The following is a 57,671-nucleotide window of genomic DNA, read 5'->3' as shown; positions in this document are numbered from 1 at the left end:
AATCCGCTGATATCCAGCGCATCGGCCGTGGCATGCTGGCTGCGTCTGCCGTTTTCGCGGTTGTAAACGTTGCGACAGGCGAAGCTGCCGAGATGGTCGACCCGTTTCACAGCCTGCCCGTAGACAGCCTGAGCCGCCGGTTGCAGGGCGTGGCGCTCGAACAAGGCAAACGCTACCGCCAGACTGCAACTGGCGAGGAAACTGCTGCTCAGCGCCGCCTCGCCGCCTTGCACACGCAAGGTGTTGGTCAACGGGCAGGCCGCGTCCGGGCTGTCGACCTGATGGCTTACACGTAACCCGGAGCTGCTCAGGGCGTGGTCGCATAACTGCGGATCATCGCGCAGACGCATCAGTTTGTAGCGGGTCAGCAGGTTCGGTTCGGCCTTTACGTCCAGCGGCGCCCATGGGTTCCATTGCGGGGGAATGGAAACCCAGCCGCGCCAGACGCTCAACCCGGCAGCGCCGATGATCAACAGCACCAGCAACAGCCCCCACCGAAACCGCATCGTCAGCCCTTGAACAATTGATTAGCCTTCTGGAACGGCATCGACCGGGAGGTAAAGCCGAAGGTCCCGTGTTGCTGGATTTCCTCGGCGGCGCGGAAGAACTCGCCATACGCCGCCAAGGCCAGGGCCGAACCGACGCTGATGCGTTTGACGCCCATTTCACTCAACTGCTCGACCGTCAGCTTGAGCCCGCCGGACATCAACACATTAACCGGTTTCGGCGCCACGGCGCGGACCACCGCCAAGACCTCTTCAGCGCTGCGCAGGCCCGGTGCGTAAAGCACGTCGGCCCCCGCCTCGGCGAATGCCTGCAAGCGGCGAATGGTATCGTCGAGGTCAGGATTGCCGTGCAGATAGTTCTCGGCACGCGCCGTCAGTACGAAGGGAAAAGGCAAGTTGCGAGCTGCCGCGACGGCCGCTTCGATACGCGCCACGGCATGCTCGAAGCAGTAGATCGGACCGTCCTCACGCCCGGTGGCATCTTCGATCGAACCGCCGACCGCACCGACCTTTGCCGCACGCACAATACTTTGAGCGCAGTCGGCGGGGGCGTCGGCAAAACCGTTTTCGAGATCCACCGCTACCGGCAGATTGGTGGCCGCGACAATCGCCTCAACGTTCGCCAGGGTCTCGTCGAGCGTCAACCCACCATCGGGACGGCCCCGGGAAAAGGCGTAACCGGCACTGGTGGTCGCCAGCGCCTCGAAGCCAAGGCTGGCGAGCATTTTCGCCGAGCCGGCGTCCCAAGGGTTGGGAATGACAAAAGCGCCCTCGCGTTCGTGCAGTGCTTTGAACGCCTGGGCTCGAAGGGTTTGCGCATCCATTGGCAGGCTCCTGAAAAGAGGAAAACCCGCTTCAGAGCAAGCCAAGTTGCTCGGCGGCGGGCTCTCTGTATAGCTCAGGCAGCGGCGGCAAGCCAGGCAAACGCAGCATCAGTTGTGCGTGAAAACGTTGTGCGAGTTTTGCCGCCAGCAGGTTATCGGCGGTGTGCAGGAAGATATAGGGCGTGCGGCCCTCTTCGATCCAGACTGCGATTTTTTCGACCCACGGCACCAGGAATGGATCGTTGGCTTCCAACTGCGGATGGCCGATGAAACGCACCTGTGGAAACTGAGTAAACGCAGCAGGACGAGGCGGCACCCGGGGCTTTTTCGATTGGGCGTGAAGCACTGAAGGATCGGTCGATGTGCAGCTGAACAGCGCTCGCGGATCGAGACAGATGCGCTCGACACCGCGGTCCAGCAACAGGCGATTGAGCATTCGCTCGGCATCGCCCTTGGCAAAGAACTCATCGTGCCGCACTTCGACCGCCAAGGGCCGGTCCACCGCATCGATAAAACCGGCCAGCTCGGACAAGCGTTGAGGGGTGAAGCTTTTGGACAATTGCAGCCAGAGGGGAGAAACCCGCTCACCCAGAGGGCTGAGCAATTGCAGGAAGGTTTCGGCGGCGGTCAGTTGTTCGCGCAGGTCACCGCTATGGCTGATGTCGCCGGGGAACTTGGCGGTGAAGCGAAAGTGTTCAGGCATGGTTTCGGCCCAACGCTGCACTGTGGCGGCAGAGGGGCTCGCGTAGAAGGTCGTATTGCCTTCCACGGCGTTGAACACTTGAGAATAAAGATTGAGAAACTCGGCGGGCCTGGCGTCTTGTGGATACAAGTAATCGCGCCAGGCGTTTTCACTCCAGGACGGGCAGCCGAGGTAGTAAGGCTGCAACATCAGATGTACAGGTCGAGACCCAGTACATCCGCATCCCAATCGACAAAAGTGGCGGTGCTCAGGTAACTGGCCAGTGCCATCGCCACGCTTTTGCTCATGGCGCGGTGATAAATCATGTCTTGTTGACGAGCGGGGAGATTGCTCAGACGTTGCGCGGAAGCTTTGGCGGCGCGGGCGGCCAATTGCTCTTCGGTAGGGAATTCCAGCTCGCCGTCGATATCGACGTAGTCGTCATCCGCCACAGGGCCTTTGCGGGGCTTGCGCTTGATGGGGTAGGACTGGGAGGAAACGCCGTCTATACGCATGAGTACATGTCCGGTATCAGTGATGGCAGCTTAGTGGCACATAGCCCACTTCGCAAACTGCCGAGTGATAACTAGAACACAGAAAAGCGAAAAGGTTTAAAAGCGGCTGGTAGAAAACTGACGATTGGCTGCGGTTGGAACACTTTGTGGTGAGGGAGCTTGCTCCCGCTGGGCTGCGAAGCTGCCCCCAAGCGCAGTCAGGTACACCGCGCCATCAGGTTCTACGACTGCTCCGCAGCCGAACGGGAGCAAGCTCCCTCGCCACAGGAATTAACGCGCTTTGGGCGTCGCAACTTTATCGCGCAAATACACCGGCTGCGCCTCATCGGCCACGATTGCTTCGCCGCGTTCCCAGGCAAAACGCGCCAGGGTCAGCAGGTCTTCGGCGTGGGGCAGCATGCCCGCGTCCTGCCCGCTCAGGTTGACGGCAATGCGCTCGGCATACCCCCAACCGGTGCCCGCGCCGAACCACTCGCCGCTGGCATCGGCCGGCAATGCGGCGACTTCGGGTGGCAATACCGCTTCGTTGCCCACCAACCGCATCTCCCCCGCCGTTTCGCGGTAGCAACCCCAATACACCTCATCCATGCGCGCATCGATGGCCGCCGCGACCTGGCTGACGCCATGTTCGCGATAGGCCCGTTGGGCAAGTACGGCGAGGTTGGAGACCGGCAACACCGGGCGATCCAGCGCAAATGCCAGACCTTGCACCACGCCGATAGCGATCCGCACACCGGTGAACGCGCCCGGTCCACGGCCGAACGCAATGGCATCGACCGCTTGCAGCGTGGTGCCGGCATCGGCCAGCAGTTGCTGGATCATCGGCAGTAGCTTCTGCGCATGCAGGCGCGGGATCACCTCGTAATGACTCGTGACTTTGCCGTCATGCAGCAAAGCAACGGAGCAAGCTTCAGTCGCGGTGTCCAGGGCCAGCAAGGTGCTCATCGATGTTTCCGTAAGAGAGGTCAGAAAAAGTGCGCCAGTATAAACAACTACGGCCCGCAAGCGGGCCGTAGAAGATGAAGCCGATCAGACTTTTCAGCTCAGTGCTTCAAGCACCTTGCCGGTGATCACTTCAACCGAGCCAACACCCGGAATATGGCTGTATTTCGGCTTGCCCTGCGCAGAGGCCAGACCCTGGTAGAACTCCACCAATGGTTTGGTCTGGGAGTGGTAGACCGACAGGCGATGACGCACGGTTTCTTCGGTGTCGTCCTTGCGCTGCACCAGCTCTTCACCGGTGATGTCGTCTTTGCCGGCGATTTTCGGCGGGTTGTAGACGGTGTGATACACGCGGCCGCTGGCCTCGTGAACGCGACGACCGGCGATACGCTGAACGATTTCTTCGTCATCGACGGCGATTTCGACCACGTTGTCCAGCTCCACGCCAGCTTCTACCAGCGCTTCAGCTTGCGGAATGGTGCGCGGGAAACCGTCGAACAGGAAACCGTTGGCACAGTCAGGCTGCGCGATACGGTCCTTGACCAGTGCGATGATCAGATCGTCAGAGACCAGACCACCGGCATCCATGATGCCTTTGGCTTTAACACCCAGCTCGGTACCGGCTTTTACAGCAGCACGCAGCATGTCGCCGGTGGAGATTTGCGGAATGCCGAATTTCTCGGTGATGAACTTAGCCTGAGTACCTTTACCGGCCCCGGGAGCTCCCAGCAGAATGACGCGCATCGATGTGCTCCTCAATTTTTTATATAGATAACGTCAGATTCGCCTCTTGGGGCCAATCTCAAAAATAGGATCGCGACCGCCCAAACGGCCAAAGGCTGATCAAGATACACAGCAGGCCCTGCCCACACAAGCCGCCGAAAGTCGGAGAAACCCGCGCCTGATGAGACCCCGCGAAGGGGTAACCCAAGTCGCAACCCCATCATTAACTGTCGCGTGACAGACCTTTTCGACCGCTCGCCAGCAGGCACTCGACGCTCGCGCCGGGTGCCTGTCCCCCACGATGAAAACCTTAGCCGGTATTTCGCAAACCGGCGGCAATCCCCGCCACAGACACCAGTAACGCCTGTTCTACCGGGCTGCCTTGGGCCACATCCTGTTGCCGCGAACGTGCCAACAGTTCGGCCTGCAATAGATGCAGCGGGTCGAGGTAAGTGTTGCGCAGGCGGATGAATTCAAGGGTGGCTGGGCTATGTGCCAGTAGCTGCGACTGACCGGTCAACCCCAGGACCACCGCACAGGCCTGCGACAATAGGTCGCGTAAATGCGCCCCCAAAGGGAGCAGATCCGGCTCGACCAGGCGCTCATCGTAAGATTGGGCGATATCGGCGTCGGCCTTGGCCAGCACCATTTCCAGCATATCGATGCGGGTACGGAAGAACGGCCACTGCTCGCGCATCTGCCCCAGCAACTCACCTTCGCCACGCTCCAGCGCCTTGCTCAATGCCGCTTCCCAGCCAAGCCAGGCCGGCAACATCAGGCGCGTCTGGGTCCAGCCGAAGATCCACGGAATGGCGCGCAGGCTTTCAATCCCGCCAGCGCGGCGCTTGGCCGGGCGGCTGCCCAAAGGCAAACGCCCCAACTCCTGTTCCGGGGTCGACTGGCGGAAATACTCGACGAACTGCGGATTTTCTCGCACCACGGCGCGGTAAGCCTTGACGCCATCGGCGGCCAATTCGTCCATCAAATGGCGCCAGGCAGGCTCAGGGGGTGGCGGTGGCAACAAGGTCGCCTCCAGCACCGCCGCCAAGTACAGATTGAGGTTTTGCTCGGCGATGTCCGGCAGGCCAAATTTGAAACGAATCATTTCCCCCTGCTCGGTGGTGCGGAAACGCCCCGCCACCGACCCCGGCGGCTGCGACAGAATCGCCGCGTGCGCCGGGCCACCACCACGGCCCACGGTGCCACCGCGACCGTGAAACAACAGCAGCTCCACTTGCTGCTCGCGACAGATGTCGACCAAACGCTCCTGCGCCCGATACTGGGCCCAGGCCGCCGCTGTAGTGCCAGCGTCCTTGGCCGAGTCGGAATAACCGATCATCACTTCCTGCGGCCCTTGCAGGCGCGAGCGATAACCCGGCAGCAGCAAAAGTTTTTCGATCACAGGGCCGGCGTTATCGAGGTCGGCGAGGGTTTCGAACAGCGGCACCACGCGCATCGGCCGCAATACGCCGGACTCTTTGAGCAGCAATTGCACGGCCAGCACGTCGGAAGCGGCACCCGCCATGGAAATCACATACGAACCGAGGGAAGCCCCCGGTGCCGCGGCGATTTCCCGGCACGTCGCCAGCACTTCGGCGGTGTCGGCAGACGCCTTGAAGTACGCCGGCAGCAACGGCCGGCGATTGTTCAGTTCGCGCATCAGGAAGGCGATGCGCTCTTCTTCGCTCCAGTCCTCATAACGGCCCAGGCCGAGGTAATCGGTGATTTCGGTCATGGCCGCCGTGTGGCGAGACGAGTCCTGGCGCACATCGAGGCGCACCAGAAACAGCCCGAAGGTCACCGCACGGCGCAGGCAATCGAGCAACGGGCCATCGGCGATGACGCCCATGCCGCATTCATGCAGCGAGTGGTAGCACAGCTCCAGCGGGTCCAGCAGGTCGCGGTTGTTTTGCAGCACATCGGCCGACGCTGGCGTGGTTGCCGCCAGGGATGCGTGGGCCCAATTACGGGTCGCGCGCAGGCGTTCACGCAATTGTTTGAGCACTGCGCGGTAAGGCTCGGCACTGTCGCCGGCCTTGGCTTTCAACTCGTCACTGGCCTGCTGCATCGACAACTCGGCGGCGAGATGATCCACATCGCGCAGATACAAATCGGCGGCCATCCAGCGCGCCAGCAGCAACACTTCGCGGGTCACGGCGGCGGTAACGTTGGGGTTGCCGTCGCGGTCGCCGCCCATCCACGAGGCAAAGCGAATCGGCGCGGCCTCCAGTGGCAGGTGCAGGCCGGTGGCGGCATGCAGAGCCCGATCGGCCTTGCGCAAATAATTGGGAATCGCCTGCCATAGCGAATGCTCGATCACCGCAAAGCCCCACTTGGCTTCGTCCACCGGGGTCGGGCGGGTACGGCGGATTTCTTCGGTGTGCCAGGCTTCGGCGATCAGGCGCTGCAACTTCGTCTTGATCTGCTCGCGTTCGGCGGTGGTCAGGTCACGGTGGTCTTGCGCGGCCAGTTGCGCGGCGATCGCGTCGTACTTCTGGATCAGTGTGCGACGCGCCACTTCGGTAGGGTGCGCGGTCAATACCAGCTCGATTTCCAGCCGCCCCAATTGCCGCGCCAGAGACTCGGCGTCATGGCCCGCAGTCAGCAGGCGAGCGAGCAGTTCCGGCAACACCCGGGCCTCGAACGGCTCGGGCTGCGACTCTTCGCGGCGGTGAATCAGTTGATATTGCTCGGCGATATTGGCCAGGTTGAGGAACTGGTTGAACGCCCGCGCTACCGGCAGCAACTCGTCTTCGCTCAACTGGTTGAGGCTGGCGCTGAGTTCAGCGTCCATCGAACCGCGACGGTCGGCTTTGGCGCCTTTGCGGATCTGCTCGATCTTGTCGAGAAAGTCGTCCCCGTACTGTTCACGAATGGTGTTGCCCAACAGCTCACCCAACAGGTGAACGTCCTCGCGCAAGCGTGCATCAATATCGGTCATCAGCAGTTCTCCAGCGAAAATCCGGGCGGCTATGCTTGGTTATTAGAGGCTCTGATAGAGAGTGCCGTCGTAAAGCGCTTCTTACAAGCGGACGACTAAGGGACTTCAACTGACGCTAGTCTCAATAATAAGCCGTACAACGGCTTGCCGCCGGCCACCGCCGGAGACTCACCCGGCCTGCCACGAGCAGGTGCGCAATGAGGTTATTATGAAAATCCGCGAGCTCGCAAAGCATTGGGAAGAAAACGCCAAGGGTCGCCTGACCGACTCGGGCTACACGATTCGTCTGGACGTGGAAGCCGCCGCACGGCTGGCGGCGATTATCGAGATGTACCCCAAACGGCATCCTGAAGAACTGCTCGGCGAGTTGATCGGCGCCGCCCTGGAAGAGCTCGAAGCGAGTTTTCCGTACGTGCAAGGGTCAACGGTGGTGGCCACTGACGAAGAAGGGGATCCGCTGTACGAAGACGTTGGAGCGACGCCGCGCTTTCTAGCCTTGTCCCGTCGTCATTTACACGATTTGTCGGACGATAACGACAAGCAAAAACACTAGAACCTGTGGGAGCGAGCCTGCTCGCGAAAGCGGTGGATCAGCCATCCTCAATGCTGGATTTACTGACGCTTTCGCGAGCAGGCTCGCTCCCACAGTTTGATCGCATTCATCCTTCAATATGAGTGTTCCCGGGCCATGAAATGCTCGGGCATACCGCTACACATCGCTAAAATTACCGGTTTAGAGCCTTGTCTGCTCGATCAGGTTTTTTCGGGCGATAGGCCATCTTCTGTGAACTTTTGAAAAACACTTTGGGTCAACCCAATAACCACGCCTGGGACGGCCGTTTAAGAATGCTCTGGAAATTGAAGGTTGCGGCTCCTTGCCCAGGATGGATTCAGATGTTTTTCAGGAGTTATCCAATGGAGTTGAAGACCATGAAGACCAGCACTGCCCCATCCTCGTTCACCCACCTGCGCGGTCTCAAACTGGCGGCCCTGGCCATCGGCAGCAGCTTCGTTCTGGCCGGTTGCGCCGGTAACCCGCCGAGCGAGCAATACGCCGTGACCCAATCCGCCGTGAACAGTGCCGTCAGCGCCGGCGGTACCGAATTCGCCGCCGTGGAAATGAAGGCCGCTCAGGACAAGCTCAAACAAGCCGAAATCGCCATGCACGACAAGAAGTATGACGAAGCCAGAATCCTGGCCGAGCAAGCCGAGTGGGATGCCCGTGTCGCCGAGCGCAAGGCCCAGGCGATGAAAGCCGAACAAGCTGTGAAGGACTCCCAGAAAGGTGTTCAGGAACTGCGTCAGGAAAGTCAGCGCCCCGTGCAGTAAGCGCGCATCCCGACTTCCAGACCTGAAACTCTTATCGATAGAAAGGACGAACCATTATGCGCAAACAATTGATGATCCCCGCTCTCCTGGCCGCAAGCGTCGCACTGGCTGCCTGCTCCACACCGCCCAACGCGAACCTGGAACAAGCCCGTACCAACTACACCGGCCTGCAAGCCGACCCGCAAGCGAGCAAAGTTGCGGCACTGGAAACCAAAGACGCCAGCGAATACCTGGACAAGGCCGACAAGGCTTACCTGGACAAGGAAGACCAGGCCAAGGTCGACCAACTGGCTTACCTGACCAATCAGCGTGTTGAAGTGGCCAAGCAGACCATCGCCCTGCGCACCGCTGAGAACAACCTGAAAAATGCCGCGGCACAAAGGGCCCAGGCTCGTCTGGATGCCCGCGACCAGCAGATCAAACAGCTGCAAGACAGCCTGAACGCCAAACAGACCGATCGCGGCACGCTGGTGACGTTTGGTGATGTGCTGTTCGCCACCAACAAGGCGGACCTGAAGTCCAACGGTTTGGTGAATATCAACAAACTGGCGCAGTTCCTTCAGGAAAACCCGGACCGCAAAGTGATTGTCGAAGGCTACACCGACAGCACCGGCTCAGCGCCGTACAACCAGTCGCTGTCCGAGCGTCGTGCGACCTCGGTGCAAGTGGCCCTGATCAAGATGGGTGTCGACCCGGCGCGTATCGTGGCCCAGGGTTATGGCAAGGAATACCCGGTTGCGGAGAACTCCAGTGTTTCGGGCCGCGCAATGAACCGTCGGGTGGAAGTGACCATTTCCAACGACAACCAGCCGGTCGTCCCGCGCTCGGCGATCAGCGCCAAGTAAGCTGACCACGCTGATACTTAAAAGCCCCGCCTGAATTGATCAGACGGGGCTTTCGTTTTTAAGATCAAAAGATCGCAGCCTTCGGCAACTCCTACAAAGTTGCATATGCCGCGATGTCGCGGGTGTACTCGGTCAATGTAGGAGCTGCCGAAGGCTGCGATCTTTTCGGGCGGGTTACGGTTGCAGTTTTTGCGGGGTTTCCTGGCCCATGCAGCGCACGGCTTTTTTCTTGCTGTTGATCAGCACGCCGGTCAGGCCTTTCTGGTCGGTGTCGAACAGCACCAGCACGCCATCGATGCACTGGGCCACTTGCGGGGCCGGTTCCAGGGAGACTTTATAGTCTTCGCCTGGCACGGTCTTGAGCATGGTGAAGTCGCTGAGCAGCAGCGCATCTTCGGGTTTGGCGAAGTGCAGGTAGCCGTACCACCACAGGGCGCCAACGGTGCCGAGGATGCTGCAAATACCGGTGATGATCAGCGGGATAGCGTTACGTTCTTCACTCATTGCGGACTCTCTGGTGGTTCATCTTCAGAATTCGGGGGTGCCGGGTAATTCGGGACTTCACCCAGGCGGCGCAGGCCGTTGAAATGCTGCGGGTCTTCGAGGTAGCGCAGCATGACTTTTCGCCAGACCGGGTCGGCGAAGGTTTGCACATGACCGCCCCGGGTCAGTTGCAGCACTCGCGGCGGCGGCGCAGCTTGATACAGTCGGATGCCATTGGAAAGGGGCACCAGTTGATCATCGATACTGTGATAGATCAGCTTCGGTACGCCGTTGAGCTGCATCATGGAATGGATCGCGCTGTCGCCATCCGGCACCAACCAGGACAACGGCACCTGGAACGGCCATGTCATCCATGACGTGCTCAGGGCGAAACGCCCGACATCGCGGTAGCTGGCAGGCACGCCATCGAGCACAAAAGCCTTGAGTTGCCGCTGGCGCTCGGGATGCTGGGCCAGGAAATGCACGGCCATCGAACCGCCAAGGCTCTGACCGAGAAGGATCAGCGGCTTGCCCTTGACCTCCGGGGCCTGGTCAAGCCATTTGAACGCGGCATCGATGTCCTGATAGATCGCTGGCAACGCCGGTTTACCTTCGGACCAGCCGTACCCGCGATAGTCCACCAACAACACTTGATAGCCCTGCTCCGGCAACCACCAGCTCCCACCCAAATGCCACGCCAGGTTGCCGCCGTTGCCGTGCAAATGCAGCACCGTGCCTTTGACCTCGACACCTTTTTTCGCCGGCAACCACCAGCCATGCAGCTTGAGGCCGTCAGCGGTGGTCAGGGTGACGTCGCGAAATTCGAGCTTGGCTTTTGCCGGGGTGAACGGCTGGCCGGGCTCGGGATAGAACAGCAGAGAGTCGCAACCGCCGAGGGCCAGGAGCAGACAAAAGATGCCGAGGATTCTCATCCGGTGAAGCCTCGCGAAAATAGGGTTGAAACACGATCCTGTGATAAATGACTTACCTGTGGGAGCGGGCTTGCCCGCGATGGCGGCTTAGCATTCAACATTAATGATGACTGTGACATCGCTATCGCGGGCAAGCCCGCTCCCACAGGGGGATTTATTGCTCACAAGATATTGGAATAATCCGCTTCGATCCGGTCCAGGCTCAGGTGGTTGAGGAAGTTGGAGAAACACATCCAGGCCGACAGCGCGTTCATGTCGCGGAATTGGTCGGGCAGGTACTTGGGCGGTACCACCAGGCCTTCGTCCACCAATTGGCGCAAGGTCCGCATGTCTTCCAGCGTGGTCTTGCCGCAAAACAATAGCGGTATCTGCTCCAATTTGCCTTTACGCACGGCCAACTGAATGTAGTTGTAAACCATGATAAAGCCCTTGAGGTAGGACAAGTCTTTGGTAAATGGCAGACCGGTCGGCACCGAGCCGCGGAAAACCCGGCTGGCGTTGCCGTAGCTTTCGGCCATTTCGAAGCCTTGCTCACAGAAGAAATCGTAGATCTGCAAGAAGTCCGCGCCCTCCTCCACCATATGAATGGCACGGGTGCGGTTGGTCAGTTTGCGCAGGCGGCTCGGATAAGAGGCAAAGGTGATGATTTCCATCAGGATCGCCAGGCCTTCCTGGGTCACGGTGGACGACGGCGGGCCTTTGGACAGGAAGGTGCAGATCGGCTGATTCAGGCCGTTGAGCGTGGTGCCCACATGCACGAGCCCTTCGTGGACTTCCAGCGCACGCACGTCACGGTCGTTGAACATCGCGTCGGCGCGGATCTTGATGTAGTCGGCGCCGGCCGCCGCATCGGCGACGATCCCGTCGGACTCGAATACCCGAATGGTTTCCTCGGCCTCGCCAAATACCTTGTTCAACCGATGCTGCAGCAGGTCGACGGCTTCCTTGGCGGTGAGAAGTTTCGGTTCGTCCTTGAGGTCGCCACGGCCATCGATGTTGTTCAGGTAATCGGAGAGCATCAGGCCCAGGTCGGCCAGGGTCGGGTCGCCGGCGTGAAACGCATCGGACGCCGCGCCATACAATTCCTGGGAAATCAGCCCGAAATCCTCGGTGCCGCGCGCTTCGAGCATGCGCACCACCATCCGGTATTCCTTGCACATGCGGCGCATGATCTGGCCGACCGGGTTGAACTGGCCGAGCTGGCGGGTGATGTCGCGCTCGATGTTCTGGAATTCCAGCTTCACTTTGCTGGAATCAAATGCCAGCGGTCGATTGAGGTAATAGTCGCGGTCCACGGCCGGCATTTCCTTGCCCTTGCCTTTGAAGAACCCCTTGCGAATGCTGTCGTCCCACTTGACCGCATCCAGAACGCGAATCGGCGTCTGCGCCAGCACTATGCGATCGGACAAAATGCGTATCGTCTGCTGGTATTCGTCCACCCGAAACTCCTGTAGTAAAACCGTTACGTGCTGGGTTTATTTGGTTTTGGCCAGGCGCTGGTAACGCACCGCTTCGACGAAAACATCGGAATTGGCCGGATCATCGAGGTAGGCGAACACCTGATCCAGGCTGTTGTTGATCAACACCCCGTCGCCGTCATCGGTCCGGAAGCCTTGGCCACTGAGGGCTTCTTGGCCCATGGCCTGTTTGATCTGCTCGAGGTCGAGGTTGTAGACCACCAGTTCGTGCTTATCATTGAGCTCGAAACCGGTGATGGTGAAATTCCCGCCGAACTGCGCCGGCACCTTCGCCGACAGGTACCAGCGATTGCCATGGCGCGACACGGTGAAGGGATAGGCTTCACGCTCATGGGGCTTGGCCTTGAAGTAGCTGACCGCCTGATAGCGATTGTCGCCGATGCGCGTCAGTTCCAGGTTCATCGGCTCGCCCCAGGCGTTGGTGCTGGTCCATTTGCCGAGCAGCCCTTTGGGCGCGGGCTCGCTGGCGGGCAGCGGCTCCTTGAAAGTCACCAGACAGCCACTGAGCAGCAGGATCGACAAGGCGATCACAACGACGCGCCAGGCTTTCATTCAACACTCCCTATGAACACAACACCAACCTCAAGTGAACGCCGGCCCCTGTGGGAGCGAGCCTGCTCGCGATGGCGGTGTGTCAGGCAACAGAGATGTTGAATGTCAGACCGTCATCGCGAGCAGGCTCGCTCCCACAGGGGTTAGCTTCCACTCAGGGGTTACACCGACGCCAACACCAAATGCATGTAGCGGTTGAGGATGCCGAGCATTTCCTCTTCGGCAACAGGCTCGGCGTCGTTGAGCAGGCCCTGATATTCCATCCGTCCGATAATCGCAGTCAACACTTTGGCATCCTGTTGTGGTTCACGGGAACCCAATACTTCGAAAAGTTGGCAGGTGCCCTGCAGGAGAATTTGCTGATGGGAGCGCACCAACAACGCCAGGCGCGGGTTGAGCAACGCTTCCTGGCGGAAGGCTTGCTCGGCCATCAAGTGCTCGCGGCGATTGATCAATTGCCGATGAACATAATCAGCCATCAGCCGTGCGATATCGTCCGCCAGCTGTGAACGGGACTCGGGGGTGCCATCGCCGCTGACAACCATCTCACGCAACAGGCCTTCGTTGCTGGCCCACAACCGGGCCATGAATGCCGCGCTACGTTCCACGTATTGGGCGAAGGTATCGGTGAGCAGGTCATCGATGTCCTTGAAATAGTACGTAGTGGCCGACAGCGGCACACCCGCTTCAGCGGCCACTGCACGGTGTCGCACGGCCCGCACGCCATCGCGCACGACAATGCGCATCGCCGCGTCAAGAATGTCCTGTCGACGCTGTTCACTGCCCTGTCGGCTGGCTTTGCGGCCTTGGTACTGAACACTTTCAGCGACCGCAGTGGCGATACCCGCTGCACCTTCTTGAGCAATTGCACGATTCACGACAGGTATTCCTCTCTAAACGTCAAAAGTAACCAATTGATACGTTTGTACCAGACAGGCAATAAAAAGCCGCCTGTTATAGGCGGCTTTTTAATTGAAACACTTACGCTTGTGGCCGCATGTGCGGGAACAGGATCACGTCGCGGATCGACGGTGAGTTGGTCAGCAACATCACCAGACGGTCGATGCCGATCCCTTCACCGGCAGTCGGCGGCATGCCGTACTCCAATGCGCGAACGAAGTCGGCGTCGTAGTGCATGGCTTCGTCGTCGCCGGCGTCCTTGTCGGCCACCTGCGCCATGAAACGCTCAGCCTGGTCTTCCGCGTCGTTCAACTCGGAGTAGGCGTTGGCGATTTCACGGCCGCCGATAAACAGTTCGAAACGGTCGGTGACGTTCGGGTTTTCGTCGTTACGACGAGCCAGCGGCGACACTTCGAACGGGTACTGGGTGATGAAGTGCGGCTGTTCCAGCTTGTGCTCGACCAGCTCTTCGAAAATCATCACCTGCAGCTTGCCCAGACCTTCAAAGCCGAGCACCTTGGCGCCGGCCTTCTTGGCGATGGTGCGGGCCTTGTCGATGTCAGTCAGGTCGTCAGCGGTCAGCTCAGGGTTGTACTTGAGGATCGAGTCAAACACCGACAGACGCACGAACGGCTCGCCGAAGTGGAACACCTTGTCGCCGTAAGGCACGTCGGTGCTGCCCAGAACCAGCTGAGCCAGTTCGCGGAACAGCTCTTCGGTCAGGTCCATGTTGTCTTCGTAGTCGGCGTAAGCCTGGTAGAACTCCAGCATGGTGAATTCAGGGTTGTGACGAGTCGAAACGCCTTCGTTACGGAAGTTGCGGTTGATCTCGAAGACTTTCTCGAAACCGCCGACTACCAAGCGCTTGAGGTACAGCTCAGGCGCGATACGCAGGAACATTTCCATGTCCAGCGCGTTGTGGTGAGTCTCGAACGGCTTGGCCGCCGCGCCGCCTGGAATGGTTTGCAGCATCGGCGTTTCCACTTCCAGGAAGTCACGCTTCATCAGGAAGCTGCGGATGTGTGCAATCACTTGCGAGCGAACGCGGAAGGTCTGGCGCACATCTTCGTTGACGATCAGGTCAACGTAACGCTGACGGTAGCGCTGTTCGGTGTCGGTCAGGCCGTGGTGCTTGTCCGGCAGCGGGCGCAGGGATTTGGTCAGCAGACGCACGCTGGTCATTTCGACGTACAGGTCGCCTTTGCCGGAACGCGCCAAGGTGCCTTCGGCGGCAATGATGTCGCCCATGTCCCAGGTTTTCACCGCGGCCAGGGTGTCTTCGGACAGGGTTTTACGGTTGACGTAAACCTGAATCCGCCCGGTCATGTCCTGAATCACCATGAACGAGCCACGGTTGAGCATGATGCGACCCGCCACCTTGACCGGGATCGCAGCCTCTGCCAGCTCTTCCTTGGTCTTGTCCGCGTACTGTTTCTGCAAATCTTCGCAGTAATTGTCGCGGCGGAAGTCGTTGGGGAAGGCATTGCCCTTGGCGCGCTCGGCAGCAAGCTTTTCCTTGCGCAGGGCGATCAGGGAGTTTTCTTCCTGTTGCAGGGCTTGCGGGTCGAGTTGTAGGTCGCTCATGTCTTTAAATATTCCATCAGGTTCGTTGCCCCCGGCATTCGCCGGGGTTCGCGGGCAAGCCTCGCTCCTACAGGGTCGTATTGACCCCCGCAGGGCGTGCGTTAAAGCCCTTGTTTCAAGCTGGCCACCAGGTATTCGTCGATATCGCCGTCGAGCACCTTGTCGCAGTCGCTGCGTTCGATGTTGGTGCGCAGATCCTTGATCCGCGAGGCATCGAGCACATACGAACGGATCTGGTGACCCCAGCCGATATCCGACTTGGTGTCTTCCAGGGCCTGGGAAGCGGCGTTGCGCTTCTGCACTTCCTGCTCATACAAACGCGCCCGCAACATTTTCATCGCGGTGTCTTTGTTCGCATGCTGGGAACGTTCGTTCTGGCAGCTGACCACGGTGTTGGTCGGTACGTGAGTAATCCGTACGGCCGAGTCGGTGGTGTTAACGTGCTGACCACCGGCACCGGAGGAGCGGTAGGTGTCGATGCGCAGGTCCGACGGGTTGATGTCGATTTCGATGTTGTCATCGATTTCCGGCGACACGAACACGGCCGAGAACGAGGTGTGACGACGGTTGCCGGAGTCGAACGGGCTCTTGCGCACCAGACGGTGCACGCCGATTTCGGTACGCAGCCAGCCAAAGGCGTATTCGCCCTTGATGTGAACGGTAGCGCCTTTGATACCGGCGACTTCACCGGCCGACAGCTCCATGATGGTCGCGTCGAAACCGCGTTTATCAGCCCAACGCAGGTACATGCGCAGCAGGATGTTGGCCCAGTCCTGAGCCTCGGTACCGCCGGAGCCGGCCTGGATGTCCAGGTAGGCGTTGTTGGCGTCCATCTCACCGCTGAACATGCGACGGAATTCAAGTTTTTCCAGGGACTCGCGCAGGCGCTCGACTTCGGCAGCGACGTCATCGACGGCGGCCTGATCTTCTTCTTCGGCGGACATCAGCAGCAGGTCTTTGGCATCGGCCAGACCACTGTGCATTTCGTCGAGGGTTTCGACGATCTGAGCCAGCAGCGACCGCTCGCGGCCCAGCTCCTGAGCGTACGACGGGTTGTTCCAGACACTCGGATCTTCAAGCTCGCGATTGACTTCAGTCAGACGCTCATGCTTTTGATCGTAGTCAAAGATACCCCCGAATAGTTTCGGAGCGCTCGGACAGGTCCTTGATACTGTTAAGGATCGGGTTGATTTCCATGGCGGGCAGCACTCGTTGGCGAACTTTTGAAAGCCGGCGAGTATAACGTAATCAAGCTGTCAAGGCAGCCCGCCTGGCGGCTTTAGCGGCGAATGGTTTTGGGCTGATTGCAGGATTAACGCGGGTGCCTGTAGCAGCTGCCGAGCTCGCGAGGCTGCGTTCGGCGGCGCAGCCGTCGTGAAATCAGGCGGCGCGGTCATTCAGGTAAACCGCGTGCGCAGAATTGGCGAGGACTTCGTCCTCGAACGCAGCCTCGCGGGCTCGGCAGCTGCTACAGCACTACGGGGCGCGCTTTACTCAATCCCCACCTGATTGCGCCCATTGTTCTTCGCCAGGTACAGCCCCTTGTCCGCCGCCGAGATCAATTGCCGGCAATCGCTGCCCGGCTGGGGGATCAAGGTCGACAGGCCGATGCTGATGGTCAGGCTCGAACCTTCGGTCGGGAAAATGTGCGGGATCTTCAGCCCGGCCACGGTCTGGCGCAGTTTTTCCGCCACCATTCGCGCACCGACCGGCGAGGTGTTGGGCAGGACCAGGACGAACTCTTCGCCGCCGTAACGGGCCGGCAAATCCGAAGGTCTGGAGCTGGCGTCGCGAATCGCCGTGGCGACTTTGCGCAGCGCCTCATCGCCTTCGAGGTGGCCAAAGCTGTCGTTGTAGGACTTGAAGTAATCGACATCGATCATCAGCAACGACAGTTGGGTCTGATCCCGCAGCGAGCGCCGCCACTCCAGCTCCAGGTACTCGTCGAAATGCCGGCGATTCGACAGCCCGGTCAGGCCGTCGGAGTTCATCAAGCGTTGCAGCACCAGGTTGGTGTCGAGCAACTGCTGCTGGCTGACCCGCAGCGCGCGATACGCCGCGTCACGCTGTAGCAGGGTCATGTAGGAGCGCGAGTGATAGCGGATGCGCGCCACCAGTTCGATATTGTCCGGCAGTTTGACCAGGTAATCATTGGCGCCGGCGGCAAACGCCGCACTCTTGATCAGCGGGTCTTCCTTGGTCGACAGGACAATGATCGGAATGTCCTTGGTCGCCGGATGGTTACGGTATTCGCGCACCAGGCTCAGGCCGTCGAGGCCGGGCATGACCAGATCCTGAAGGATTACCGTCGGCTTGATGCGGATCGCCTGGGCGATGGCCTGGTGCGGGTCGGCACAGAAATGGAAGTCGATGTTTTCTTCGTTCGACAAACCACGCCGCACTGCCTCGCCGATCATCGCCTGATCGTCCACCAACAACACCATGGCGGCGTTTTCGTCGGTTTTGAAGTCGTCGAGCTGTAAATCATTCATGTGCGGTCACCTGAGTACTGCCTTGGCCACGATTGCTGCTAATAATAGTCATTTTGAGAAGATCTCCAGCAATCGTGGCGCTATCTTGTCCAGTGGGCGAACTTCCACAGCCGCGTTAATGGCCGCGGCCGCCTTCGGCATGCCATACACCGCACTGCTTTGTTGGTCCTGAGCGATGGTCAGGTAGCCCTGTTGGCGCATGAGTTTAAGCCCCTGCGCGCCGTCGCGCCCCATACCGGTCAGCAGAACGCCCACGGCATCACCACTCCAGTAACTGGCCACACTCTCGAAAAACACATCGATCGAAGGCCGATAGATCTCATTGACCGGTTCGGCGGTGTAGGCCAGCGTGCCGTTTTTCAGCAAGCGAATATGATGGTTGGTCCCGGCCAGCAGGACCGTGCCACTTTGCGGCGGTTCGCCTTCCTGGGCCAGGCGAACGTTCAGGCCACTGGCGCTGGCAAGCCATTCGGCCATACCGGTGGCGAACACCTGATCCACATGCTGGACCAGCACGATGGCCGCCGAAAAATCTCGTGGCAGGCCCTTGAGCAGCACTTCCAGCGCCGCCGGCCCACCAGCGGATGAACCGATCGCCACCAAATGCTGGCGCGAGGACGAGTGGCGGTGCGAGCTCGGTGCCGATCGCACCCGATTGCTATGGTCGCCGATCAGCCAGCCAATGTTCATGATCTTGCGCAACAGCGGTGCGGCGGCTTCCTGAGGATTGCCGCCCCCGATAGCCGGGGTATCGACCACGTCCAGCGCGCCGTAACCCATGGCTTCGAACACCCGGTGCACGTTCTGCTCGCGGTCGACCGTGACAATGACAATCGCGCACGGAGTCTCGGCCATGATTCGCCGGGTCGCTTCCACACCGTCCATCAACGGCATGATCAAATCCATCAGGATCAGATCCGGGGTGTATTCGGCGCAACGTTGCACCGCCTCGGCCCCATTGCCGGCGACCCAGACCACTTCGTGCGCCGGTTCGAACGCCAAAGCGCGGCGCAAAGCCTCTACCGCCATGGGCATATCATTGACGATAGCGATTTTCATGCCCGCGCGCCTCCAATGAGCTCAACTACTGCATCCAGCAAAGCGTCATCATGAAAACTCGCTTTGGCTAGATAATAGTCGGCTCCGGCGTCCAGTCCACGGCGGCGGTCTTCTTCGCGGTCCTTGTAGGACACCACCATCACCGGCAGGGATTGCAGGCGATTATCGCGACGCAATAAAGACACCAGCTCGATGCCATCCATGCGCGGCATGTCGATGTCGGTGATCAGCAGATCGAAATCCTCCGAACGCAGGGCGTTCCAGCCATCCATACCGTCCACCGCCACGGCGACGTCATAGCCGCGATTGAGCAGCAATTTGCGCTGCAACTCACGAACGGTCAGCGAGTCGTCCACCACCAGAATCCGTTTGCGCGCCGCTTCGACGGCCTGATTGGCATGCCGGGCAATGCGCTCCAGACGCCCGGTATTGAGCAGTTTGTCCACCGAACGCAGCATGTCTTCGACGTCGACGATCAACACTACCGAGCCGTCGTCGAGCAAGGCTCCGGCAGAAATGTCCTGCACCTTGCCCAGGCGCTCGTCCAGCGGCAGCACCACCAGCGTCCGCTCGCCGATAAACCGCTCGACCGCCACCCCGTAAATCGCCTCGCGCTCGCGGATGACCACGACTTTGAGGGTCTGCGCGTTGTTCTGGCTCGTCGGTCGCTGCAACAGCTGACTGGCGGCGACCAGCCCGACATGCCGGCCTTCGTGCCAGAAGTGCTGCCGGCCTTCGACCTGCACGATATCCTCCGGCGCCAGGTCGCACATGCGCTCGATGTGCGCCAGCGGGAAGGCATACGCCTCGTCACCGACTTCCACCACCAGGCTGCGCACCACCGACAGCGTCAGCGGCACTTGCAGATGAAAACGACTGCCCTCACCCGCCGTCTGCTCCAGCACCACGGCACCGCGCAATTGGCGAACCATGTGCTGAACCGCATCCAGCCCGACGCCGCGCCCGGAGACTTCGGTGACCGTGTCGCGCAAGCTGAAACCCGGCAGAAACAGGAACGTCAGCAGCTCTTCTTCGCTCAACTGGGCGGCGGTCTCGGCTGGGGATAACTGCCGCTCGACGATGTTGCGACGGAGTTTTTCCAGATCGACGCCATTGCCGTCATCGCTGAGTTCCAACACCAGCAGACCGGCTTGATGGGATGCGCGCAGACGAATCAGGCCCTCCTCCGGTTTACCGGCCAATAGCCGTTGTTCCCGGGTTTCGATGCCGTGATCCACCGCATTGCGCAGCAAGTGCGTCAGCGGCGCTTCGAGTTTCTCCAGTACGTCGCGGTCGACCTGAGTCTTATCGCCCTCGATCTCCAGTCGCACCTGTTTCCCAAGGTCACGGCCGAGATCGCGGACCATGCGCACTTGCCCGCTCAGCACGTCGGCGAATGGCCGCATGCGACAGGCCAGCGCCGTGTCATACAACACCTGTGCGCGCTGGCTGGCGTGCCAGGCGAACTCATCCAGTTCGGCGTTCTTTTCCACCAGCAATTGCTGGGACTCGGCCAATAGTCGTCGGGCATCGCCCAAGGCCTCTTGGGCTTCGAGACTCAAGGCATGGTCCTTGAGATGGACGTTGAGGTTTTCCAGTGCCCGCAGGCCGTTGCTCTGCATGCGTTTGAGGCGCTGCATAGTGGCCAGGTGCGGCTTGAGCCGCTGGGTTTCCACCAGGGATTTACTCGACAGATCGAGCAGGCTGTTCAAGCGCTCGGCCGTGACGCGCAATACGCGTTCGCCACTTTCGGTGGTGCGTTTAGTCGTGGGCCCTGGCTCGACGGGCGCTGCCGGGGGGGCTTCGGTGGCGGCCGGCATGGGCGGCTCAACCTTGGGCGTCGGCGGCTCCAGCTGAAGTTCTGCCATCGGCGGCGCGATAGGGGCAGTGGCCGCCATGTGATCAAGCAGCCGTCCCATCAAGACCACGTAAGCGTCGATATCCGCAGGCGCCGGAGCGTTGCTCGGCGTCGCAATCCGCATCAGCAGATCGGTGCCTTGCAACAGTGCATCAATGTGTTCGGGCCGCAGGTACAGCCGCCCTTCCTGGGCGCTGACCAGGTAATCTTCCATCACATGGGCAACGCTGACCCCGGCATCGACACCGACAATCCGCGCCGCGCCCTTGAGCGAATGGGCCGCGCGCATGCACGACTCAAGGTAATCGGCCTGGGTCGGATCGCGCTCAAGCGCCAAAAGGCCTGCGCTCAGCACCAGGGTCTGGGCCTCGGCTTCGAGGCTGAACAGTTCCAGCAAAGAGGCGTCACGCATTTGCTCGGGGGTCATGTGAGGCTCCGGGTCACGGCGGACAGCAGCTGTTCTTCATCCAGCCAACGCAGGCTGCGACCTTTGAATTGCAAAACGCCACGGGTGTATTTGGCGCTGGCCTGGGTACCGGACTGAGACGCCGCATCGAGAATGCGCTCGTCGATGGCATGAATCCCGTCGACCTCGTCCACCGGCACCACCACTGGCCCGCCGTGAGCGGCAATGATCAGCATCCGCGGCATCACCCGCGCGCCGGATGCCACGCCACTGGTGACGTCGAGCCCCAGCAGCTCCACCAGCGAGAGGCACGCCACCAAGGCACCGCGCACATTCGCCACGCCGAGCAACGCCCGGGAGCGCTGATGCGGCAACGAGTGAATCGCCTGCAGCGGCGCCACTTCGACCAGGCTGCGAGTGGCCAGGCCCAGCCATTCTTCGCCGAGGCGAAACATCAGCAGCGAGCGGGTTTTCACATCGCTCTCAGCCGTTGTGGAGACTTGCTGGCGGTCGTCCTGCTGCAACGCATAGCGGTCGAGCAAGCGTGTGGCGGCAGCCGAATACACCGCACAGTTGCGGCAATGAATGTGCTCGCTCAGCAATGGGCAGGACTGGTCGCCGTGGATACCGATACGGTTCCAGCAGTCGTCGATGGCCTGGGCATCTTCATGGGTGACGCTCAAGGTGTCGGCGGCGTTCATCGTTTACGCTCACTGTCAGCGGCGCGCTCGCTGCGGGCGGCGCGGGCCTGCAATCGTCTGGCACCGGCCGTGTCGCCCTGGGACTGCAGCAAAGCGGCCAGATGCATCAATGCGTCGGGGTGTTGCGGTTCGAGGTACAACGCCTTGCGATAAAAACCCTGGGCCTCGAGGGCGCTGCCTGCGACATCGCTGAGCAGCCCCAGCCAATAGAACACCTGCGCCACCGGCTCGTGACTGCGCAAAAAACTTTCGCACGCGGCGCGGGCCTCAGCGCTTTTGCCTTCATTGGCCAGCGCGGCGATGTTCGCCAGCAGCGTGGCGGCGTCCGAAGGGGTAGCCGAAGGGGTGGCGGCGACCTGAGGCATCGGCACCACCGTCGCGAAAGGCCGACTGCGCGCTGGCGGCGGTGTCACGCTGCGCACCGGTTGTTGCACTGGCAGCGGCGTCGGCACGAAGGACACAAGCGGTTCCGGCGCACTTTGACGACTGAAGGCAAACGACTGCGGGATGCCGATCGAGCGCATGCCGAAACGTCCCAGCAGACTGCCCTCCGCCGGGCCGATAAACAGCACGCCGTCGACGTGGGTCAGGCGCTTGAGCACTTCGAACACTTGCTGCTGGGTCGGCTGATCGAAATAGATCAGCAAATTGCGGCAGAACACGAAGTCATAAGGTGGCTCACTGGCCAGCAAGGCCGGATCCAGCAGATTGCCGACCTGCAAACGCACCTGCTCAAGCACGCGCCCGCTAAGACGATAGTTGTCGTTTTCAGCCGTGAAATGCCGCTCGCGAAAGTCGATGTCCTGTCCGCGAAACGAATTCTTGCCATACAGCGCGAGCCTGGCCTTTTCCACCGACAGCGGGCTGACATCCATGCCGTCGACCTTGAACTGGTGCGGCGCCAGCCCGGCATCAAGCAATGCCATGGCGATGGAGTACGGTTCTTCGCCGGTGGAACACGGCAGACTGAGAATCCGCAGGGCGCGCATGTTATTGATCGCCGCCAGCCGCTTGGCCGCCAGTTTCGCCAGCGTGGCGAAGGATTCCGGGTAACGGAAAAACCAGGTCTCGGGGACGATTACCGCTTCGATCAGCGCCTGTTGTTCGTCGCGCGAGCCCAGCAGGGTGTGCCAGTACTCATCGGCCGTCAGCGCCCGCGCGGCCGTGCAGCGCTGGCGCACCGCGCGTTCGATGATCGCCGGGCCGACCGAGCCCACATCGAGGCCGATACGTTCTTTGAGGAAATCGAAAAACCTTTGATCGCTGCTCATCCCTGCTCCTCAAACTGCGCCAGGTCCAACGGCGGCGAGGGAAACAACAAGGCGCGGACCTGTTCGTCCAGCAAATCGGCAACCCGCACCCATTGCAGTAAACCCTGGGCATCTTCGCGCACCGGCCCGAGGTACGGCGCCTGGCGATTGTCCAGTCCATAAGGCTGAAAGTCCGCCGGGTTGCAGCGCAACGTGTCGGTGGCCTGTTCCAGAATCAGCCCGAGCAATTGCGCAGGCGTCGCCTCATCCGGCCGATAGTGCACCAACACCAGCCGCGTGCTGGTGCGAGCCTGGGCCGGTTGGCCGAACGTCAGGGCGCTGAGGTCGATCACCGGCACCACCGCGCCGCGATAGGCGAACACCCCGGCCACCCAGTCCGGCGCCCGGGGAATCGGTTTCAACGGCAGTTGCGGCAGCACTTCGGCCACCTCGATGGCCTGCAAGGCGTAACGCTCGTTGCCGATGCGGAACACCAGAAACAACGACTGTTTCACTGGCATCACCGCGCCGCGTTTGACCGCGAGCTCGCTCATCAGACTTTGAATCGCGAGACGCCGCCACGCAGCCCCACGGCCACCTGGCTCAGTTCATCGATGGCGAAACTGGCCTGACGCAGGGACTCGACGGTCTGGCTGCTGGCATCGCCCAACTGCACCAACGCGTGGTTGATCTGCTCGGCGCCGGTGGCTTGGGCCTGCATGCCTTCATTGACCATCAACACCCGTGGTGCCAGCGCCTGAACCTGATGGATGATCTGCGACAGCTGCTCGCCCACCGACTGCACCTCGGACATGCCACGGCGCACTTCTTCTGAAAACTTGTCCATGCCCATGACCCCCGCCGACACCGCCGACTGGATCTCGCGCACCATCTGCTCGATGTCGTAGGTGGCCACCGCGGTTTGGTCCGCCAGACGCCGCACTTCGGTGGCGACCACGGCAAACCCGCGACCGTATTCACCGGCCTTCTCGGCTTCGATCGCGGCGTTCAGGGACAGCAGATTGGTCTGGTCGGCGACTTTGACGATGGTCACCACCACTTGATTGATGTTGCCGGCCTTCTCATTGAGGATCGCCAGTTTGGCGTTGACCAGATCGGCCGCGCCCATCACCGAGTGCATGGTGTCTTCCATGCGCGCCAGGCCTTGTTGACCGGAACCGGCCAGCACCGAAGCCTGATCGGCGGCAGTGGAGACTTCGGTCATGGTGCGCACCAGATCCCGCGAGGTGGCGGCAATTTCCCGCGATGTCGCACCGATTTCGGTGGTGGTGGCTGCGGTTTCGGTGGCCGTGGCTTGCTGCTGCTTGGACGTCGCGGCGATTTCCGTGACCGACGTGGTGACCTGCACCGAAGAACGCTGGGCTTGGGACACCAGCGAGGTGAGCTCTGTCATCATGTCGTTGAAGCCGGTTTGCACCGCGCCGAACTCGTCTTTGCGATCAAGATCCAGGCGACTGCTAAGATCGCCGGTGCGCATGATTTCGAGGATCTGCACAATGCGGTTCATCGGCGCCATGATCGCGCGCATCAACAAAAGACCACACAAGCCGGCACTAAGGACTGCGACCAGCAGCGAAATGCCCATGATCAGCTTCGCCACCTCTACCGATGAAATGATCGAGTCAGTGGCCGCCTCAGCCGCCGCCCTGTTGAATTCAATGAGTTCATCCAGCTGTTTGCGGCCGGCAGCCCATGCCGGGGTCAACTGTTCGGCGAGGATGCGACGGGCCTGCTCGAAGTCCTTTTGCTGGTAGAGATCGAGTACCTCTTCGAGCTGCTTGTCATATTGGTCGTGCAGCTTTTCAAATTCCTCGAACCTTGCCTGATCATCTTTCTCGAAGATGGTACCCCGGTAGCTGGCCATCGAGCGTTGCAGCCTTTCCTCAAGACCCTGGTACATATCCTTGTCAGCCTGGGTCATGTCTCGACCGCCACCCAGCCCGATCAGTTGCTGGGTCAGCACGTAATCATCGACCCAGGCACCGCGAATCAGGGAGCTGTAGTGAATCCCGGGAACACTGTCCGAGCGCACAACGCTCTCACTAGACTCAATCGACAGTAAACGGGAATACGACACGACGACCATCAGCAACATGATCGCGATAATCACCGCAAAGCTCGCCAAAATGCGTAGGCGCAACGTCCAGTTCTTCACAGTCAGTCCTCGGTGCGGTTCAAATTGCGGGGGAGTATAGCCGAGGGTGGTGTTTCATTTATCAGACGCTGAGCACCGCTTCTCATCCTGGCGACAAAAAGCCGGGATTCGCTAGAAACGGACCGTGGATCGGTCATTGAGGAAAGTTGTCGCGGCCGAAGACGCCATCGCGAGCAGGCTCGCTCCCTCACGTTGATTACTGTCGCGCACAGACTGTGTGTTCACTGCAGATCTAGTGTGGGAGCGAACCTGCTCGCGATTGCGTCCATCCAGTGAAAATCTGTTGCCTGACACACCGCTTTCGCGGGCAAGCCTCGCTCCTACGGGTCAGCGTCGACGACAATCGTGTGTTCGACAACTCACTGTAGGAGCGAGGCTTGCCCGCGAAGGCGGCCTGAAGACTTACACCGAAGCCTGACGCACCTGCTTCTCCAACTCCGCCTTCAACCCCGGTTCCAGCTTCAACTGCCGCGCCAACTCATCGAGGTAGGACTTCTCCATGAAGTTCTCCTCATCCACCAGCATCACACTGGCGATGTACATTTCAGCCGCCATTTCCGGTGTGCTGGCGGCGCGGGCGACGTCGGTCGGGTCCAGCGGTTTGTTGAGTTCGGCGTGCAGCCAGTGTTGCAGCTCCTGATCATTGTCGAGCTTGGTGAACTCGCCTTCGATCAATTGACGCTCACGTTCATCGACATGACCGTCAGCCTTGGCCGCGGCGACCAACGCCTTGAGGATCGCCTGGCTGTGTTGCTCGACCTGGGCCGCCGGCAAGCGGTCGATAGTTTGCGGTTCGGTTGTGGCTGCGGTGCCCTGCTGGGCCTGCCAGTTGCCGTACGCCTTGTAGGCAATCACGCCCAATGCGGCGAGGCCGCCGTAGATAGCCACTTTGCCGCCGACCTTGCGCACCTTCTTGTTGCCGAGCAACAGACCCATGGCGCCAGCCGCCAGAGCACCGCCGCCGGCGCCGGATAGCACACTGCCGAGGCCGCCCGAACCACTGGAGCCTCCGAGCAAACCGCCCAAACCACCACTGGACGCCTTGTTCTGGGTACCACCAGCCTTGTTCTGCAACAGATCCTGACCGGATTTGAGTAGTTGATCGAGCAATCCACGAGTGTTCATTTTGCTGCCTCCACGAATTCGGGTTAACCGGATCTTTAAGGCCACCAGCCTAGATCGAAAGTGCCCGCCGTCTCTCGATGAGAGTGCTTCCGGATGTTGCTCATGTTTAGGCAAACAGGCTGGAACGCCCCCATGCCAGCTATTTCATCGAATGCAGCCTTTGAGATTTGTCGACCGTGAAACCGCGCACTAGGCTGGATAAATCCATAAGACAGCCCGGCCTCAATCTGCCTCTCACAAAGCGCACTAAGCTAATAACAAGCCACTCACGGCGCATCACCCCGTTCAACCACTGCCCCGACCATAATTTAAAGAAGAGGGTTCACCATGCTTGTGCACAAGACCGCACTGCTCAGTGCAATCACCACGGCGCTACTGGCCAGCACCAGCCTGCAGGCCGCCGAGCCGCTGAAAGCTGTCGGCGCCGGCGAAGGTCAGCTGGATATCGTCGCTTGGCCTGGCTATATCGAACGGGGCGAAACCGACAAGGCCTACGACTGGGTCAGCGCTTTCGAGAAGGAAACCGGCTGCAAGGTCAACGTCAAGACCGCAGGCACGTCCGATGAAATGGTCAGCCTGATGGCCAAGGGCGGTTACGACCTGGTGACGGCGTCTGGAGACGCCTCCCTGCGCCTGATCGCCGGCAAACGTGTGCAGCCGATCAACACCGCACTGATTCCCAACTGGAAGAATCTCGACCCGCGCCTGAAGGATGCGCCGTGGTATGTGGTCGACAAGCAGACCTACGGCGCCCCCTATCAATGGGGCCCGAACGTGCTGATGTACAACACCAACGTATTCAAGCAACCGCCAACCAGCTGGAGCGTGATATTCGACGCGCAGAACCTGCCGGATGGCAAACCCAACAAAGGCCGGGTGCAAGCCTACGACGGCCCGATCTACATCGCCGACGCGGCGCTGTACCTCAAGACCGCCAAGCCAGAGCTGGGTATCCAGAACCCCTACGAGCTGACCGAAGCGCAGTACAAGGCTGTGCTCGATCTACTGCGCGCACAGCAAAAGCTGATCCATCGCTACTGGCACGACACCACCGTGCAAATGAGTGATTTCAAGAACGAAGGCGTGGTGGCGTCCAGCTCCTGGCCCTATCAGGTCAATGGCCTGATGAACGAGAAACAGCCAGTCGCGTCGACCATTCCGAAAGAAGGCGCCACCGGGTGGGCCGACACCACCATGTTGCACGCCGAGGCCAAGCACCCGAACTGCGCTTACAAGTGGATGGACTGGTCGCTGCAACCGAAAGTCCAGGGTGATGTGTCTGCCTGGTTCGGCTCGCTGCCGGCGGTCCCGGCGGCGTGTAAGGCAAGCGAACTGCTAGGGGCCGAGGGTTGCAAGACCAACGGTTTCGACCAGTTCGAGAAGATCGCCTTCTGGAAAACCCCGCAGGCTGAGGGCGGCAAGTTCGTGCCTTATAGCCGCTGGACCCAGGATTACATTGCGATTATGGGCGGTCGTTAAGCCCTCTTCGCGAGCAGGCTCGCTCCCACATTTGGTTGCGTTCCCCTGTGGGAGCGAGCCTGCTCGCGATGCTTTTAAAGATTCAGATTTTTGGAGCTCCGCACCATGACGCTTGCAGTCCAGTTCACCAACGTTTCCCGTCAGTTCGGCGAAGTGAAGGCCGTTGACCGGGTTTCTATCGATATCCAGGACGGCGAGTTCTTTTCCCTGCTGGGCCCTTCCGGCTCGGGCAAAACCACCTGCCTGCGCCTGATCGCCGGTTTCGAACAACCGAGCACTGGCTCCATCCGTATTCATGGCGCCGAAGCCGCCGGGCTGCCGCCGTATCAGCGCGATGTGAACACCGTGTTCCAGGATTACGCGCTGTTCCCGCACATGAACGTACTCGACAACGTCGCCTACGGTTTGAAAGTCAAAGGCGTCGGCAAGTCCGAACGCCAAAAACGCGCAGAAGAAGCCCTCGACATGGTCGCTCTCGGCGGCTACGGCGAACGCAAACCGGTGCAACTCTCCGGCGGCCAGCGTCAGCGTGTGGCCCTGGCCCGCGCGTTGGTCAATCGCCCTCGCGTGTTGCTGCTCGACGAGCCCTTGGGCGCCCTCGATTTGAAACTGCGCGAGCAAATGCAAGGCGAGCTGAAGAAGCTGCAACGCCAGCTCGGCATTACCTTTATCTTCGTCACCCACGATCAGACTGAAGCGCTGTCGATGTCCGACCGCGTGGCGGTGTTCAATAAGGGCCGCATCGAACAGGTCGACACGCCGCGCCATCTCTACATGAAACCGGCAACCACGTTCGTCGCCGAATTCGTCGGCACGTCCAACGTGATTCGCGGCGATCTGGCCCGGCAGTTGAGCGGCAATCCACAGCCGTTTTCGATCCGCCCGGAACACGTGCGTTTCGCCGAAGGCCCGCTGGCCAGCCATGAAATCGAAGTCAGCGGCCTGCTGCATGACATCCAGTACCAGGGCAGCGCCACCCGCTATGAACTGAAACTGGAAAACGGCCAGACCTTGAACATCAGCCAGGCCAACGTCCAGTGGCTGGACGCCAGCGCGCAACATCAGACCGGACAACGCATCAGCGCTCGTTGGGCGCGTGAAGCGATGATCCCGCTGCACGACAATGTTGTGGGTGGGGTGTGAGATGAACAGCGTGGCCGCGCCTCAAACCCCCGCCAGCGGCTCGCCACTGCGCCGGTTTTCCAACCTGCTGTACCGCCGACCGAACCTTTATCTGTCGCTGTTGCTGGTGCCACCGTTACTGTGGTTCGGTGCGATCTACCTCGGCTCGCTGTTGACGTTGTTGTGGCAAGGCTTCTACACCTTCGATGACTTCACCATGGCGGTCACGCCCGACCTGACCCTGGCGAATTTCACCGCACTGTTCCAGCCGTCGAACTTCGACATCATCCTGCGCACCCTGAGCATGGCCATCATCGTGTCCATCGCCAGTGCAATCGTGGCGTTCCCGATCGCCTACTACATGGCGCGCTACACCAGCGGCAAGACCAAGGCGTTTTTCTACATCGCGGTGATGATGCCAATGTGGGCCAGTTACATCGTCAAGGCCTATGCCTGGACCTTGCTGCTGGCCAAGGGCGGCGTGGCCCAGTGGTTCGTTCAGCACTTGGGGCTGGAACCGGTGTTGCAATTCGTGCTCGGGATTCCGGGCGTCGGCGGCAGCACCTTGTCGACCTCGCATCTGGGACGGTTCATGGTGTTCGTCTACATCTGGCTGCCGTTCATGATCCTGCCGATCCAGGCGTCACTGGAACGCCTGCCGCCGTCCTTGCTGCAAGCCTCGGCGGACCTCGGCGCCAAGCCGCGTCAGACCTTCATGCAAGTGATTCTGCCGCTGTCGATTCCGGGCATCGCCGCCGGTTCGATCTTCACCTTTTCGTTGACCCTGGGCGACTTCATCGTGCCGCAACTGGTGGGCCCGCCGGGCTACTTCATCGGCAGCATGGTCTACGCCCAACAAGGAGCGATCGGAAATATGCCAATGGCAGCGGCCTTCACACTGGTGCCGATCGTGCTGATCGCCATTTACCTGTCCATCGTCAAACGTCTGGGGGCTTTCGATGCGCTCTGATGCTTCATCTCAAGATCGGGCATCCCTGGGCCTGCGCATCGCCGCCTGGGGCGGGTTGATGTTCTTGCACTTCCCGATCCTGATCATCTTCCTCTACGCCTTCAATACCGAAGACGCGGCGTTCAGCTTTCCGCCCAAGGGCTTCACCCTGAAGTGGATAGGCGTGGCGTTCTCCCGGCCCGACGTGCTGGAAGCGATCAAGCTGTCGTTGCAAATCGCGGCCGTCGCGACACTGATTGCGATGGTCCTCGGCACCCTCGCGTCGGCGGCGTTGTACCGACGGGACTTTTTTGGCAAGCAAGGCATCTCGCTGATGCTGATCCTGCCGATTGCCCTGCCCGGAATCATCACCGGGATCGCGTTGCTGGCGACTTTCAAAACGCTGGGGATCGAACCGGGGATGTTCACCATCATCGTCGGCCACGCGACCTTCTGCGTGGTGATCGTCTACAACAACGTCATCGCCCGCTTGCGCCGCACGTCATACAGTTTGATCGAAGCGTCGATGGACCTCGGTGCCGACGGCTGGCAGACCTTCCGCTACATCGTCCTGCCAAACCTCGGCTCGGCGTTGCTCGCTGGCGGCATGCTGGCGTTCGCCCTGTCGTTCGACGAAATCATCGTCACCACCTTCACCGCCGGCCATGAACGCACCTTGCCGCTGTGGCTGCTCAACCAGCTCAGCCGCCCACGGGACGTGCCGGTGACCAACGTCGTCGCGATGCTGGTGATGATGGTGACCATGCTGCCGATTCTCGGCGCCTATTACCTGACCCGGGGTGGCGAAAGCGTTGCGGGCAGTGGCGGGAAATAACGGACAACTCATTCCCAAGGTGGAAACTGGATCCTGTGGGAGCGGGCTTGCCCGCGATAGCGGTCTTACAGTCGACATCTCTGTTGAATGTCAGTCAGTCATCGCGGGCAAGCCCGCTCCCACAGGGGCCCGGTTTCAGCAGGAAAACAAAAGCAGCTTCGATGAGGACATAGCCATGCAAACCAAACTCTTGATCAACGGCCAACTCGTCAATGGCGATGGCCCTGCCCAAGCCGTGTTCAACCCGGCTCTCGGCCGTGTGCTGGTAGAAATCAACGAAGCCAGCGAAGCTCAGGTCGACGCCGCCGTGCGGGCCGCCGACAACGCCTTCCAATCCTGGTCGCAAACCACGCCAAAAGAACGCTCGTTGCTGCTGCTCAAACTTGCCGACATCATCGAAGCCCATGGCGAAGAGCTGGCCAAACTGGAGTCGGACAACTGCGGCAAACCCTACAGCGCCGCGCTGAACGATGAGATCCCGGCGATTGCCGACGTGTTCCGTTTCTTCGCCGGCGCCAACCGTTGCATGAGCGGCGCGCTGGGAGGGGAATACCTGCCCGGCCACACCTCAATGATCCGCCGCGATCCGGTGGGCGTGATTGCCTCCATCGCGCCGTGGAACTACCCGCTGATGATGGTCGCCTGGAAAATCGCCCCGGCCCTGGCCGCCGGTAATACCGTGGTGCTCAAGCCGTCAGAACAAACCCCACTGACCGCCCTGCGCCTGGCAGAACTGGCGTCGGAAATCTTCCCGGCTGGCGTGCTTAACCTGGTGTTCGGCCGTGGTCCTACGGTCGGCAGCCCACTGGTCACTCACCCGAAAGTGCGCATGGTGTCGCTGACCGGCTCCATCGCCACCGGCTCGAACATCATTTCCAGCACCGCCGGCAACGTCAAACGCATGCACATGGAACTGGGTGGCAAGGCGCCGGTGATCATCTTCGACGATGCCGACATCGACGCCGCCGTGGAAGGCATTCGCACCTTCGGTTTCTACAACGCTGGTCAGGATTGCACCGCCGCCTGCCGTATTTACGCGCAAGCAGGCATCTACGACCAGTTCGTCGAGAAGCTCGGTGCGGCCGTCAGCAGTATCAAGTACGGCTTGCAGGACGATCCATCGACGGAGCTTGGCCCGTTGATCAGCGCACAACATCGCGACCGAGTGACCGCGTTGGTCGAACGTGCCATGGCGCAACCGCACATTCGTTTGATCACTGGTGGCAAAGCGGTGGAAGGCAACGGCTTCTTCTTTGAGCCGACGGTGCTGGCCGACGTGCAACAGGACGACGAGATCGTGCGCCGCGAAGTGTTCGGACCGGTAGTGTCGGTCACCAAATTCACCGATGAAGCGCAAGCACTGGCCTGGGCCAACGATTCAGACTACGGCTTGGCGTCATCGGTCTGGACCGCGGACGTCGGCCGCGCGCATCGGCTGTCTGCACGCCTGCAGTACGGCTGCACATGGGTGAACACCCACTTCATGCTGGTCAGCGAAATGCCTCACGGCGGTCAGAAACTGTCCGGTTACGGGAAAGACATGTCGATGTATGGGCTAGAGGATTACACCGTTGTGCGGCATGTGATGTTCAAGCATTAAAAGCTTCGCGGGCAAGTCTCGCGCCTACAGGGATCGCGTCGTTTGATCGACACAAAACCTGTAGGAGCGAGCGGTGCGGCGATCCGACTTGCCCGCGAATGCCTCACCGCACAATCAAGGCAGACGCCGGCGGTTTAACTCCGTAAAAGCCAAATGGCTCTCACGGAAACCTCCTCGGCTCAAAACCGCGAAACACTGCGCATCGCATCCACCAGATACCGCATCGCAATCCGGTCACTCTCCGACAGCTCGCGATACCGCTCCACCAACTTCAACTCCTCCGAACTGAGCCGACGCCTTCGCCGACCAATGGCCAGGCAGGGGAAGATTCCTAATATTTCAGTGATGCCTTGTACTTTCGACATGGACGATGTCCTTCTATACGTCAGAGAAAACTTCAAAACCGCATCGCCCTATCACTTTCAGCGGTCACCTTGTGCCTGCCGAACCCACCGGCCTGAAGGGCCGAAACCGGTCATGCCTCATAGAATAGAAATTAAATCGGCGCTGAAAAGCGTTTTTAGAGTAATTAGTCGAAAAAAGCAGATATGCCCTATAAATCAGAAAATGCTGTGAGAAACGTTACCTGAAATGTCTTGTTTCATTGCCGAGCTGTCGCGGTGCCATCAATCATTTTTGCTCTGCAACCGAACGGTTTAAGCTATTTGGCATCTGTTCTAAAGTCCGTTGCGTTTGGCCAAGGCATGTCCGAACCGATATTTCTGATCCAGCACGTGCCAGGAACGGCGCGGGATTGTTCACGACAGGTTGTACTTATGCACCGCAGGAATTTGCTCAAAGCCTCCATGGCCATCGCGGCTTACACCGGTCTTTCGGCCACCGGCTTATTGGCGACACACGCCTGGGCTGGCAGCAGCACCGCTGATGGCGACGCTGTGGCGTTTGACTTCGAAGCGCTGAAGAGCCAGGCCAAGCAGCTCGCCGGCAAGCCCTATCAGGACACCAAGCAGGTGCTGCCGCCGACGCTGGCGACCATGACGCCGCAGAACTTCAACGCGATCCGCTACGACGGCAATCACTCGCTGTGGAAGGACTTGAAAGGTCAACTGGACGTGCAGTTTTTCCACGTCGGCATGGGTTTCAAGCAACCGGTGCGCATGTACAGCGTCGATCCCAAGACTCGACTGGCGCGCGAGGTGCATTTCCGTCCGTCGCTGTTCAACTATGAAAAAACCACCGTCGACACTAAACAGCTCAAGGCCGATCTGGGCTTTTCCGGATTCAAGCTGTTCAAGGCCCCGGAGCTGGATCAGCACGACGTGTTGTCGTTCCTCGGCGCCAGCTATTTCCGCGCGGTAGATGCCACCGGCCAGTACGGTTTGTCGGCCCGCGGCCTGGCGATCGATACCTACGCCAAGAAGCGCGAAGAATTCCCGGATTTCACCAAGTTCTGGTTCGAAACACCGGACAAGGACAGCACCCGCTTCGTGGTTTATGCCCTGCTCGATTCGCCGAGCGCCACCGGCGCCTACCGTTTTGATATCGATTGCCAGGCCGAGCGTGTGGTGATGGAAGTCGATGCCCACGTCAATGCCCGCACCGCCATCGAGCAACTGGGTATCGCGCCGATGACCAGCATGTTCAGCTGCGGCACCCATGAGCGGCGTATGTGCGACACGATTCACCCACAAATCCACGACTCCGATCGCCTGGCCATGTGGCGCGGCAATGGCGAGTGGATCTGCCGCCCGCTGAATAACCCGGCCACCCTGCAATTCAATGCCTTCGCCGACACCGATCCGAAAGGCTTTGGCTTGGTGCAGACCGATCACGAGTTCGCCAATTATCAGGACACCGTCGACTGGTACAGCAAGCGCCCGAGCTTGTGGGTAGAACCTACAACCGCATGGGGCGAAGGCTCTATCGATTTGCTGGAAATTCCTACAACCGGCGAAACCCTGGATAACATCGTCGCGTTCTGGACGCCGAAAAAACCGGTCGCGGCCGGGGACTCCCTCAACTACGGCTACAAACTCTATTGGAGCTCCCTGCCACCGGTGAGCACGCCGCTGGCACGGGTCCACGCGACCCGTTCGGGCATGGGCGGTTTCATCGAAGGCTGGGCGCCGGGCGAGCATTACCCGGAGGTCTGGGCGCGACGCTTTGCCGTGGACTTCACCGGCGGCGGTCTGGACCGCTTGCCTGAAGGCGCGGGGATCGAGCCGGTGGTGACCTGCTCGAACGGCGAAGTGAAGGACTTCAATGTGTTGGTGCTCGATGACATCAAGGGCTACCGCATTACCTTCGACTGGTACCCGACCAATGACAGCGTGGCCCCCGTGGAGCTGCGGTTGTTCATTCGCACCAATGACCGGACGTTGAGTGAAACCTGGTTGTACCAGTATTTCCCGCCGGCACCGGAGAAGCGTAAGTACACCTGACAGTAAGTGGGCGCCTGAACCGGCCCCTTCGCGGGCAAGCCCGCTCCCACAGTGATGGGGGTGTTCACAAAATTTGTGTACGCCGCCGCCCCTTGTGGGAGCGGGCTTGCCCGCGAAGGCGGCAGGACAGACGACAAACCTCTCGGCATAAAAAATTCAAAAGCCCCGGTCAACACGACCGGGGCTTTTTGGTGTTACAGCGGTATTCAGTCGCGCAAATCCGATTCATGAATCGGCTGGTCACGATGGGTGGCCCGCTGGTATTGCGCCGGCCAGATAGCCTTGTTCCCGCCCAGATCGTCATCGGCATGCAGCGGCCAATACGGATCACGCAACAACTCCCGGGCGAGGAAGATGATGTCAGCCTGACAGGTACGCAGAATGTGCTCTGCCTGGGCCGGTTCGGTGATCATTCCTACGGTGCCGGTGGCAATGCCTGACTCCTTGCGTACCCTCTCGGCGAAACGGGTCTGGTAACCGGGGCCCGTAGGAATCTCGGCGTTTACCGCCGTACCACCCGATGAGACGTCGATCAGGTCCACGCCCAGATCTTTGAGGCGTCGCGCCAGCTCCACGGTTTCATCAGGGTTCCAGCCGTCTTCCACCCAATCGGTGGCCGACACCCGCACAAACACCGGTAACTCTTCAGGCCACACGGCCCGTACCGCTTCGGTGACTTGCAGTACCAGCCGAATACGATTCTCGAACGAACCGCCATATAGATCGCGGCGCTGATTACTCAGGGGCGAAAGAAATTGGTGCAACAGGTAACCGTGGGCGGCGTGTACTTCGACCACTTTGAAACCGGCGGTCAGCGCCCGTTTGGCCGAATCGACGAAGGCCTGGATAACCTCAGCGATCTCGCCCTCATCGAGTTGCTTGGGTGGTGTGTGCTGGGGGTCGAAAGCGATCGGCGACGGGCCGACTGGGATCCAGCCACCGTCTTCCGGCTTGACGCTGCCATGCTTGCCGAGCCACGGCCGATGCGTGCTGGCCTTGCGCCCGGCATGAGCCAACTGGATGCCGGCAACGGCGCCTTGGGCGGAGATGAAGCGCGTAATACGCTGTAAGGATTCGATCTGTTGATCATTCCAGAGGCCGAGGTCCTGGGCGGTAATGCGCCCATCGGCGGTCACCGCCGTGGCTTCGGTGAATACCAGACCAGCGCCGCCGATAGCACGGCTGCCGAGGTGGACCAGATGCCAGTCATTGGCCAGCCCATCGACGCTGGAGTATTGGCACATCGGTGACACCGCAATGCGGTTAAGCAGGGTCAATTGACGAAGGGTATAGGGTTCAAGCAGCAGACTCATGGGGCACCTCTCGAATCAGTGGGCAGGCTCCAGGGTTCTGTTTGAATAGTCGACGAGTGACAGGAAAAAGATGCAGCACCCGCCCCCGCGGGCAAAAAATTCGACAAAACGTCACAAGGATAATCAAGCAGTGCTTAGAGCCTAGTCGACATCGGGGGATGAGGGAGGGTTCAAGAAATGAAACACCCAAATTTGAGGTCTGGGCGATACCTGTGGCGAGGGGGCTTGCTCCCGCTGGGCTGCGCAGCAGTCGTAAATCCGGTTACTGCGGTGTGCCTGACAGAAATGAGTTGCCTGGGTCTGGGGCCGCTTCGCAGCCCAACGGGGGCAAGCCCCCTCGCCACAGTTATCGCGGTTCGATATGGGCAATCATCAACTGAACGGTCTCGTTCCCACGGAACTCATTGAGGTCGAGCTTGTAAGCCAATTCAACCCACTTGATGGTCGGATTTGGCCAGATATCACGGTCGATACCGAAGGCAATGCCGTCCAGCTTCACCGAACCGCATTCACTCTTCAGCACCACTTTGAGGTGCCGCTCACCCACAACACGCTGCTCGACCAACTGAAACACCCCGTGAAACAGCGGCTCCGGGAAGTGTTGCCCCCAAGGTCCGGCGTGGCGCAGGGCGCGGGCCAGTTCCAGGTGAAACTCTTCGACCGCCAAAGTGCCGTCTGACAGCAGGCGCCCAGTCAGGTCTTCTTCACGCAATTGCCTACGCACTTCAGCGTCAAAGGCCTCGGCAAACAACGGAAAATTCGCTTCCGGCAAGGTCAGCCCGGCCGCCATGGCGTGGCCGCCGTATTTGCTGATCAGGTTCGGATGCTGCGCCGCGACCACGCTCAAGGCATCGCGAATGTGAAAGCCCTGAACCGAACGCCCCGAGCCCTTGAGCAGGCCATCGCCGGCATCGGCAAAGGCAATGGTCGGACGGAAATAGCGCTCTTTCATACGCGACGCGAGGATACCGATGACGCCCTGATGCCACTCGGGATCGAACAGGCACAGGCCGAACGGCATCGATTCCACTGGCAAATCCTTGAGCTGGGCCAGCGCCTCACGCTGCATGCCCTGCTCGATGGATTTGCGGTCCTGGTTCATGCCATCCAGTTGAGCGGCCATTTCACGGGCAGCGCCCGCGTCTTCAGTGAGCAGGCATTCAATGCCCAGGCTCATGTCGTCCAGACGCCCCGCCGCGTTCAGACGCGGGCCGAGGATGAAGCCCAGGTCGGTGGAGGTAATGCGCGAATGGTCGCGCTTGGCCACTTCAAGGATCGCCTTGATTCCTGGCCGTGCGCGCCCGGCGCGAATCCGTTCCAGGCCCTGATGCACCAGAATCCGGTTGTTGGCATCCAGCGGCACCACGTCGGCGACGCTGCCCAGCGCCACCAGGTCCAGCAGTTCGCCAATGTTCGGCTGCGGCTTGCTTTCGTACCAACCCAGGCTGCGCAAGCGCGCACGCAGGGCCATCAGCACATAGAAGATTACCCCGACGCCGGCCAGGGCTTTGCTCGGAAACTCGCAACCCGGCTGGTTCGGATTGACGATGGCATCGGCCAACGGCAGTTCGTCGCCGGGCAAGTGGTGATCGGTGACCAGCACCTTGAGCCCGGCCTTTTTCGCCGCCGCCACGCCTTCGACGCTGGAGATGCCGTTGTCCACGGTGATCAGCAGCTGCGGCTCGCGGGTCAGCGCCACTTCGACGATCTCCGGCGTCAGACCATAGCCGTACTCGAACCGGTTCGGCACCAGATAATCGACATGCGCCGCGCCCAACAGGCGCAACCCCAGCATGCCCACGGTACTGGCCGTCGCACCATCGGCGTCGAAGTCGCCGACGATCAGAATCCGCTGACGTTGCTCAAGGGCCGTCACCAGCAAATCCACCGCCGCATCGATGCCTTTGAGCTGCTGATACGGAATCAGCCGCGCCAGGCTCTTGTCCAGTTCAGCCTCGGATTGCACGCCCCGCGCCGCGTAAAGGCGGGTCAGCAGCGGTGGAATATCACCGAGGAATGGCAGGGTGTCGGGCAACAGGCGAGGTTCGATGCGCATGGGGTGACAGGTGCTTCTCTTGAATACGTAGGATAAAACCGGGTAACGCGGTTCAGCGGCGAATAATCAGCCGCGTTCGCCGCTCAGCCATTGCAACTGGACTTCGTGCTGACCACGGTCGTCGGTGACGAAAATCGTTCCTTCGCTGATCATCACATCCCACTTGATAACGCGCGGCATGTCCTTGGCCAGGGTTTCCAGGATTTCCTGGGGCACGGCGGCGATGTGAACGTTTTTCAGGTTTTTGATTGCCGGGATCACTTTGGTTTCCCAGACACGCAGGCTGCCGTAAGCCAACAGGCTGGTACGCTCGGTGCGGCGCGAGCACCAGGTCAGGCGATCGGCGTCTGGCTGGCCGACTTCGATCCAGTGCAGGACACGATCATCCAGGCTCTTTTCCCACAGCGCTGGCTCATCCACGTCTGACAGACCGCGACCGAAGGACAACTGCTCGTTGTACCAGAAGGCGTAGGCCAGCAGCCGCACGGTCATGCGCTCTTCGGTTTCCGAAGGGTGACGGGCGATGGTCTGCTTCACGCTCTCGTAGACGCTGCGGTCGAGGTCGGTGAGGTTCAGTTCAAACTTGTAGGTCGTGGACGGCTGGGCCATGAACGGGCTTCTTGATACGAGGAAAGGCGGCAAGTCTAACCGATGCAACAGGCAATCAACGAATTGAAGGCGATCAACTTTGGGCTATGGACGTCGGCCTATGTTAAAACTCTGCATCCGCTCAGCCTTTGTCCTACAGGATTCAGCATGCCGTTCTCCAACAAACCGCTCTCCGGTCTGAAAGTCATCGAATTGGGTACGTTGATTGCCGGGCCGTTTGCCTCGCGTATTTGCGGCGAATTCGGCGCCGAAGTGATCAAGATCGAGTCCCCGGACGGCGGTGATCCATTGCGCAAATGGCGTAAGTTGTATGAAGGCACTTCGCTGTGGTGGTTTGTTCAGGCGCGGAACAAGAAGTCTTTGACCCTGAACCTGAAACACCCGGACGGCCTGGCGATTCTGAAACAGCTGCTCAGCGAAGCGGACATTTTGATCGAGAATTTTCGCCCCGGCGTGTTGGAAAAGCTCGGCCTGGGCTGGGAAGTCTTGCACGCACTGAACCCGAAACTGGTGATGGTGCGGCTCTCGGGCTTTGGCCAGACCGGGCCAATGAAAGATCAGCCGGGCTTCGGTGCGGTCGGTGAATCGATGGGCGGCCTGCGCTACATCACCGGGTTCGAGGACCGACCACCGGTGCGCACCGGGATTTCCATCGGAGATTCGATTGCCGCGCTCTGGGGCGTGATCGGCGCACTGATGGCCTTGCGTCATCGCGAGGTCAACGGCGGCTTGGGCCAAGTGGTGGACGTGGCGCTGTACGAAGCGATCTTCGCCATGATGGAAAGCATGGTCCCGGAGTTCGATGTGTTCGGTTTCATCCGCGAACGCACCGGCAACATCATGCCGGGCATCACGCCCTCCTCCATTCACACCAGCGCCGACGGCAAACACGTGCAGATCGGCGCCAATGGCGATGCGATCTTCAAGCGTTTCATGCTGATCATCGGTCGCGAAGACCTGGCCAACGATCCTGTGCTGGCCAGCAACGACGGACGCGATAGCCGTCGCGACGAGATTTACGGGGTGATCGATCGCTGGGTCAACTCACTGCCGCTGGACGCGGTGATCGAGCAACTGAACCAGGCTGATGTTCCCGTCAGCCGAATCTTCAGTGCCGAAGACATGTTCAGCGATCCGCAGTACCTGGCCCGGGAAATGTTCCTGCAAGCCAAGCTGCCCGACGGCAAGGACTTCAAGATGCCCGGCATTGTGCCAAAACTCTCTGACACACCCGGCAGCTCCGAATGGGTCGGGCCGCAGCTGGGTGAACATAATGCGCAAGTACTCCACGACCTTGGCTACGACTTGGCACAGATCACACGGTTGCGTGAAGACGGGGCCATCTAAGCTGAAGCGCCTGCTTTCATACGCAATCGATTACGCCAGCATCGGACGTGTGCTGGCGGTGCTCGGGCTGTTGGCGGGGCTGATGCCCCCTGCCCTGGCGCAACCTAAAGAGCATTTGCTCTGGCTACTGCGCGATTTGCCGCCCGTGACAATCTTCGAAGGCCCGAAAAAAGGCCAGGGGGTTATCGATCAACTGATGCCGCTGTTGATCGCCGGCATGCCGCAATACGAACACACCCTGATGCGGGTCAATCGCGCCCGTGGCATGCAAATGCTCCATGAAAAATCCTTTACCTGCGACCCTTCGCTGATCTGGAGCGAGGAGCGCGAACACTGGATCGCCTTTTCCATTCCGGCTTTCCGGGCGGTCAGCAATGGGCTGGTGATTCGACGTGAAGATCGGTCGGTGCTGGAGCCCTTTCTCATTGGCGATGAAGTCGATTTGGCAGCACTGTTGGCCAGCCGTCGAGAGAAAGTCGGTGTAGTGGCCGAGCGCCGTTACGGTCAGTTCCTCGACACGCTGCTGCAACAGGCGCCGCCCGGCGTGCTGGCGCCTCACTACGGCAACAACGCCCTCGGCAGTCTGTTGCAGATGCAGCGCCTGGGTCGTTTGCAGGTGGTCTTGGGTTACTGGCCGGAAATCCGCTATCAGGCTCGTCAGGAACATATTGCCGACGATCAGTTAGAGTTTTATCCGGTCAAAGGCACGGGCAAATACTTGTCCGGGTACATCGGTTGCTCGAATACGCCCCAGGGGCGACAGGCAATCAGTGAAATCAATAAGCTATTGCGCGCCCTGCCCCGCGAGCGCCTGGACCCGCTGTACGCCGACTGGCTCGATCCGCAAAGACGCAAGGACTATCTGGAAGAAACCAGGGCCTTTTTCGAGCGTCAGGCCGCACAGTGACAAATCGCAGGCAAAAAGAAACCCCGAGAAGTGGGGAGACGACTCGGGGTTAAACGTGGCCTACATAAAGACCAGTGGCAACAAGCTACAAGCACCGGAGCACAATGCTTGATCCTGCTGTTACATGGTCTGACTGACCTTGGCGCAGGAAGGTTCCCACAAAAAACAATTCAATTTCGGCTGGCCAGGATCTTGTCCTGAGCAGCATTGCGCAACGCCGCGATGACACAGGGCTCCAGACGTCCTTCAGCGATCAGCACGTCGCGGTGCAGCCCGTCGACGACATCCGTCAGCAGACGTTTATCGGTTAACTGGGCCTGATTGAACGCCCGTTCGACCACGATAGCGCCGCTCGTACTCTTCAGTGTCACCAGGCATTCGCCATGGGCACCCGATGGGGTCAACTTGACCAGATACGGGCTCAGAGCCTCACCGAGCAATAGACTGATACTTTCCATCTCGATCACCACTCAATAGTCCGAAAACAAAGTGCCTGGGGCGTGTCCACAGTAAATGACCACAGGCCCGAGAAGAAAGTTCTGGATTCCAACGGCAGGCGCACCGGCGCCTCTGGTAGTTAGAGCATGCACGGTAAAGATGACAGTAAAAAAACAGCTGATTCACACCTGCCTTGTACGCTTGCCGATGTCGCTCCATCCGCCCAGCAGTCCTCGCAATTGACCGTCCGCACTGTAGAACGGCACCGTCCACTGGTAGATGTCCCTGACGCCATCCTTGAACGTCAACTGACGTTCGCTGAAGCGGGTCTTGTGAGTACCGAGCTGGGCCATGAATTCAGCGTGCAGCTGCTCGGCGGTCTCTTTGGGCAAGACATCGAGTTCGATCAGTTGTCGCCCCTGAACCTGGTCGAAACGGGTCGACAAGCGCTCCTCATAACTTTTGTTGCACATGATCAAACGCCCTTCCAGATCACGCACGAACATCGGATCGGGCATGGCGTCTATCAACGCGTGCTGGAATGCGAGCTGGTCATTGAGGTCTTTCTCGGCGTCCCGACGTTGCTTGATCAGTGCTGCGAGCCGACGGTTCCAAAGCAATGAGAGCAAGCCGAACAGGCTAACGATGAACATGCTCCAGCAACCCCACTGGGTTATCCGCTGCCAGGCCGAGGGCGCGTGTACCGGCGCAACTCCGTTCAGCCATTGCAGCCGTATGGCGCGTAATTCGGCGGGTGGAAATGCCTCCAGCGCCTTGTTGAGGATGCTCAATAACTGCGGCTGTCCTTTGCGGACTGCCAAATGATCAGCCTCCCATTTGCCTTCCACTGCATGCCCTACCTTGAGCCGGCCCAAGGGGTAGAGCTGCGCTCCGATTTCGTTTTCAATGGTGGCGTAGGCCTCGCCACTTTCCACCAGTGCCCGGGCTTCAGCGTAGGTTTTGACCGAGCGCAGCTCGATCGCCGGGTAGTCACGACGAATCACACCTTCCAGGGCGTGCCGGGTCGGCAAGACCAGGACTCTTTTCGAAAGCTGCTCCAGGGACTGTAACGCTGGCGTACCTGCCAGCCCCACGAGCACCCAGCCCGCCCCGCCGAATGCATGGCTGAAATCCAGAAACACCTTGCGCTCGTCATTCATTGCCAGCGTCGTACTCATGTCCGCCGCGCCGCTTTCCAGCCGCTCCAGCAGTTGGTCGGTGGAAAACGACTCTTCATGGACGAACCGCAACCCTGTCATGGCGCTGATGCGGTTGAGCACATCGTTGTTCAAACCGCTCCAGTGACCGTGCTCATCCTTGAACAGATACAGCGGGTACTGCGCCGACGCCACGATAACCATCGGATGTTCAGCGATCCATTGCCGCTCCTGAGCATCCAGCTCAATGCGTGCGACGGTGGCTGACTCCCGAGATTCATGTGCCGCCAATTGTGCGGCCTTTACCCATTGCCCAAAACCCAGGGCGCCCAGCAAAAACATCCAGCATACGGCTGGTTTAAACCCTCTGAAAAACAGCATTGCCACTTCCTTGGTGATCGTCTCGCCCGTCCTTCATGGGCGGCTCTTCTTTTACGAAACCCGACAAGTGTGGCATGCAGAAATGAGAAAGCCCGTCAGGAGACGGGCTTCAAAATGTGACAGCTTTTACCGGTTACAGCGGCTTGCCGCGGTTGCCATGCTGACTGACAAAGGCCTGCACGGCTTTCAGATCGTTCGGCAACACGGTGCAACGCTCATCTCGCTCAAACAAATCAGAAAGATGTGCAGGTAGTTCGAGCGCTTTTCCTACACCGGCTTTTTCCACTGCGTCCGGGAATTTGACCGGATGGGCCGTGCCGAGGATCACCATCGGGATATCCAGGCTGCGACGGCATTCGCGCGCGGCCTTCACGCCGATGGCGGTGTGCGGGTCCAACAGTTCGCCGGTTTGCTCAAAGACTTCGGCAATGGTTTCGCACGTTTGAGCGTCGTCCACGGCCAGCGAATCGAACAGTTTGCGTGCCTCGGTCCAGCGTTCCTCTTCGACGCTGAAACCGCCGCCCTGCTTGAAGGTGTCCATCAAACCGGCAATCGCCGCGCCGTTACGACCGTGCAGGTCGAACAGCAGGCGTTCGAAGTTCGACGAGACCATGATGTCCATGGACGGCGACAACGTGGCGTGCAGGGTTTCCTTGACGTACTGATTGCCGCTCATGAAGCGGTGCAGGATGTCGTTGCGGTTGGTGGCGACGATCAACTGGTTGATCGGCAAGCCCATGTTGCGCGCCAGGTAACCGGCGAAGATATCGCCGAAGTTGCCGGTCGGCACCGAGAACGACACCGAACGCGCCGGGCCGCCCAGTTGCAGGGCTGCGTGGAAGTAGTAAACGATCTGGGCCATGATCCGCGCCCAGTTGATCGAGTTCACCGCCACCAGACGCGTGCCCTTGAGGAAGCTCTGGTCGGCGAAGCTGGCCTTGACCATTTCCTGGCAGTCATCGAAGTTGCCTTCGATGGCGATGTTATGGATGTTCTCGCCGAAGATGGTAGTCATCTGGCGACGCTGCACTTCGGACACACGGTTGTGCGGGTGCAGGATGAAAATGTCGACGTTTTCGCAGTGCTTGCAACCTTCGATCGCCGCCGAACCGGTGTCGCCGGAGGTAGCACCAACAATCACCACGCGCTCGCCGCGCTTTTCCAGCACGTAGTCGAGCAGACGACCCAGCAGTTGCAGGGCGAAGTCTTTGAACGCCAGGGTCGGTCCGTGGAACAGTTCCAGCACCCATTCATTGCCATTCAGCTGACGCAACGGCGCCACGGCGTTGTGGGAAAACACGCCATACGTTTCTTCAAGAATCTTTTTGAAATCGGCATCGGGGATGCTGCCGGTCACGAACGGGCGCATCACCCGGAAGGCCAGCTCGTGATACGGCAGGCCGGCCCAGGAAGCGATTTCTTCCTGGGTGAAACGTGGCAGGTTTTCCGGGACGTACAGACCGCCGTCGGTGGCGAGACCGGCCAGCAGGACATCTTCGAAATTCAGGGCCGGTGCCTGGCCGCGGGTACTGATATAACGCATGACTGGCTCCAATAGACAGTGTTCGCAATGCCGGGCCCGCGTGCGAGCCCGGTGAACGATAACGGCTTAGTTCAGGTGCTCGACGCGGATCCGTACGACCGGGCCGACCACGCCTTCCAAGGCTTCCAGGGCGGTGATCGCGTCGTTCATGTGCTGTTCCAGCACACGGTGCGTCAGCAGGATCATTGGCACCAGACCGTCATGCTCTTCGACTTCTTTCTGCATGATCGATTCGATGTTGATGCCGCGCTCCGACAGGATGCTCGCCACCTGAGCCAACACGCCCGGATGGTCCTTGGCCTGAATGCGCAGGTAGTACGCGCTTTCGCAGGCTTCGATCGGCAGGATCGGATGAGCCGACAGCGAATCCGGCTGGAAAGCCAGGTGCGGCACGCGGTTTTCCGGGTCGGAAGTCATGGCGCGAACCACGTCCACCAAGTCGGCGATCACCGACGAAGCCGTCGGCTCCATGCCGGCGCCGGCGCCGTAGAACAGGGTCGAACCGGCGGCGTCACCATTGACCATCACTGCGTTCATCACGCCGTTGACGTTGGCGATCAAGCGATCGGCCGGGATCAGCGTCGGGTGCACACGCAGCTCAATACCGGCCGCAGTGCTGCGCGCCACGCCCAGGTGCTTGATGCGATAGCCCAGCGCTTCGGCATAATTCACGTCAGCGGTGGTCAGCTTGGTGATGCCTTCGGTGTAAGCCTTATCGAATTGCAGCGGAATGCCGAACGCGATGGACGCCAGGATCGTCAGCTTGTGGGCTGCGTCGATGCCTTCGACGTCGAAGGTCGGATCGGCTTCGGCGTAACCCAGGGCTTGGGCCTCGGCGAGTACGTCTTCGAAGGTGCGACCCTTCTCACGCATTTCGGTGAGGATGAAGTTGCCGGTGCCGTTGATGATCCCGGCCACCCAGTTGATGCGGTTGGCAGACAAACCTTCACGGATCGCTTTGATCACCGGGATGCCGCCGGCCACGGCCGCTTCGAACGCCACGATGACGCCCTTCTCGCGAGCCTTGGCGAAAATTTCATTACCGTGAACGGCAATCAATGCCTTGTTCGCGGTGACCACATGCTTGCCATTCTCGATGGCCTTGAGTACCAGCTCGCGGGCAACGGTGTAGCCGCCCATCAGCTCTATAACGATGTCGATCTCTGGGTTCGTGGCCACTTCGAACACATCGTTGGTAATCGCAATACCGGTCGTCTGGAACTGAGGCTTTGGCGTGCGCATGGCAATTTGTGCCACTTCGATTCCACGCCCGGCACGACGAGCAATTTCCTCGGCGTTGCGCTGAAGTACGTTGAAGGTACCGCCACCGACGGTCCCTAACCCACAGATGCCTACTTTGACCGGTTTCACTGTGAACTCCCCATAAAACGGCCGACTCAAGGCCGGCCGTGAAAACAACCGCATACTCGCGGCTCTCTATTAATGGCCCGACAATGTTGCCGCCAGACCATGATCGTCAAGGCTGACCGTGACGATGCGAAACTATTTCGCGCCCAGTGCCAGTTTGGCGACTTGTGGCGCAGGCTGGTAGCCCGGAATGACCTGTCCGTCGGCCAAAACGATGGCCGGCGTACCGTTCACGCCGATCGACTGACCGAGGGCGAACTGTTTGGAAACCGGGTTCTCGCACTTGGCGGCCTTGATTTCCTTGCCATCGACCATTTTGTCCATGGCCGCTTTCTTGTCCTTGGAGCACCACACCGCTTGCAGTTGTTCGTCACCCGGCGAGCCCAGGCCCTGGCGCGGGAATGCAACATAACGCACTTCGATACCCAGCTTGTTCAACTCCGGCACTTCGGCGTGGAGCTTGTGGCAGTACGGGCAGGTGGTGTCGGTGAAGACAGTGATGTGCGACTTGGTTTCGCCGATAGCCGGGTAGACCACGGTTTCAGCCACTGGAATGTTGTTGATCAGCTTGGAAATGCCCAGGCGCTCGGTCTTCTCGGTCAGGTTGACCGGTTTGCCGTCCTTTAGCTGGAACATGTAGCCCTGAACAACGTACTGGCCGTCAGCGCTGGCGTAAAGCACGCGACTGCCCTTGAGTTTGACTTCGTACAGACCTGGCAGCGGGCTGGCGGTGATGGTTTCGACCGGCACGTCGAGATTGAGGTTTTCCAGGCTTTTACGAATGGCTTTGTCGGCCGCGTCATCGGCGACGGCAAAGGTGCTGACCAACGCAATGGCTGCGGCGGCGAAAATCTGGGTCAGACGCATGAGAACTCCTGAAGGCGGACAAATGGGACGATCAGAACACCCGTGCCGAAACACCGGGTCATAACCGCCCATCGTACAAACCGGCAAAGCCTACCACATAAGGCCCCCGTGGCGAGGGGGCTTGCCCCCGTTGGGTTGCGCAGCAGCCCCAAAATCTGTCACCCGATTTCATCAGATCGACCGCGAAACCCGGTTTACGACTGCTGCGCAGACGAACGGGGGCAAGCCCCCTCACCACAGGTCAGCATTTCCATTCCAGGAACTGCATTAACCGCGCGGGTGATGCTTGGCGTGCAAATCCTGCAAGCGTGCACGAGCGACGTGAGTATAGATCTGGGTGGTCGAGAGATCGCTGTGGCCGAGCAGCATTTGCACGACTCGAAGGTCGGCACCGTGGTTGAGCAAGTGCGTGGCGAAGGCATGACGCAGGGTGTGCGGCGACAACGACTTGCCGATTCCGGCGACCTTGGCCTGATGCTTGATGCGATGCCAGAAGGTCTGGCGGGTCATCTGTTCGCCGCGAAGGCTGGGGAACAGCACATCGCTGGGACGCCCGCCCAGCAGCTCGCCACGGGCATCGCGCATGTAGCGCTCGACCCAGACAATCGCCTCCTCGCCCATCGGTACCAGCCGCTCCTTGCTGCCCTTGCCCATCACCCGCAGCACGCCCTGGCGCAGGTTGACCTGCTCCAGCGTCAAGCTGATGAGCTCCGTGACCCGCAAACCACAGGCATAAAGCACCTCAAGCATGGCGCGGTCACGCTGACCGATGGCTTCGCTCAGGTCTGGCGCGGCCAGTAGCGCTTCCACATCGGCTTCCGACAAGGATTTAGGCAACGGCCTACCCAGTTGCGGCATATCGACGCGCAAGGTCGGATCGACCGCGATCAGCTTTTCCCGCAGCAAATAGCGATAAAAGCCACGCACACCGGAGAGAAATCGCGCAGTAGAACGGGGTTTGTAGTTTTGCTCCAGGCGCCAGGCCAAGTGATCGAGGATCAACTCGCGACCAGCGTTGATCAACTCCAGGCCCTTTTCCTGCAACCAGCCGTTGAACAAGGCCAGGTCGCTGCGATAGGCATCGCGGGTATTATCGGAAAGGCCCTTTTCCAGCCACAGGGCGTCGAGGAACTGGTCTATCAGGGGATGATCGATGGCAGGCATGGAGTCTCAGACAGGCAGGCGTAAGGCCGCGAAAAATGAAGAGTCTTTCATAGCACGTTGGCGGTGAACATAAAATTCAGGCACAAAAAAAGCATCCCTCTCGGGATGCTTCTTTTTGCTTGAGGCGCTCAGCTTATTGTTGAGCCGGTTCGTTTTGCCCCAGGATCAACTTGCCGTCCTTGTCGACCGGAATCTGGTTGCCCGGATCGCGATCCATCCGCACTTTGCCTTCCTTGCCATCCAGCGAATAACGAACGTCGTAGCCTACAACCTTGTCGCTGATGTCATTCACGGTGTTACAGCGGGTTTGAGTGGTGGTGTAGGTATCACGCTCCTGCATGCCTTCCTGCACCTTGTTACCCGCATAACCACCGCCGACCGCACCGGCCACTGTGGCGATTTTCTTGCCTGTACCGCCGCCGATCTGGTTGCCCAACAGGCCACCAGCCAGCGCGCCGACCACCGTACCGGCGATCTGGTGTTGATCTTTTACCGGCGCTTGCCGGGTTACTGCAACGTCCTTGCACACTTCACGTGGAGTCTTGATTTGTGTCTTGACCGGTTCAACGGCTAGAACTTGCGCATACTCAGGGCCGCTTTTTTTGACCAGGCTGTAGGTGGCAACAGCACCCCCGGCCGTCACACCAACAGCACCCAATACTGCACCAACCAGCATCGACTTGTTCACATGAACCTCCTGACCATCACATGCGGGACATGCCCGCGCTTCTCCCAGCCTTGGAGCATAAAAAAAGGCGCGAGTTCAATACTCGCGCCTTCTCGGCCTACAGCTGGAAAAGCGATAACCGTTATGGACGGTCGTCGACTTCCGTCTCGACCGCCGCAGCAGGAATCAGGTCCTCGCTGCTCAGGTTCAGCCAGATCAGCACCACGTTCGCGATGTAGATCGACGAGTAAGTACCCGCCAGAACACCGATGAACAGGGCAATGGAGAAGCCGAACAGGTTGTCGCCACCAAAGAACAACAGGGCCGCGATCGCCAGCAAGGTGGAGATCGACGTTGCCATGGTCCGCAGCAGGGTCTGCGTGGTCGAGATGTTGATGTTCTCGATCAGGCTGGCCTTGCGCAGTACCCGGAAGTTCTCACGAACCCGGTCGAATACCACGATGGTGTCGTTGAGCGAGTAACCGATGATCGCCAGCACCGCCGCCAGTACCGTCAAGTCGAAGGTGATCTGGAAAAACGACAGGATGCCGATGGTCACGATCACGTCGTGGATCAAGGACACGATCGCACCGACCGCAAACTTCCACTGAAAGCGGAAAGCCAGGTAGATCAAAATGCCGCCCAGCGCCATCAGCATGCCGAGGCCACCCTGGTCGCGCAGCTCTTCACCGACCTGAGGGCCGACGAACTCGACGCGCTTGACCACCGCAGGGTTGTCGCCACCGACCTTCTGCAAGGCCTCGGCCACCTGGTGACCCAGCTGCGGGTCTTCACCCGGCATACGCACCAGCAAATCGGTAGTCGCACCGAAGCTCTGTACGATCGCTTCGTGATAACCCGATGTAACCAGCTGTTCACGCACCTTGGTGACATCGGCCGGACGCTCGTAGGTCAGCTCGATGAGCGTACCGCCGGTGAAGTCCAGGCCCCAGTTCATGCCCTTGGTGGCGACACTGAACAAAGCCAATGCCGTGAGGAACAATGTGACGCCGAACGCAACGTTGCGAACGCCCATGAAGTTGATTGTACGTAACATGGCAGCCCCTTAAATCCACAACTTCTTGAAGTCACGACCGCCGAAGATCAGGTTGACCATCGCGCGGGTCACCATGATGGCCGTGAACATCGAGGTAAAGATCCCGAGGGACATGGTCACTGCGAAGCCTTTGACCGGGCCGGTGCCCATGGCAAAGAGAATCCCGCCGACCAACAAGGTTGTCAGGTTGGCGTCGAGAATCGCGGTGAATGCCCGTCCGAAGCCTTCGTTGATTGCCCGCTGCACAGTCATGCCAGCCGCAATCTCTTCACGTATCCGCGAGAAAATCAGTACGTTGGCGTCGACCGCCATACCCATGGTCAACACGATACCGGCGATACCCGGCAGGGTCAGCGTTGCACCCAGCAGCGACATCAGGGCCAGCAGCATCACCATGTTCACCGTCAGCGCGACGGTGGCGATGAGGCCGAAGAAGCGATAGATGGCCATGATGAACAGCGAGACAAACAGCATGCCCCACAGCGATGCATCGATACCTTTGGTGATGTTGTCAGCACCCAGGCTTGGGCCGATGGTACGTTCTTCAGCGAAGTACATCGGTGCCGCCAGACCACCGGCACGCAGCAGCAGCGCCAGTTCGGACGATTCGCCCTGGCCGTTCAGGCCAGTGATGCGGAACTGTGCACCCAGTGGCGACTGGATGGTCGCCAGGCTGATGATCTTCTTCTCTTCTTTAAACGTCTGAACCGGCACGTCTTTCTCGACGCCGTTGATCACTTGCTTGGTGTAAGTGGTGACCGGACGTTGTTCGATGAAGATCACCGCCATGCTGCGACCGACGTTGCTGCGAGTCGCACGACTCATCAGCTCGCCACCGTGGCCATCCAGACGGATGTTCACTTCTGGCGTGCCTTGCTCGCCGAAGCCAGCCTTGGCGTCAGTCACCTGGTCACCGGTGATGATCAGGCCACGCTCGATCAGCGCCGCAGGACGATTGCCTTCACGGAACTCGAACGACTCGGAAGTGGCTTTCGAAGCGCCAGGCTCAGCTGCCAGACGGAACTCAAGGTTGGCCGTCTTGCCGAGGATACGCTTGGCTTCTGCGGTGTCTTGCACGCCCGGCAGCTCAACCACAATGCGGTTGGCGCCTTGGCGCTGAACGATAGGTTCGGCAACACCCAGCTCGTTGACGCGGTTACGTACCGTGGTCAAGTTCTGCTTGATGGAGTATTCGCGGATTTCCGCCAGCTTGGCTGGGGTCATCGCCAGACGCAGTACCGGTTGGCCATTGAGGTCGGCCGGAACAATGTCGAAATCGTTGAAGTTCTTGCGAATCAGCGCACGCGCTTCTTCACGGGCTGCTTCATCAGTGAAGCCCAGCTGAATGGCACCGCCCAGTTGCGGCAGGCTGCGATAGCGCAGACGCTCTTTACGCAACAGGCTCTTGACGTCGCCTTCGTAGACTTTCAGGCGTGCGTCGAGGGCTTTGTCCATGTCCACTTCGAGCAGGAAGTGCACACCACCGGACAAGTCCAGACCCAGCTTCATCGGGTGCGCGCCAAGGCTGCGCAGCCATTGCGGGGTGGTTTGTGCCAGGTTCAGTGCAACGACGTAGTCATCACCCAATGCCTTGCGCACGACGTCTTTGGCTGGCAGCTGATCTTCAGCCTTGGTCAGACGGATCAGACCGCCCTTGCCGCCCGCAGCCAGTGTGGCCGCCTTGACGTTGATCCCGGAGTCCTTGAGCGCGGTGCTCACACGATCCAGATCAGCCTGATTAACCTGCAGTGCAGTGCTTGCACCGCTGACCTGAATGGCCGGGTCATCAGGGTATAGATTGGGAGCGGAATAAATCAGACCGATCGCCAGCACCGCCAGGATCAGAATGTATTTCCACAGAGGGTATTTGTTCAGCATCACGCCGCCCGCTTATGACGCGGGGCGCCTTGCGCGCCCCGTCGATTGAGTAGAAGTTGAAACTTAGATCGCTTTGAGCGTGCCTTTTGGCAGCGTGGCGGCGATGGCGCCTTTCTGGAATTTCATTTCGACGGTGTCGGAGACTTCCAGAACTACGAAGTCGTCGGACACTTTGGTGATCTTGCCGGCGATACCACCGGTGGTCACAACTTCGTCACCTTTTTGCAGGCTGCCCAGCAGGGTTTTCTGCTCTTTGGCGCGCTTGGCCTGTGGACGCCAGATCATCAGGTAGAAGATGACCAGGAAACCGACCAGGAAAATCCACTCAAAGCCGCCGCCCATTGGGCCAGCAGCAGGTGCAGCGGCGTCAGCCATGGCATTAGAGATAAAAAAGCTCATTTAGCACTCCAGTTGCAAATGTTGAATCTTGGGGTCAGAAAACTCAGTCCAAAGGCGGAACAGGTAACCCGCGTTTGGCGTAGAAGGCATCGACAAAGGCGGCCAATGTACCCTGTTGAATAGACTCGCGCAAACCAGCCATAAGCACCTGGTAATGGCGCAAATTGTGGATGGTATTCAACATGCTACCCAGCATTTCGCCGCACTTGTCCAGATGGTGCAGATAAGCACGGGAGAAGTTCTGGCAGGTGTAGCAATCGCAGGTTGGATCCAGCGGCGAATCATCATGGCGATGGAACGCGTTACGGATCTTCAGCACGCCTGTATCGATGAACAGATGCCCATTGCGGGCATTACGGGTTGGCATCACGCAATCGAACATGTCCACACCGCGGCGCACACCCTCAACCAGATCTTCCGGTTTGCCAACGCCCATAAGGTAACGAGGTTTGTCAGCCGGCATCTGGCCCGGTAGGTAATCGAGCACCTTGATCATCTCGTGCTTGGGCTCGCCCACCGACAGACCGCCGATGGCCAGGCCGTCGAAGCCGATTTTGTCGAGGCCTTCCAGGGAGCGCATGCGTAAATCCTGATGCATACCGCCCTGCACGATGCCGAACAGCGCCGCCGTATTATCGCCATGGGCTTCTTTCGAACGCTTGGCCCAACGCAACGACAGCTCCATCGAGACACGAGCGACGTCTTCATCGGCCGGGTACGGGGTGCATTCGTCGAAAATCATCACGATGTCCGAGCCCAGATCGCGCTGAACCTGCATCGACTCTTCCGGGCCCATGAATACTTTGGCGCCGTCGACCGGAGAAGCGAAGGTCACGCCCTCCTCCTTGATCTTGCGCATTGCGCCCAGGCTGAACACCTGAAAACCGCCGGAGTCGGTCAGAATCGGGCCTTTCCACTGCATGAAATCGTGCAGGTCGCCGTGCTTCTTGATCACTTCGGTGCCAGGACGCAGCCACAAGTGGAAGGTGTTGCCCAAAATGATTTCCGCGCCAGTGGCGACGATATCCCGCGGCAGCATGCCCTTGACCGTGCCGTACGTGCCCACCGGCATGAAGGCCGGGGTCTCGACGGTACCGCGCGGGAAGGTCAAACGACCGCGACGAGCCTTGCCGTCAGTAGCAAGTAACTCAAACGACATACGACTTTGGCGACTCATTCTGTTTCCTCGGGGCCACGTGGTGCGGGGTTACGGGTGATAAACATCGCATCACCGTAGCTGAAAAAGCGGTATTCGTTGTCGACGGCGGCTTTATAGGCGGCCATGGTCTCGGGATAACCGGCGAATGCCGAAACCAGCATCAACAACGTGGATTCAGGCAAATGGAAGTTGGTGACCAGGGCATCGACGACATGAAACGGCCGGCCCGGGTAGATAAAGATGTCGGTGTCGCCACTGAACGGCTTGAGCACGCCATCGCGCGCGGCACTTTCCAGAGAACGCACGCTGGTGGTCCCCACGGCCACTACGCGACCACCACGAGCGCGGCAGGCTTCGACGGCATCGACCACGTCCTGGCCGACTTCCAGCCACTCACTGTGCATGTGGTGGTCTTCAATCTTCTCCACGCGCACCGGCTGGAACGTGCCGGCGCCGACGTGCAAGGTCACGAACGCAGTCTCGATGCCCTTGGCGGCAATCGCCTCCATCAGCGGCTGATCGAAATGCAGCCCCGCCGTCGGTGCCGCCACCGCGCCCAGGCGCTCGGCGTACACCGTCTGATAACGCTCGCGGTCCGAGCCTTCATCCGGGCGGTCTATATAAGGAGGCAGCGGCATGTGCCCGACGCGGTCGAGCAGCGGCAACACCTCTTCGGCAAACCCCAGCTCGAACAACGCATCGTGACGCGCCAGCATCTCGGCCTCGCCACCGCCGTCGATCAGGATCTTCGAACCCGGTTTCGGCGACTTGCTGGAACGCACATGCGCCAGCACGCGATGACTGTCGAGCACCCGCTCCACCAGAATTTCCAGCTTGCCGCCGGAAGCCTTCTGGCCAAACAGCCGCGCCGGAATCACCCGGGTATTGTTGAACACCATCAAATCGCCCGGGCGCAAATGCTCAAGCAAATCAGTGAATTGACGGTGTGCCAGGGCGCCGCTGACCCCATCAAGGGTCAACAGGCGACTGTTGCGACGCTCGGCCAAAGGATGGCGGGCGATCAGCGAATCAGGGAGTTCGAATGTAAAGTCAGCAACGCGCATGATGGGGTTCGTCTAGCAGGGGCCGGAAGTCTAGCCGAAATAGTGAAAATTCTCTATGTACCTGATTGACCGACGGTAATCTCATCTCTATACTTCGCCGCCATTGAGCCCTGATGGCGGAATTGGTAGACGCGGCGGATTCAAAATCCGTTTTCGCAAGAAGTGGGAGTTCGAGTCTCCCTCGGGGCACCAAAATTAAGAAAGGTCTTGCTTTGCAAGGCCTTTTTTTTCGTCTGTAGAAAAGTGATCTCGCCCCGCTGCTCCCGTAGGAGCTGCCGAAGGCTGCGATCTTTTGATCTTGTCTTTTTGGTGCTACAGCCCCAAACCGCTCGCTAACGAATCAAGGATTCACACAATGGAATTGCCGCTTGAAACCGTTGCCCTTTTCGCTTTCAAGCTGGCTTATGAGACGGAAGGTGAAAGTCCGATTTTGCGGGATGATCCGATCATGAGTGATTATGAGCGGGAGATATTTGCCCTGCTGGTGCGCCGGGGAGATGTCGACGCGATCCAGTCTAGAGTGGCGCACTGCGTGAATTTGGCGATGATAGCTTTAGGCGGTGTTGATACACCACTGGGCCGTGAGCTACACAGGTTGGCAGTTGATTTCAGTAAAGCACGGACGATGGAGCAGCTTGATGCCCCGCTTATGGCGCTCAAGGTCTACCTGAAAGACATTCAGTGAATGCGTGAGCCACACCCCAACCGGCACGCTCTTCACTCTTATTAATTATGGTCACTGGCCCGGGGGCGAGATCCGCTAATGGTTTCCACCTTTCCTCCAGTTTCGCAAGGCTCAATTACCTCGGCGTTTCCGTCCTTTCTAGATATGGAGCTAGCGGCGCTTGGTCAACTCATGGGTCCTACCCAACTGGCGACGCATCAGGGCATAGCGGTTAGGATTGGCGAGGAAGACCTAGTCATTCCTTACCGGGTTCATCACCAGGGCGATGAGAGAGACTTGGAGCATTTGACGGGAACCCAGAGCATTTTGTACTCGTGCCTTCTGACACGGCACCACGACGGTTATGTGCGTCAACGTCAACTGGAACGGATTCTCTTAGTGCAGGAACCCTGGATTGTCCCGTTCGTGTTCCAACTGACGGGCGAGTATGTCATCCAGACTCTCGAAACCATTGAAACGCATCTACCCACGCTCGATCCGGCGCTTTACGGTCGTTTCATTCGAGACAATCAGGCGTACTTTCAAACGACAAAAGCACGCATGATCAGTTACTGGGATTGCTACTACCGACGGCTGTACAAACACCCATCGGACTATGTCGGGTTTCGCGTGTTTGCCACGCTACGCAAGTTTTACGAAAGCAACCATAACTAGACTCTTCGACAAGCGATTTCAGCCCCACCTTTTTGCAAAAAAACCGCTCGACTCACCCTTCTTGTGATTTACCGCGAACAGGAACGTTAATGTCGAAAAACAATAAACTTGTGCAATCTCTATTGAAAATAGCAAGACAGAAACAAAAAACCCGGTTCAGCACCGGGTTTATATTCAGTGTGACAATCAAGCCACTAGCTTCAAGCGTTCACCAATTGAATTAACTAGGTCTTGAGGCAAGGTACCAAGCACTTTACTGATTGCCATGGATGACAACCCCGCCTTGGACAGACATAGAGTAACGTCCGCAACGGCTTTCGCTATAGCTGTACTTCTACACCACTGAACAGAAAACTTACCCGAGCCGATACGTTGCTCAATTTTAACCAGATATCTTTCCATGCTATACGTGTAGCGCATACAAATTTTATGAGAGAAGTCTTCTAAAGACTCCTCTAAAGACTCCTCATACGAGAGATCGAGAATCAAAACCGCCCCTCTCTTCTTCAAGCTGTAATCCGTATATTCTACATCAAATAAGTTATCAGCAAGATCGGAAGGCTGAACACCCCGAGTCAGATGCAGATCAAGCAAGCCCTGGACCGCTTTATCCAAAGAAACATTCATCGGAGCATACCTCTTAACTCTTCCACTATAGCTGGAACATATTCTAAAGCTTGCATTAGAGTCTTGTTTTCCAAGACCTCGCGCTTACCGAAGCGGGAGTATAGCTTGTGATTGATATAAATTACAAGCACACCATCATTAGAGGTGTCAGGTTTAATATAACTTATAATTCTTTTAAAAGTTACATTCAACTCCATCCCCTTATCTTCCAACCCACGATCAGATAACAAACTCGCGGACTCATCCTGAATTTTCTTCGCTAATATTTTGCGAAGTTGCTGACGAGCTAGAGCAGGCCTTTTCTCGATCAAATTTGGATCAATATACTGGGACACCTCTTTGGTTTTAGCGTCTACCAGTACATCTTTCAACCGCTTGAGAGTTTCCTCGTCGAAGTCGCCCGCCTTTTGAATTTCTGTGAGCTGCGCTTCCGCCGCATCGTTAATTTCTTGACGCTTTTGCTTAAACAGTAAATTGAAGTCCAAATCCTCCAAATAGGACTCGGCATTACCTGAGAAAATAGCTTCGGTTACGACTCCGCCCAATGAGCTATCACGCTCTACATAGTCTCGCTCCAAAAACTCGAACTCTCTAGTCCTCTGGTGCTTTGCCCTATCTACTTCTTGCTGAAAGATACGCCACATTTCATCAAGACCTGTTTCCTGATGGTAGATGATCAGGGCATTATTATCGATTTCAAAAGCGCTGATCTCCTCGGCAGGAATCGCTCGAAGAATACGCCCTACAATTTGTGCAAAGGCATTAATACTTCGGTAAGGCCGGAACAATGCGAGAATGGTAAGATACTTGTGGTCATATCCCTCCATCAACATGTTCACTGAAACTACAACATCAACCTCATGCGCATCAATCTTTCTGAACTCAGACAAAACATCAGCCGACTCCATCTGGCTATGCACAAGCGCAACAGGTAAACCCAATTCACCATACCACTTCTTCAAATCTTCGGCATGCGCAATACTGCATCCGACTGCGAGAATTTTATGTGGCACTTTAGGAGATTGTTTTTTGAGCTCCTTCAATTTATCAACACTATGGTCAATTACATCTTTTGAACACTCCTCTGACAACGCAACGCTCTTTTCTACCCATTCTTTGTCTTTAAGCTCCATCACTTCGTCCCGAGTAAATTTTCGCCCAGGATAATCAGCAATAGTAAAAAATAGTGAGTGCGCGCTAACCGTCTCCTTCCTCAACCACTTTACATATTTATCCCTCATTACTTCTGAGAGCTGCGTTTCATGGATAAGAATACCGGGGAGTTCTTGATTGTCGCCGCGATATGGCGTACCCGTTACAAAAAGTTTTTTTGCAGATCCAAAATATCCTAGCAACTGCCTCCAACTATCGGCCGGAGCGTGATGAGCCTCATCAACTATTATCAAATCAAAATAATCAGCAGAAACTGCGTCGACTAGCGAAGCCCCCCTACTATTTGTGAGTTGCTGGATATTTGAATACACTATGTTGCTATCATCAAGATGCTGCCTTAGCGTAAGCGTTCCGGGAACACACCTTCCGAACTCCAGCATTAAGCGCGATGGTGTCCGCGTATTTTTAAGCGGACGCGATCGCCCTTAACGTCAGGATTTCCATGCGCCAACGAAGCTCTTACCCAAA

The 57,671-nt window shown here is 59.1% G+C and carries 53 protein-coding genes and 1 tRNA gene (1 of these 54 running past the window's edge); 14 read left to right on the top strand and 40 right to left on the bottom strand.

Features of this window, described 5'->3' with window-relative positions:
• The 7 genes from KGB18_RS18940 to ppc form a co-directional block, all read right to left on the bottom strand.
• On the bottom strand, positions 1-506 hold the 5' portion of the coding sequence (locus tag KGB18_RS18940) for an extensin family protein (protein ID WP_123719870.1). The gene continues 190 nt to the left of window position 1, outside the view; the window shows 506 of its 696 coding nt (coding positions 1-506); the start codon lies at positions 504-506; its stop codon lies off the left edge, out of view.
• A 2-nt stretch (positions 507-508) separates the two neighbouring features.
• The gene (locus KGB18_RS18935) at positions 509-1,330 is read right to left on the bottom strand and encodes an oxaloacetate decarboxylase (protein ID WP_123719871.1); all 822 of its coding nucleotides are present in this window, start codon (positions 1,328-1,330) and stop codon (positions 509-511) included.
• Positions 1,331-1,361: 31 nt separating this feature from the next.
• Positions 1,362-2,222 (bottom strand): DUF72 domain-containing protein, encoded by an 861-nt coding sequence (locus tag KGB18_RS18930; RefSeq protein WP_123719872.1) that lies wholly within the window; start codon positions 2,220-2,222, stop codon positions 1,362-1,364.
• Positions 2,222-2,527: a hypothetical protein gene (locus KGB18_RS18925; protein WP_123719873.1), complete on the bottom strand. Its 306-nt coding sequence runs from the start codon at positions 2,525-2,527 to the stop codon at positions 2,222-2,224. Before KGB18_RS18925 ends, KGB18_RS18930 begins: the two co-directional genes overlap by 1 nt.
• 270 nt (positions 2,528-2,797) lie before the next feature.
• On the bottom strand, positions 2,798-3,472 hold the full coding sequence (gene tsaB, locus KGB18_RS18920; protein WP_123719874.1) for a tRNA (adenosine(37)-N6)-threonylcarbamoyltransferase complex dimerization subunit type 1 TsaB: 675 nt from the start codon (positions 3,470-3,472) through the stop codon (positions 2,798-2,800).
• Positions 3,473-3,565: 93 nt separating this feature from the next.
• On the bottom strand, positions 3,566-4,213 hold the full coding sequence (gene adk / locus KGB18_RS18915) for an adenylate kinase (RefSeq protein WP_007906266.1): 648 nt from the start codon (positions 4,211-4,213) through the stop codon (positions 3,566-3,568).
• A 289-nt stretch (positions 4,214-4,502) separates the two neighbouring features.
• Positions 4,503-7,133 (bottom strand): phosphoenolpyruvate carboxylase, encoded by a 2,631-nt coding sequence (gene ppc, locus KGB18_RS18910; protein WP_123719875.1) that lies wholly within the window; start codon positions 7,131-7,133, stop codon positions 4,503-4,505.
• Positions 7,134-7,341: 208 nt separating this feature from the next.
• Between ppc and KGB18_RS18905 the strand changes: the two genes are divergently transcribed.
• From KGB18_RS18905 to KGB18_RS18895, 3 genes are all read left to right on the top strand, one after another.
• The gene (locus tag KGB18_RS18905; RefSeq protein WP_123360651.1) at positions 7,342-7,686 is read left to right on the top strand and encodes a pilin assembly protein; all 345 of its coding nucleotides are present in this window, start codon (positions 7,342-7,344) and stop codon (positions 7,684-7,686) included.
• Positions 7,687-8,048: 362 nt separating this feature from the next.
• Positions 8,049-8,462: a DUF4398 domain-containing protein gene (locus KGB18_RS18900; RefSeq protein WP_123719876.1), complete on the top strand. Its 414-nt coding sequence runs from the start codon at positions 8,049-8,051 to the stop codon at positions 8,460-8,462.
• A gap of 56 nt (positions 8,463-8,518) precedes the next feature.
• A complete protein-coding gene (locus tag KGB18_RS18895) occupies positions 8,519-9,307 on the top strand; it encodes an OmpA family protein (protein ID WP_123719877.1) in 789 nt (262 codons plus the stop codon).
• A gap of 174 nt (positions 9,308-9,481) precedes the next feature.
• Here KGB18_RS18895 and KGB18_RS18890 read toward each other — a convergent pair whose 3' ends face one another.
• From KGB18_RS18890 to KGB18_RS18820, 15 genes are all read right to left on the bottom strand, one after another.
• On the bottom strand, positions 9,482-9,811 hold the full coding sequence (locus KGB18_RS18890) for a hypothetical protein (RefSeq protein ID WP_123719878.1): 330 nt from the start codon (positions 9,809-9,811) through the stop codon (positions 9,482-9,484).
• Positions 9,808-10,722 (bottom strand): alpha/beta hydrolase, encoded by a 915-nt coding sequence (locus KGB18_RS18885; RefSeq protein WP_123719879.1) that lies wholly within the window; start codon positions 10,720-10,722, stop codon positions 9,808-9,810. The genes KGB18_RS18890 and KGB18_RS18885 overlap by 4 nt, the downstream gene beginning before the upstream one ends.
• A gap of 161 nt (positions 10,723-10,883) precedes the next feature.
• Positions 10,884-12,161 carry a flavohemoglobin expression-modulating QEGLA motif protein gene (locus tag KGB18_RS18880; protein WP_123360656.1) on the bottom strand — a complete coding sequence of 426 codons (1,278 nt, stop codon included), beginning with the start codon at positions 12,159-12,161 and terminating at the stop codon, positions 10,884-10,886.
• A gap of 36 nt (positions 12,162-12,197) precedes the next feature.
• Positions 12,198-12,752, bottom strand: a complete 555-nt coding sequence (locus KGB18_RS18875) for a hypothetical protein (RefSeq protein ID WP_123498103.1) — start codon at positions 12,750-12,752, stop codon at positions 12,198-12,200.
• Between the two features lie 161 nt (positions 12,753-12,913).
• Complete coding sequence (locus KGB18_RS18870) at positions 12,914-13,630, bottom strand: TetR/AcrR family transcriptional regulator (RefSeq protein WP_007897654.1); 717 nt, start codon at positions 13,628-13,630, stop codon at positions 12,914-12,916.
• Between the two features lie 103 nt (positions 13,631-13,733).
• Positions 13,734-15,236 (bottom strand): lysine--tRNA ligase, encoded by a 1,503-nt coding sequence (gene lysS, locus KGB18_RS18865; protein WP_123719880.1) that lies wholly within the window; start codon positions 15,234-15,236, stop codon positions 13,734-13,736.
• A gap of 101 nt (positions 15,237-15,337) precedes the next feature.
• Positions 15,338-16,433, bottom strand: a protein-coding gene (gene prfB, locus KGB18_RS18860; protein WP_095920368.1) for a peptide chain release factor 2 whose coding sequence is annotated in 2 segments (ribosomal slippage) — positions 15,338-16,360 and positions 16,362-16,433 — 1,095 coding nt in all. Because the reading frame shifts where the segments join, the coding sequence is not laid out codon by codon here.
• Positions 16,434-16,726: 293 nt separating this feature from the next.
• The gene (locus KGB18_RS18855; protein ID WP_123719881.1) at positions 16,727-17,728 is read right to left on the bottom strand and encodes a PleD family two-component system response regulator; all 1,002 of its coding nucleotides are present in this window, start codon (positions 17,726-17,728) and stop codon (positions 16,727-16,729) included.
• Positions 17,729-17,776: 48 nt separating this feature from the next.
• Positions 17,777-18,787, bottom strand: a complete 1,011-nt coding sequence (locus tag KGB18_RS18850; protein ID WP_123719882.1) for a chemotaxis response regulator protein-glutamate methylesterase — start codon at positions 18,785-18,787, stop codon at positions 17,777-17,779.
• A complete protein-coding gene (locus KGB18_RS18845; RefSeq protein WP_123719883.1) occupies positions 18,784-21,072 on the bottom strand; it encodes a hybrid sensor histidine kinase/response regulator in 2,289 nt (762 codons plus the stop codon). The genes KGB18_RS18850 and KGB18_RS18845 overlap by 4 nt, the downstream gene beginning before the upstream one ends.
• The gene (locus KGB18_RS18840) at positions 21,069-21,752 is read right to left on the bottom strand and encodes a chemotaxis protein CheW (RefSeq protein WP_123719884.1); all 684 of its coding nucleotides are present in this window, start codon (positions 21,750-21,752) and stop codon (positions 21,069-21,071) included. Before KGB18_RS18840 ends, KGB18_RS18845 begins: the two co-directional genes overlap by 4 nt.
• A complete protein-coding gene (locus KGB18_RS18835) occupies positions 21,749-23,023 on the bottom strand; it encodes a CheR family methyltransferase (protein WP_123719885.1) in 1,275 nt (424 codons plus the stop codon). Before KGB18_RS18835 ends, KGB18_RS18840 begins: the two co-directional genes overlap by 4 nt.
• Positions 23,020-23,556, bottom strand: coding sequence for a chemotaxis protein CheW (locus KGB18_RS18830; RefSeq protein ID WP_123360665.1), 537 nt, complete (start codon positions 23,554-23,556; stop codon positions 23,020-23,022). Before KGB18_RS18830 ends, KGB18_RS18835 begins: the two co-directional genes overlap by 4 nt.
• Positions 23,556-25,178: a methyl-accepting chemotaxis protein gene (locus KGB18_RS18825; protein ID WP_123719886.1), complete on the bottom strand. Its 1,623-nt coding sequence runs from the start codon at positions 25,176-25,178 to the stop codon at positions 23,556-23,558. The genes KGB18_RS18830 and KGB18_RS18825 overlap by 1 nt, the downstream gene beginning before the upstream one ends.
• A 402-nt stretch (positions 25,179-25,580) precedes the next feature.
• On the bottom strand, positions 25,581-26,303 hold the full coding sequence (locus tag KGB18_RS18820) for a tellurite resistance TerB family protein (RefSeq protein WP_123719887.1): 723 nt from the start codon (positions 26,301-26,303) through the stop codon (positions 25,581-25,583).
• Between the two features lie 327 nt (positions 26,304-26,630).
• On the opposite strand from KGB18_RS18820, the gene ydcS reads away from it, so the two are divergent.
• From ydcS to KGB18_RS18795, 5 genes are all read left to right on the top strand, one after another.
• Positions 26,631-27,782, top strand: coding sequence for a putative ABC transporter substrate-binding protein YdcS (ydcS, locus tag KGB18_RS18815; RefSeq protein WP_223570344.1), 1,152 nt, complete (start codon positions 26,631-26,633; stop codon positions 27,780-27,782).
• 105 nt (positions 27,783-27,887) lie between these two features.
• Positions 27,888-28,925, top strand: coding sequence for an ABC transporter ATP-binding protein (locus KGB18_RS18810; protein WP_201059913.1), 1,038 nt, complete (start codon positions 27,888-27,890; stop codon positions 28,923-28,925).
• A gap of 1 nt (position 28,926) precedes the next feature.
• Positions 28,927-29,874 carry an ABC transporter permease gene (locus tag KGB18_RS18805; RefSeq protein WP_201059914.1) on the top strand — a complete coding sequence of 316 codons (948 nt, stop codon included), beginning with the start codon at positions 28,927-28,929 and terminating at the stop codon, positions 29,872-29,874.
• Positions 29,864-30,688: an ABC transporter permease gene (locus KGB18_RS18800; protein ID WP_048393715.1), complete on the top strand. Its 825-nt coding sequence runs from the start codon at positions 29,864-29,866 to the stop codon at positions 30,686-30,688. The genes KGB18_RS18805 and KGB18_RS18800 overlap by 11 nt, the downstream gene beginning before the upstream one ends.
• Before the next feature lie 175 nt (positions 30,689-30,863).
• Entirely contained in the window at positions 30,864-32,288 is a 1,425-nt protein-coding gene (locus tag KGB18_RS18795) for a gamma-aminobutyraldehyde dehydrogenase (protein ID WP_223570343.1), read from the top strand.
• Positions 32,289-32,467: 179 nt separating this feature from the next.
• On the opposite strand, the gene KGB18_RS18790 is transcribed toward KGB18_RS18795, so the two are convergent.
• The gene (locus tag KGB18_RS18790; protein WP_123360676.1) at positions 32,468-32,653 is read right to left on the bottom strand and encodes a hypothetical protein; all 186 of its coding nucleotides are present in this window, start codon (positions 32,651-32,653) and stop codon (positions 32,468-32,470) included.
• Between the two features lie 411 nt (positions 32,654-33,064).
• Here KGB18_RS18790 and KGB18_RS18785 point away from each other — a divergent pair, with 411 nt between their 5' ends.
• Positions 33,065-34,690 (top strand): glucan biosynthesis protein D, encoded by a 1,626-nt coding sequence (locus KGB18_RS18785; protein ID WP_123719892.1) that lies wholly within the window; start codon positions 33,065-33,067, stop codon positions 34,688-34,690.
• A 206-nt stretch (positions 34,691-34,896) separates the two neighbouring features.
• Here KGB18_RS18785 and KGB18_RS18780 read toward each other — a convergent pair whose 3' ends face one another.
• The 3 genes from KGB18_RS18780 to KGB18_RS18770 all read right to left on the bottom strand — a co-directional run bounded on the left by KGB18_RS18780 (position 34,897) and on the right by KGB18_RS18770 (position 38,668).
• Positions 34,897-36,003 carry an NADH:flavin oxidoreductase/NADH oxidase gene (locus KGB18_RS18780; RefSeq protein ID WP_223570342.1) on the bottom strand — a complete coding sequence of 369 codons (1,107 nt, stop codon included), beginning with the start codon at positions 36,001-36,003 and terminating at the stop codon, positions 34,897-34,899.
• A 346-nt stretch (positions 36,004-36,349) separates the two neighbouring features.
• The gene (gene recJ / locus KGB18_RS18775; RefSeq protein ID WP_123360679.1) at positions 36,350-38,059 is read right to left on the bottom strand and encodes a single-stranded-DNA-specific exonuclease RecJ; all 1,710 of its coding nucleotides are present in this window, start codon (positions 38,057-38,059) and stop codon (positions 36,350-36,352) included.
• Positions 38,060-38,125: 66 nt separating this feature from the next.
• Entirely contained in the window at positions 38,126-38,668 is a 543-nt protein-coding gene (locus tag KGB18_RS18770) for a YaeQ family protein (protein ID WP_028623872.1), read from the bottom strand.
• Positions 38,669-38,815: 147 nt separating this feature from the next.
• On the opposite strand from KGB18_RS18770, the gene KGB18_RS18765 reads away from it, so the two are divergent.
• Positions 38,816-40,015 carry a CaiB/BaiF CoA transferase family protein gene (locus KGB18_RS18765; RefSeq protein WP_223570341.1) on the top strand — a complete coding sequence of 400 codons (1,200 nt, stop codon included), beginning with the start codon at positions 38,816-38,818 and terminating at the stop codon, positions 40,013-40,015.
• Positions 39,996-40,922: a TIGR02285 family protein gene (locus tag KGB18_RS18760; RefSeq protein WP_123719894.1), complete on the top strand. Its 927-nt coding sequence runs from the start codon at positions 39,996-39,998 to the stop codon at positions 40,920-40,922. Before KGB18_RS18765 ends, KGB18_RS18760 begins: the two co-directional genes overlap by 20 nt.
• Before the next feature lie 170 nt (positions 40,923-41,092).
• On the opposite strand, the gene KGB18_RS18755 is transcribed toward KGB18_RS18760, so the two are convergent.
• The 12 genes from KGB18_RS18755 to queA form a co-directional block, all read right to left on the bottom strand.
• A complete protein-coding gene (locus KGB18_RS18755; protein WP_008014014.1) occupies positions 41,093-41,380 on the bottom strand; it encodes a DUF3509 domain-containing protein in 288 nt (95 codons plus the stop codon).
• Between the two features lie 162 nt (positions 41,381-41,542).
• Complete coding sequence (locus tag KGB18_RS18750; protein ID WP_223570340.1) at positions 41,543-42,898, bottom strand: transporter substrate-binding domain-containing protein; 1,356 nt, start codon at positions 42,896-42,898, stop codon at positions 41,543-41,545.
• A 133-nt stretch (positions 42,899-43,031) separates the two neighbouring features.
• Entirely contained in the window at positions 43,032-44,441 is a 1,410-nt protein-coding gene (thrC, locus tag KGB18_RS18745) for a threonine synthase (protein ID WP_038979090.1), read from the bottom strand.
• Positions 44,442-44,507: 66 nt separating this feature from the next.
• Positions 44,508-45,812 (bottom strand): homoserine dehydrogenase, encoded by a 1,305-nt coding sequence (locus KGB18_RS18740; protein WP_052964768.1) that lies wholly within the window; start codon positions 45,810-45,812, stop codon positions 44,508-44,510.
• A gap of 132 nt (positions 45,813-45,944) precedes the next feature.
• Positions 45,945-46,676 carry a bifunctional protein-disulfide isomerase/oxidoreductase DsbC gene (gene dsbC / locus KGB18_RS18735; RefSeq protein WP_123719896.1) on the bottom strand — a complete coding sequence of 244 codons (732 nt, stop codon included), beginning with the start codon at positions 46,674-46,676 and terminating at the stop codon, positions 45,945-45,947.
• A 267-nt stretch (positions 46,677-46,943) separates the two neighbouring features.
• Positions 46,944-47,840 (bottom strand): site-specific tyrosine recombinase XerD, encoded by an 897-nt coding sequence (gene xerD, locus KGB18_RS18730; protein ID WP_019651849.1) that lies wholly within the window; start codon positions 47,838-47,840, stop codon positions 46,944-46,946.
• A gap of 133 nt (positions 47,841-47,973) precedes the next feature.
• A complete protein-coding gene (locus KGB18_RS18725) occupies positions 47,974-48,528 on the bottom strand; it encodes a glycine zipper 2TM domain-containing protein (protein WP_123719897.1) in 555 nt (184 codons plus the stop codon).
• Positions 48,529-48,649: 121 nt separating this feature from the next.
• Positions 48,650-49,564 carry a protein translocase subunit SecF gene (gene secF / locus KGB18_RS18720; protein WP_123719898.1) on the bottom strand — a complete coding sequence of 305 codons (915 nt, stop codon included), beginning with the start codon at positions 49,562-49,564 and terminating at the stop codon, positions 48,650-48,652.
• A 9-nt stretch (positions 49,565-49,573) separates the two neighbouring features.
• Positions 49,574-51,442 (bottom strand): protein translocase subunit SecD, encoded by a 1,869-nt coding sequence (secD, locus tag KGB18_RS18715; protein WP_201059920.1) that lies wholly within the window; start codon positions 51,440-51,442, stop codon positions 49,574-49,576.
• Between the two features lie 63 nt (positions 51,443-51,505).
• Positions 51,506-51,841: a preprotein translocase subunit YajC gene (gene yajC / locus KGB18_RS18710; RefSeq protein WP_007903559.1), complete on the bottom strand. Its 336-nt coding sequence runs from the start codon at positions 51,839-51,841 to the stop codon at positions 51,506-51,508.
• A gap of 43 nt (positions 51,842-51,884) precedes the next feature.
• On the bottom strand, positions 51,885-53,000 hold the full coding sequence (gene tgt, locus KGB18_RS18705; protein WP_187326394.1) for a tRNA guanosine(34) transglycosylase Tgt: 1,116 nt from the start codon (positions 52,998-53,000) through the stop codon (positions 51,885-51,887).
• 14 nt (positions 53,001-53,014) lie between these two features.
• Complete coding sequence (queA, locus tag KGB18_RS18700) at positions 53,015-54,064, bottom strand: tRNA preQ1(34) S-adenosylmethionine ribosyltransferase-isomerase QueA (protein WP_095054221.1); 1,050 nt, start codon at positions 54,062-54,064, stop codon at positions 53,015-53,017.
• Between the two features lie 107 nt (positions 54,065-54,171).
• Here queA and KGB18_RS18695 point away from each other — a divergent pair.
• The 3 genes from KGB18_RS18695 to KGB18_RS18685 all read left to right on the top strand — a co-directional run bounded on the left by KGB18_RS18695 (position 54,172) and on the right by KGB18_RS18685 (position 55,403).
• Positions 54,172-54,256 (top strand) — tRNA-Leu (locus KGB18_RS18695).
• A 163-nt stretch (positions 54,257-54,419) separates the two neighbouring features.
• A complete protein-coding gene (locus KGB18_RS18690; protein ID WP_123719902.1) occupies positions 54,420-54,749 on the top strand; it encodes a hypothetical protein in 330 nt (109 codons plus the stop codon).
• Positions 54,750-55,094: 345 nt separating this feature from the next.
• The gene (locus KGB18_RS18685; RefSeq protein WP_222839667.1) at positions 55,095-55,403 is read left to right on the top strand and encodes a hypothetical protein; all 309 of its coding nucleotides are present in this window, start codon (positions 55,095-55,097) and stop codon (positions 55,401-55,403) included.
• A gap of 186 nt (positions 55,404-55,589) precedes the next feature.
• Here KGB18_RS18685 and KGB18_RS18680 read toward each other — a convergent pair whose 3' ends face one another.
• Both KGB18_RS18680 and KGB18_RS18675 read right to left on the bottom strand, forming a co-directional pair.
• Entirely contained in the window at positions 55,590-56,030 is a 441-nt protein-coding gene (locus KGB18_RS18680; protein ID WP_123719904.1) for a hypothetical protein, read from the bottom strand.
• Positions 56,027-57,583: a DEAD/DEAH box helicase gene (locus KGB18_RS18675; protein WP_223570339.1), complete on the bottom strand. Its 1,557-nt coding sequence runs from the start codon at positions 57,581-57,583 to the stop codon at positions 56,027-56,029. Before KGB18_RS18675 ends, KGB18_RS18680 begins: the two co-directional genes overlap by 4 nt.
• Positions 57,584-57,671 lie beyond the last annotated feature (88 nt).

The organism is Pseudomonas sp. BF-R-26, assembly GCF_019947395.1.
Classification (GTDB): Bacteria; Pseudomonadota; Gammaproteobacteria; order Pseudomonadales; family Pseudomonadaceae; genus Aquipseudomonas; species Aquipseudomonas farris.
This window is presented reverse-complemented; position numbering and strand designations above follow the sequence as displayed.

Bases quoted from the DNA above. Each gene is read 5' to 3' on its own strand.
- KGB18_RS18935 (WP_123719871.1), bottom strand. From the start codon at position 1,330: ATGGATGCGCAAACCCTTCGAGCCCAGGCGTTCAAAGCACTGCACGAA.
- KGB18_RS18930 (WP_123719872.1), bottom strand. From the start codon at position 2,222: ATGTTGCAGCCTTACTACCTCGGCTGCCCGTCCTGGAGTGAAAACGCC.
- KGB18_RS18925 (WP_123719873.1), bottom strand. From the start codon at position 2,527: ATGCGTATAGACGGCGTTTCCTCCCAGTCCTACCCCATCAAGCGCAAG.
- tsaB (WP_123719874.1), bottom strand. From the start codon at position 3,472: ATGAGCACCTTGCTGGCCCTGGACACCGCGACTGAAGCTTGCTCCGTT.
- adk (WP_007906266.1), bottom strand. From the start codon at position 4,213: ATGCGCGTCATTCTGCTGGGAGCTCCCGGGGCCGGTAAAGGTACTCAG.
- ppc (WP_123719875.1), bottom strand. From the start codon at position 7,133: ATGACCGATATTGATGCACGCTTGCGCGAGGACGTTCACCTGTTGGGT.
- KGB18_RS18905 (WP_123360651.1), top strand. From the start codon at position 7,342: ATGAAAATCCGCGAGCTCGCAAAGCATTGGGAAGAAAACGCCAAGGGT.
- KGB18_RS18900 (WP_123719876.1), top strand. From the start codon at position 8,049: ATGGAGTTGAAGACCATGAAGACCAGCACTGCCCCATCCTCGTTCACC.
- KGB18_RS18895 (WP_123719877.1), top strand. From the start codon at position 8,519: ATGCGCAAACAATTGATGATCCCCGCTCTCCTGGCCGCAAGCGTCGCA.
- KGB18_RS18890 (WP_123719878.1), bottom strand. From the start codon at position 9,811: ATGAGTGAAGAACGTAACGCTATCCCGCTGATCATCACCGGTATTTGC.
- KGB18_RS18885 (WP_123719879.1), bottom strand. From the start codon at position 10,722: ATGAGAATCCTCGGCATCTTTTGTCTGCTCCTGGCCCTCGGCGGTTGC.
- KGB18_RS18875 (WP_123498103.1), bottom strand. From the start codon at position 12,752: ATGAAAGCCTGGCGCGTCGTTGTGATCGCCTTGTCGATCCTGCTGCTC.
- lysS (WP_123719880.1), bottom strand. From the start codon at position 15,236: ATGAGCGACCTACAACTCGACCCGCAAGCCCTGCAACAGGAAGAAAAC.
- KGB18_RS18855 (WP_123719881.1), bottom strand. From the start codon at position 17,728: ATGAATGATTTACAGCTCGACGACTTCAAAACCGACGAAAACGCCGCC.
- KGB18_RS18850 (WP_123719882.1), bottom strand. From the start codon at position 18,787: ATGAAAATCGCTATCGTCAATGATATGCCCATGGCGGTAGAGGCTTTG.
- KGB18_RS18845 (WP_123719883.1), bottom strand. From the start codon at position 21,072: ATGACCCCCGAGCAAATGCGTGACGCCTCTTTGCTGGAACTGTTCAGC.
- KGB18_RS18840 (WP_123719884.1), bottom strand. From the start codon at position 21,752: ATGAACGCCGCCGACACCTTGAGCGTCACCCATGAAGATGCCCAGGCC.
- KGB18_RS18835 (WP_123719885.1), bottom strand. From the start codon at position 23,023: ATGAGCAGCGATCAAAGGTTTTTCGATTTCCTCAAAGAACGTATCGGC.
- KGB18_RS18830 (WP_123360665.1), bottom strand. From the start codon at position 23,556: ATGAGCGAGCTCGCGGTCAAACGCGGCGCGGTGATGCCAGTGAAACAG.
- KGB18_RS18820 (WP_123719887.1), bottom strand. From the start codon at position 26,303: ATGAACACTCGTGGATTGCTCGATCAACTACTCAAATCCGGTCAGGAT.
- ydcS (WP_223570344.1), top strand. From the start codon at position 26,631: ATGCTTGTGCACAAGACCGCACTGCTCAGTGCAATCACCACGGCGCTA.
- KGB18_RS18810 (WP_201059913.1), top strand. From the start codon at position 27,888: ATGACGCTTGCAGTCCAGTTCACCAACGTTTCCCGTCAGTTCGGCGAA.
- KGB18_RS18805 (WP_201059914.1), top strand. From the start codon at position 28,927: ATGAACAGCGTGGCCGCGCCTCAAACCCCCGCCAGCGGCTCGCCACTG.
- KGB18_RS18800 (WP_048393715.1), top strand. From the start codon at position 29,864: ATGCGCTCTGATGCTTCATCTCAAGATCGGGCATCCCTGGGCCTGCGC.
- KGB18_RS18795 (WP_223570343.1), top strand. From the start codon at position 30,864: ATGCAAACCAAACTCTTGATCAACGGCCAACTCGTCAATGGCGATGGC.
- KGB18_RS18790 (WP_123360676.1), bottom strand. From the start codon at position 32,653: ATGTCGAAAGTACAAGGCATCACTGAAATATTAGGAATCTTCCCCTGC.
- KGB18_RS18785 (WP_123719892.1), top strand. From the start codon at position 33,065: ATGCACCGCAGGAATTTGCTCAAAGCCTCCATGGCCATCGCGGCTTAC.
- KGB18_RS18780 (WP_223570342.1), bottom strand. From the start codon at position 36,003: ATGAGTCTGCTGCTTGAACCCTATACCCTTCGTCAATTGACCCTGCTT.
- recJ (WP_123360679.1), bottom strand. From the start codon at position 38,059: ATGCGCATCGAACCTCGCCTGTTGCCCGACACCCTGCCATTCCTCGGT.
- KGB18_RS18770 (WP_028623872.1), bottom strand. From the start codon at position 38,668: ATGGCCCAGCCGTCCACGACCTACAAGTTTGAACTGAACCTCACCGAC.
- KGB18_RS18765 (WP_223570341.1), top strand. From the start codon at position 38,816: ATGCCGTTCTCCAACAAACCGCTCTCCGGTCTGAAAGTCATCGAATTG.
- KGB18_RS18755 (WP_008014014.1), bottom strand. From the start codon at position 41,380: ATGGAAAGTATCAGTCTATTGCTCGGTGAGGCTCTGAGCCCGTATCTG.
- KGB18_RS18750 (WP_223570340.1), bottom strand. From the start codon at position 42,898: ATGCTGTTTTTCAGAGGGTTTAAACCAGCCGTATGCTGGATGTTTTTG.
- thrC (WP_038979090.1), bottom strand. From the start codon at position 44,441: ATGCGTTATATCAGTACCCGCGGCCAGGCACCGGCCCTGAATTTCGAA.
- dsbC (WP_123719896.1), bottom strand. From the start codon at position 46,676: ATGCGTCTGACCCAGATTTTCGCCGCCGCAGCCATTGCGTTGGTCAGC.
- xerD (WP_019651849.1), bottom strand. From the start codon at position 47,840: ATGCCTGCCATCGATCATCCCCTGATAGACCAGTTCCTCGACGCCCTG.
- secF (WP_123719898.1), bottom strand. From the start codon at position 49,564: ATGTTACGTACAATCAACTTCATGGGCGTTCGCAACGTTGCGTTCGGC.
- secD (WP_201059920.1), bottom strand. From the start codon at position 51,442: ATGCTGAACAAATACCCTCTGTGGAAATACATTCTGATCCTGGCGGTG.
- yajC (WP_007903559.1), bottom strand. From the start codon at position 51,841: ATGAGCTTTTTTATCTCTAATGCCATGGCTGACGCCGCTGCACCTGCT.
- tgt (WP_187326394.1), bottom strand. From the start codon at position 53,000: ATGTCGTTTGAGTTACTTGCTACTGACGGCAAGGCTCGTCGCGGTCGT.
- queA (WP_095054221.1), bottom strand. From the start codon at position 54,064: ATGCGCGTTGCTGACTTTACATTCGAACTCCCTGATTCGCTGATCGCC.
- KGB18_RS18690 (WP_123719902.1), top strand. From the start codon at position 54,420: ATGGAATTGCCGCTTGAAACCGTTGCCCTTTTCGCTTTCAAGCTGGCT.
- KGB18_RS18680 (WP_123719904.1), bottom strand. From the start codon at position 56,030: ATGAATGTTTCTTTGGATAAAGCGGTCCAGGGCTTGCTTGATCTGCAT.
- KGB18_RS18675 (WP_223570339.1), bottom strand. From the start codon at position 57,583: ATGCTGGAGTTCGGAAGGTGTGTTCCCGGAACGCTTACGCTAAGGCAG.